The sequence below is a fragment of the Flavobacterium sp. N502540 genome (assembly GCF_025947365.1).
GTDB lineage: Bacteria > Bacteroidota > Bacteroidia > Flavobacteriales > Flavobacteriaceae > Flavobacterium.
Map to the genome: position 1 here is coordinate 230,686 of NZ_CP110012.1, position 57,671 is coordinate 288,356.

Consider the following 57,671-nt stretch of genomic DNA (forward strand, 5'->3'; position numbering starts at 1 on the left):
ATCAAGTGTTTCTGCTTTTGGCAGCTTAAACAACTCAAACTTAATCCCGAAAGCACGAATTCCGTTGTAAACACCAACCATTCCGGCATACCTTCCAAAACCAATTAAACGGCGGTTGTGAGCATCTACTATGGTTTCATGATCGTATAAATCAATATTTTTTTCCAAAATAGCCTGTAACAGTTTTCGGTTATAAGGCTGTTTCTTAATAGTATGCGAAAAGAAGAAGTAAGCCTTATTCGGAATCAAATTCTCAACCGGAACTTCTTTTACTCCAAATAATACATCACAATTAGAAACATCTTCCGCAACTGTGATTCCCATACTCTTATATTGTATATCCGAAAAAATCCTGATATCAGAACTTTCTACCTCAACTACTGCTTCGTGATAAAGCTGCTTGAGTTTTGTAAGTTCATTAGGAGCAAAAACAACTCTGCGGTCCGGCGGGGTTTTTCTTTCTTTTATGATTCCAAATTTCATTTAAACGGGTTTAAAATAATTATTAATATAACTTTTTACATCTTATTTGTTTCAAATATAACAAATTTAGTTAAAATTTTGTTGAAAAAATACAATTTAGAATGTTTAAAAACCGTTAAAAGCTGACAAACAACCAAATAAATAAACAAAATCTTAATTTTTTGTTAAATCATGCTTTTGAAGCATCTCAAAACAGCCAAACATAAATATTGAATTCTATATATTTGTTTTTAAAGAATGATGAAAATGAGCCTCCTTAAAAAAACAAATATACCACAAATACTTTTCCTGTTATTAGTTTTAAGTTCTTGTGGTAATGATAAAAAAACAACCGCCGATACTACCACTACAACAGAAGATACATTACCGAAAATGAAACCGTTAGGTCCTGAAAAAAGAATTTCGCAGGCCTATATCAATTCAGTTGCAGGAAGAATAAATCACTTTTACAATAAAAACTGGCCCAACAATACGATGAACGGAAGTTTTTTGGTCGCCCGAAACGGTCAGATTATTTTCGAACGCTATAATGGTTTTGCCAATAAAAACGAAGGCACCAAAATAACCGCAGAAACTCCTGTTCAGATTGCTTCTGTGAGTAAGGTTCTGACTGCTACTGCTGTTTTAAAACTGGTTAATGCCGGGAAGATCGATTTAGATCAAAAGGTAAATACGATTCTAAAAACCTTTCCGTACGAAGACTGCACGATCCGAATGCTGCTCGACCATCGTACCGGAATGCGTAATTATGCCTATTTTACAGACAGAGACAAATCTGTTTGGGACAGGCACAATCAGCTTACCAATAAAGATATCCTGGACATTTTAGCCACCAAGAACATTGGTTTGGAATCCAGAACCGGAACACGATTTAGTTATTGCAATACCAACTATGCGATGCTGGCTCTAATTATTGAAAAAATTACGGGCTTAACGTATAAAGAAGCCATGCACCAAATGATTTTCAAACCTTTGGGAATGAAACACACCTACGTTTTTGACGATGATAAAGACAGAAAGAAAATTGTTCCTTCTTATAAAGGTAATGGCGTAGAAATTGGTTTTGATTATTTGGACAATGTTTACGGGGACAAAAATATTTTTTCAACAGTGCGGGACCTTTTAAAATTTGACCGCGCCAGAAATTCACCTGATTTTTTAAAACCCGCCTTACTGAAACAAGTTTATACCGGATACAGTAATGAGCGTAAAGGAACCAAAAATTACGGATTAGGAATCAGAATGATCAATTGGGAAACCGGACAGAATTTTTATTTCCACAATGGCTGGTGGCACGGCAATACTTCTTCTTATATTACTTTAATGAAAGAACATGTGACCATTATCGCCTTGTCGAATAAAATGACCCGAAATACCTATGCGGTTCGCAAACTGGCACCGATTTTTGGCGATTATCCGTTCAACTTCAAGGATGAAGAGTAATACAATAGTCGTAAAGTCAAAAGTCAAAAGTCGAAAGTCCTAAAGTCCTAAAGCTGTTGTCAATATTGACTTTGATCTTTTAAACACCATTAATTGTGAGAAAACAAGAAGTAAGCGTTTGACTTTAAAAACTTTACAACTTTCGACTTTCGACTAATACTGAATAATACAATTTTCTGAAAAATTTATTACAAAACTAACTGCAAATAGTATAAATTTGCAAACTCATTTTTGGGGTCGACTGGTTTTGACAGCAAGTCGAATTGAAAAGTAAGCACGTCGAGCATTGAGACCTTGCTCGTAAATATAAGATCTTACAATTTTACACGGCGAAAATAACTACGCTTTAGCTGCATAATCCGAATTATAGTAAGATTGCGCCACGTTCCTACAAGGTAGGAAAGCTGGATTCTCCTTGAAAGCCTTGGTTTGTGGCGGTCAGTACAGGGGAACCGTAAAAATAAACCTAGATTTCCATGAGCTTCGGGTGGATATCGAAATTAAGAAGATAAGTGTTGAGTGGTTGTTCCTGACCTAGCTTAACATCGAAAATCCAATCAGGAAATAAACGTGTAGAAAGCTCTTTAGTTGCTTGTTTGGACCCGGGTTCGATTCCCGGCGACTCCACAAAAAAATCGCAATAATCTAAACTTAGATCATTGCGATTTTTTGTTTATAAGAACTTTTCGAAGAGCGGGGACATTTGCACAGCTTTTCATGAGAACACTTGAGAGAATGAGGATATCTTATTTCAACAACATCCTTTCGGTAATTGTTTTATTGGAGAGCGCATCAATTCCGGTAACTTCCGCATACTTTACATTGGGTAGCCAAAAAGAACCTCCTTCAATGCGCACAAATATTTTTTCTACCTGTATTTTTTTCTGGTTTACATTTGCAAAAACATGGTATTTTTGATCCGCCTCTATCTTCTTTAAGGTTAAGGCCAACTTTTTATACGACACAAATTTAAACTCAAACTCTTCATTTTCCAGCGTTTTAGTTTCTATTCCGTACGCAAATTTGCGTTGTAAATAATTGAAATCTTTTTTTTCTCCTTTCTCAGCATATCGAATCCAATAGGCCTTTATAGGATTGCTTTTGTTTATTTTTCCATTTTCCTGGTAGTTTATGGCATAAATAGCCGTGTTTATATTGGGATCACGCTGAATATAGAATAGCATATTATCTACATTCTTAGGCGTTGGGAAATTTAATGGCGATGGATTTTTGGATTGTGCCAATAGATTTCCTGAAATTATAGGTACTAAGATCGTTATAACGATCAGTGATTTTGTAAAATCTTTAAAGGATAATTTGTTCATAAAAAAACATTTATATACTAATTTGATTCGACTACGTTCTGTTTTTTGTTTGCTCTAAAAACCCAATATTTGATCAGTGGATAATTAAATCCGTAAGAAACAAAACTATCTGTGATTAATCTTCCAATTCTATAATCGATTTGAAATACTTTCTGAAAAATAAGGGTACCAAATGATTTTAAGGAAATACTGCCTAATACCACCAACGCAAACTTAAAAAGCTGACTGTTGATGCGACTGCTATAACCCGACTGATTTTTAAACACCCAAAATCTATTGATGCTGAAATTGATAACTGCGCCAACGGTTCCGGAGATTAGAATAGAAAAGGCAAAATGCAATTGAAATACTTCTGTCAATAAAATCATCAGGCCATAATCGGTAATGCCCCCTAAAAATGCCGCGACTTGTGCTTGCAGAAAAGTAAAAATAGATTTTTTACTGAACATATCAGTCCTGATTTTTATCTCTTAAATCACCCAGTTTTAAAAGCCTTACACTATCTATCGTATTAATTACGAACAATATAATAGTAATTAAGCCTGCCAAATAGGTGATTGATCCATGAAATAAAACTTCTATAATTAAAATTAAAGCAATAATAAATCGAAGCTCGGTTGGACCAACAAAACCGGAATCGATACTGTATTCATTTGTAATTTTGTAACGTAACTGAATGATGATGATAGACCAACCGTACAAGGCGACAAAAGCAAAGGCTACTATTTGTGTACCATTTTTAGCATAAATGTAGTAGCCAAAACCTATAAATACAATACCAATCCAATCGGCAATGATATCGAGTGCAAAACCGTACCAACGGCGTGGAATATTTCTATAATAAGCCAATCTTCCATCTAAAGAATCGCCTAACCAATTTATAATCAATCCCAAAATAGCCAAAAGCAAATACCAATCGGTTAGGTAAGCCCCTAAAACAAAAGCTAAAAAAATCAATCCTGAACCAAGTGTACCAATTAAAGTAAGTACGTTTGGCGAAATGAATTCAGGTACCTTTGGAAGTAAAAATACAATCGTTAACTGTTCTGTTTTTTTTAAAATATTAGTTCGCTTACGGTCTGAAAATGCTCTTTGTACAATTGCAGTGTACTCTTCAAGTTGTGTTTCTTTTCCCATTAATAACGCAATATTTGTAAGCCTGAGAGTATCGCTAATTCCAGTTTAACCATTTTTACTTTTACTTTTCTTGGCGTATTTTTAAAAAAATCGGCAGTTCTTTTTAGCTTACCTGATCTAACCAGATAACTAAATGCGATGACAAACAGCATATTACTTAACAATTCCAGCAAAACGTTGATAAAAAACCGTTGGGCTATTCTCGTTTTTAGGAGCGTATTTTCCTGCTATTATTGGAACATAAATAACTCTCCTTCTACTCTCTTCGCCACGGATAGTTGATTCTGCCACTCTGTGCCACAAGCGGCCATCGTGAATGGTTAAATCTCCTGCTTCGGGATTGATGGAAACTTCCTCTGAATCGGCGTTATGATCTAAAAAGTATTTTTTACGAAAAAGCATTTGATAAATACTTTGCTTATGAGTACCCGGAATAATTTTAAGACCTCCATTTTCGGGTTTCAAAGTGCTTAAGTGAATGCCCACATTTAACATCGGGTTTAATTTTGCACCATAAAAAATATCTCTCAAACCATCTGTGTGCCAGCCCATTTTAGTAAACTTACTTTCCGGCCCATTGATATAATGATTGAAAACCATTCCGTCTTTTTCTTCAGTGCCTAATCTTGCGTCATCGCCTGCTAATTGCAATAAACTATTAAATCTTGGATCCAATAAAAGACCGCTTAAGGTTTGGTGATGCTGATTGATAAAAGCAAAACGCTGCACAATAGGAGAACCATCTAAATCTTTTCCGTATTTAATTGGAACACCATTTACCTTTTTAAGGTCATTGTCAATCCATTTTTGCTGTACTTGTTTTGAGGCATCGATAATTGATGAAACCGTTTCCGGATTTATAAATTTTTTGAAATGAATAAAGCCATATTCGTTAAAAAAGTCAATTTGCTCAGCAGTTAATTGTTCTGTAAGGGTAAAGGTTTTATAAGAAGGTACCATGATAAATATATTTAATAAATGAAATAATAGTGTTTGTAATTTTATCTAAAAGATTAGCGACAGCAACAACAGCGACACATTCGCATGTTGTTTACTTGCATTCGTTCTTTCGGAAAACTAAACATATTTCTTTTACTAGACATACTCTATAGAATTAATAGATATTAAAACGAAGGTAATAATAATTTATCTTTTGCAAAGCATATTTTCTTACTTTTTTTTGAAAAAAAATTAAACTTTATAAATTCCGGCGGCCATTTTTTCGATAAATCCCTTTGGCAGCAAGCGGTTGGCGTAAACCGAAATGATATTTGTAAAACCCGGAATAACTTCTGATTTTTTGCTGAACATGGCTTTTACGGCCATTTTTGCAACTTCACTAGGCTGCATATTGAACTTTTCTGCCATTTTGTTAAAAGGATTTAGACCAGCTCTTGCTGCAAAACCGGTATCAACCGGGCCCGGACTGAAACAAGTTACTGAAATTGAAGTTTTGGCAAGTTCGAAACGCAAGGCACGGGTAAACGATAAAACAAAAGCCTTTGTAGCAGAATAAACCGCCAGCGTAGGTACAGCCTGGTAGGCAGCGGTACTCGATATATTTAAAATGTAGGCTTGTCTTTCCTGTGAAAGTATGGGCACTAATAAATGCGAAAGTTCTACAATCACATTCATGTTAAGCTGCATCATGCCAAGCTGATCGGTCAGCGAAGACTCACTAAAATCGCCCCACACGCCATAACCGGCATTGTTAACTAAAATGCCAACCGGATAATTATTCATTTTTACCCAATTGGTAACTGCTAGCGATGCACCAGCTATTGAAAGATCAATTGCCAAAATTGGAGCGTTGATGCCGTATGCAACCTGAAGATCATCAGAAAGTGCTTTTAATTCGTCTTCTCCTCTTGCCACTAGCAATAGCGGATAACCTTGTTTAGCCAATTCATAAACAATCGATTTTCCAATGCCTTTGCTGGCACCGGTTACTAAGGCATACGGTTTACTATTTTCGCTCATTTTATTCATTTAATTCTCAAATATAAAAATTAATTATTCCCAACGGATTAATTCTTACCTATTAACTCATAAGATAAAGAATATAATCCCCGCTTTCTCAACAACTATTCTTTTGATATTCTGCCAACTTTTAAGGAACCATTTGCATTTTAAAAATAGGTATAGGTTATTCAATTGTAACTCCAACGGCTCCACAAAAAAAAGGAAGATATTGAATACCTTCCTTTTTTATATGTCATTTTTTTCAATACCCTAAAGATGTTTTCTAACATAATTGATAATTTCCTTAATTATCTCCTCTACTGCATTGGCTTCAGGGCTAAATTTACTTCCGTCAAAATATCGGGCATCAGTACCATTTCCGGTTGGAGAGCAATGATGTACGTCAATAGAGTTTCTCCAAAATTCAGCATGATTTTTCCACTCTTCCTTATTGACCAAAGCGGGTTCTGTAAACCAAAGATTCCATGACAAGGTATTTCCGGGCTGAAGCATATTTCCTGAACCAATATTAAAAGCTTTCATGATTAAATGATTAAAATCATCAACTACTTTATCTTTTGTCAGCTTAATATCTCCAATTTCAACAGCAAGATAAGCAGTAGCAAATGCTTTACCCTCATGTAATGCAAACGGAGGATTTTCAAATTCAGGATTTAATCCGTGTATTACTTCAAAGATGGGCTGATCAGGATCATTCTGCTTGTGTGTAGTAACTCTTATGGCATTATCTTTATTCAATGGAAATTTTGGAAAACTATATTCCAATAGCGGCCAAATCTCTTTTATCTTATCGCCTTGTTGTTCATTGGGTGTCAGCCAAATTTTACCTTCAACAGTCATGTCTATGGCGATCTCTTTTGTTACTTCGTTCACCCAGCCTCTTTGTCCGGTAACCGTAACCTCAACATTGATACAAATTTCATCTTTAAGCCAGACTCCCTGCTGAGGGCAGATAACAGAATATACCCGACCTTCATCAGTATAACCGGCTCTGGAAATATAAGGCGCAAATTGTTGGTAACATCTTCTCTTGTTAGGACTGTCTTTTTGGGTTTCCCAACTAAACTCAGGCCACCTTACACCAAGTTGACGTTGTAAAAAACTAATATTATCCATATTACTCAACATCGGTAATGAGGAAAGATCCCGCGTTGGATACAACATAGGGGAACCTGCCGGCGGAAATCCGCCAACCCATCCTATTGGAATGGGTGAATTTTCATTGTTTTGCATGATTTGTCGATTATTAGGGTTTAAGTAATAAATCTAGTACAAAATATAATCTTACAGCTACGTAGAATTACCCGTTTTATTTTTAATGTACTATTTAAATTATCCAAAAAAGTCAGCATGGATACAAGGTATTTAATCCTCCCATCCATCATAAAAAGTCTAAGCAGTTACTAAAAACAAAGTGAGGCTGCTCCAATTACGGAACAGCCTCGAATATTTTGCAAAGGACGCCTCTAATTCAACTTCTAATATAGATAATTCAGAGCTGTAACGTCGTTAGCATTGAAAGCTCCTGTTTCATTTGAGCTGAAACATGCTCTCATGTATGAAGTTGAATCGTATCCTGTAGGAGTTCCCGGAATATGAATTGCTCCAACACCAGCAGCTCCTTCGTTTGAATTTTGTCCACAGCTTTGACGGCTAAAATAGTCTGTATGACGTAAACCAATACAGTGACCAATTTCGTGCGCTGCTACGTGTGCGTTTACATTCACAGAATAAGTATCTAATCCAGAATACAATGTAACTGAGTTAAAAGGATTTCCTCCAGTAGGGAATCCGGCTACTCCACCGGCACCTCCGGATTGTCTTCTTACTACTATGTTTGCACCTGTAGTACTTGAACCGAAAGTTAGTGTAAAGTTAATAGTCAATCCTAAACTATTATATCTGTTCACTGCTGCACGTAATCCGGCTTGCATGTTAGCAGAAAGAGCTGTTGTACCTGTTCCGGTTAATCCAACAATTTTAATAGTTTTTGGAGCAGCTACTAAATTAGTAGTGCGGTATTGCTCCGTTGTGATACCTCCGTGAAGATCCATTTTTTTCAATTGCTCTTCAGTGATGATGATGTCACCTTCCACCAGGTAAGCATCTTCAGTGGTACCGTCTAATTTGGTATTTTTAATTACCTGAACATCATTATTGTTCAATGCAAGTGAGCTAATTTTATCTAACACATCTTGTGATACTGTTAGAGCTTCTTTGTTTGGTTGAGTTACCTCATCCTCTTTATTACAAGACAATAGCGATAGCGCTATACACGACAAAAGTAAGGTTGTTTTAATTGTTTTCATTTAAAAGTGTTTTGGTTAGTTAAATAAGTTGATATTTTTAGGGTCTTTACAAAATATTACTACTTTATTGTCAAAACTACATAGATTTAGTATTAAAATACTTATAAAAACAATAATTTAACAAATTAAATGTATTTTGTTAAATTATTTCCTAATTTTTTATGCGATAATCGCATAAAATTCACTATGAACCCAATAAAAACAAGCAATCGATTACAAATCAACATCTTACCCCAAAACAAAACCTACAAAATTATTAATTTTAGATTTCGTATACTTCGCGGGTGAAAACGAATCTGATAAACTTATGACGGCTTTGAAATACAACTGAAAGCTCTTAAAAGTGGACTTAACCTTCCAAAATCAGGAATTTCGAACGAAAGAAAAACGAATAAAATTTTTACAAATATTTTGATAACTTTGATTTTTTAGCGACGATATTCAATTCAATTAGAAGGATTTAAAAAAGGTTTTTATCTTAAACAAAAAAACAATACACCGCTAAAAAAGCCTGCTTTCGTTAAAATATTGACCAAAATGATTACAATTGCCCTAACACCTACAGTAAATGAAGATAAAAATTACGTTTTTCCTTTTTATAGTAACGACAATCTGTCTGTCGCAAAACGCAAAAAAATGGGAACAATACTTAAAGAAAGAAAGTGATGAAACATTTGAAAAATACTCTCTTACCGCTATAGAAAATGCACATCGCAATCAGTATACTATTGTAAAAAAATTAGACGCTACCTATTGTATTGTTGAAAATAAAAGTTCAAAATACAATCGATCGTTGAAAGAGATACTTCCCGTTAATAATCTGTGGAAATTGCCATCCCATTTTTCAAATCATCAAGAACACCAAAAATACATCATAGCCACTAATGCTATTGAATCCTTGCTTGCTGATTTGAAGCTGGCGAACATTTCTGTTATTAAAATACTTGATGATCATCTTGTAATCCTGGAAAGTGATTCCAAAACGATTCTTGACAAGATTATTTCCTTGAGCAGCGTCACTGCAGTTTCACAAGAGGCGCTGCAACCTGAAAGCGAATCAAAAATAACGGATCAAAATTTCACTATTAATGCCGTAAATAAAGCAATTACTAATTTCCCTCTTCTTACAGGCGAAAATCAAATTGCCTCTATCAAGGATGATCTTTTTGATCTAAAAGATGTTGATCTCTTCCATAAACATATTCCTTCGTCAACACAATCTTCTACCGTATCCAGCCATGCAACTGCTATGGCCACTATAGTTTCCGGATTGGGAAATAGTTCTGTTTTAGGAAAAGGGATCGCCCTAAAAGCGAAGCTGCAATCGTCTGACTTTTTGAATCTCTATCCTGATGAAATAGCAACTTTACAAGGTGCCACCACTCAAAATCATTCTTATGGTACCGTGATTGAGAATTTTTATGGGTCACTCGCAAATGCTTACGACAATCAATTGGCATTAAATCCCAATTTGACTCATTGTTTTTCCTCCGGTAATAAAGGACTGGAAGGCTATAAATCTATTACTGGTAATTTCAAACAATCTAAAAATAGTATTGCCTTTGGTTGTGTAGATCAGAATGAGGTCATCCTGTCTTTTTCGTCGAAGGGTCCTACTTATGATGGCAGAATAAAACCGGAATTAGTCGCTTACAGCTCACAAGGGACATCCAATTCTACTGCATTGGCCACAGGGATTATCACTCTTATGAAGCAACAATATAAAACGACAACCAATACTGCTTTGTCTAATGCCTTAACGAAAGCCATTCTAATTAATAGTGCAAAAGATTTGGGTAACCCCGGTCCTGATTTCACCTATGGTTATGGCAACATCAATGCTGATAAATGTCTGAAAACGATTAGTGAAAACAGATTTATAACCGATAAATTGGCTTCCGGTCAAACGAACTCACATACTATTACAGTTCCTTCTAATGCGAAAAACTTAAAAATAACATTAGTATGGAACGACTTACCCGCAGCGATCAATAGTAATATAAGTCTGGTAAACGATTTAGATCTCGAAGTTATTTCAGCCGATCCTACTACTTTTTTACCCTGGGTTCTAAATCCTGAAATTCCGCAACAACCTGCCACTAAAGGAAAAGACAAACTGAATACCATCGAACAGGTATCGATTGACAATCCTACATCCGGCACCTATACTATTGTTGTTAATGGCGTATACGTCTCAAATGCTTCTCAGGATTACAGTATCGCCTATGAATATGAGCTGGAAAATCGTTTTGAATGGAATTACCCTGTAACTAATGATAATTTCCCTTATGATGGTAAAATAATTTCTCCTTTCAAATGGAGCTCTTCCTTCTCTGGTTCTTCCGGTCAATTATCAATCAGTTACAATAATGGACAAACCTGGGAAATTATAGCAAATAGCATCAATTTAGATAGTGAGCAGTTTAATTATACTCCTGCAGAGAAAAAATTCTCGAAAGCAAAACTGAAAATGACCATTGGCAATACGGATTATGTTTCGGATCCCTTTACGGTTTCTTATGATTTAAACATTAGAACCAGTTTAGTATGCGATGGCACAACAGAAATTAATTGGGACAAACCTGCGGATGTTGCTTCCTTTAAAATTTACCAACTGACAAATGACCGTTTAGAGTTTAAAGAACAAATAACGAACAACAATTATGCCTATACTGACGCGAAAATTTATACGGTTACTCCTGTGATAAATGATAGCGAAGGAATAAAAAGTGAGTCGACCTTACAGTATGATCAAAACTCAAATTGCTACTTCGAATTGGCTTCAGCAGAAGTTTTCGAAGAAGATCAAATAAAGATCAGTGCCAGTGTTTTTAGCTTGTACAACATCAAAAGAATAGATTTAGTGAAGATTAATAATTCAGTCGAAAGTGTGATTACTACTCTAAACGACATCCAATCAAAAACATTTTCTTTTCTGGATAAAACGCCAATAAAAGGCAGTAATAAATATAAAATCAATATACTATTAGGGAGCAATACTACCGTAAGTTCCCAAATTATTGATGCTAACTATTTAGGTGATGATTTGTTTTTGATTTACCCAACATTATTAAGTAAAAATGAAGAATTAAATATTGAAGCCAAAAAAGAGGAAGCTGCTACTTTTTATCTCTACAATGTTAGCGGACAAAATATTATTACTTCTTCATTTCTTTCTAAAATCAATAGTATCAATTTAAAAAATACACCTTCGGGAATTTATCTCTATAAAATAGTAACAAGTTCCGGTGGGATACAAACCGGAAAAATTGCCGTTTTTTAAACTGCTTCCTTATAATCTATGATGCTTTTTTACATTTGATATTTAAACCCGACAGGTTTTAAATGTTTCTATGTCTAAGATTTTTTTTCACACGCAGATCTTGCAGATTGCTTCGCCTGTTCGCTATCGCTCGAGTCTGCAGATTTTCGAATCTTTTTAATCCGCTAATCTGTGGCTATTACTTTTCAAAACACCAAACTGGTAATAATTATCATTTGAAGCTATTTCCTTTCTGCTTCACTATTAAAATAAAAAAGCCCTTCGAAATGGAGATTTTCCCATCGAAAGGCTTTTCGTCTATACAAAAAACTAATTTAACTACAATTCAGTAATTTCGAGAACAACGCTGGTTTCGGCCTTAGACGAAGAAACCCGTAAACCAACATTCATTAAATAATCTCCCGTAAAAGATTCTCCGGATTCTTCGACTGATTTCTTTGCTTCGGGCATTAGGTTTATTTCTTCCACTTTATAGGTTTTATTTGGATCTAAACCTTGAAAACGAACCGGATTATATTGGGGATCATAAAGCGGATGAAGCGTGTAGGAGAACAAAACCGCTTTGCTTTTTGACTCGTTCACATACATTAATACGGCACGGCTTTCCTCATAAGGAGAAATCATTCGGTACAGGTCGCCATGCCAAATTACCGGACTCAATCGTTTGTAATTGGCTACGGCTTCCTGGCAATATTTCAATTCTTTTTCTTTCAGTTCTTTTACATTAATATCAAAACCTAATTTACCCATCATCGCTACATCAGTTTTGAATTTGATGGATTGATTTCCCCAAGAGGTCACATGGTTACAAATTGAGAAGGCGGGAAAAAACTGCGAATATCCCCATTGTATGAATACTCTGTTGAAAGGATCGGTATTGTCGCTTGCCCAAAACTCTGTAAAATATTGAAGTAATCCGTAATCGGTTCTGCCTCCTCCTCCGGCACAAAGCATCATGGGTAAATTTGGATATTTCGTTTTAATACGGTCCAAAACTTTATACAAACCTCTGGTGTATTCAATGAACAAATGTGATTGCTGATTTTTCAGATAGGCAGAATAAGCATTAGTCATCATTCTGTTGCAATCCCATTTAAAGAAAGCTACCCCTTGTTTTGTCTGCATAATATCGTCTACTGTTTTGAATACGAAATCCTGCACCTGCGGATTACATAAATCTAAAACCAATTGGGTACGGTAATAACTTTCCGGTCGATTGGGCAATTTCAATACCCAATCCAGATGTTTCTCATACAATTCACTTTTCGGATTCACCATTTCGGGTTCGATCCAAATTCCGAACTTTATTCCTGTTTTTTCAGCCTCCTGCATCAGGAAACCAATACCATTTGGCAGCTTTGTTTTAGTAGCCTGCCAATCTCCAAGTCCTGATTTATCGCCGCTTCTTGGATATTTATTTCCAAACCAGCCATCATCCAGCAAGAACATGTCAACGCCCAACGTTTTGGAATCAGCAAACATATCGGTCAATTTTTTTTCATCAAAATTGAAGAAGGTTGTTTCCCAATTGTTCAATAAGGTCAGACGGGATTTTTCTCCATCTTTCACTCCGTACTTTTTGGCCCATGAATGCAGGTTTCTACTCGCCTGCCCCTTCCCTTTATTCGAAAAAGTATAAATAAAAGAAGGTGTTGTAAATACTTTTCCGGGCTGAAGATTATACTCAGAAGCAAACGGATTGATTCCGGAACTGATTCGAAGCGAATTTTTATTATCCAATTCAAAAGCAAACTTAAAATTTCCGGACCAGGCAATCGTTCCTGCTACAAGCTCACCCGAATTCTCATTGGCTTTAGCATTTAAAGACAGAAAGAAAACCGGTGTTTGATACATATCGGTACGAACCCCTAATTTCGAGTCAATTACCTTCGTACCACTCGTTAATTCACTTTCCTGCATGCGAGCTTCTTTAGCCCAGTCTCCGTGAAATTGAGTCAGCCAATAATGATCGGCATCAAAATGCAGCATTGATGACGCATAATTGTATAACATAACCGGTTTCTTTTCATGGTGTACAATTTCAGTCCATTGTTCTATTGTATTCTCGTTATAAAAAGCCTTATAATGCAGTGTAACTTCTACCGGATATACAGGATCTTTAAGTTTGATAATAGTTTCAGTCGTATTAACATCTAGTTTTTGTGTACTATGGCTTACATACTTTAATTCCAGAGAGGGATTACCGTCATTATGAGTCATTCGAATTGCGGGTTCAAACAAATTCTCTGTTCCAAAAGTCGGGTAAGCCTGATGCCTTAAATTGACCAGCGGATTTCCGTCGTTAACGACAAATGTTTTTGTACTCTCTTTCGAAACCACATTGTATCCTGAATTATCTCTTAGTTTTGTCCCTAAATAAGATTGATAAAGCAAACCGTTCTTTCCTACCTTTAAAATCAAAGCCGTATTTTGAGTTTCGATCTGAATTTGTTCTTCCTGCGCATTAACTTTGCAAAACAGAAATGTAAGGACTAGTAGAAATAGTATTTTTTTCATAAAAAGGGTTCGATAATAGTAAGTGGTTGTTTCTTATGGTTGGTTTGTGGTATTCTTTATTTTATTCCTTTAATCTAAAATGAGTTTCAAAAGTATAACAATCAAGCATCCGTACACACCGGTACCTACCAGTTTGTTCTGACTTATTATAAAAAGCATTTTTCTTAAACAACATCCATCTTCAATTCTGATAGTATATTACCCTCTTTTCATCCTTTAAAAGATCATTACTACTAATAAAGTAAAAAATCTAATGAAATATCATTTTATATTCTTCGGAGCAAAACCTATATTTCTTCTATCTCGAAAAGCGGATTTTTCAAACCCGGAAAAGAACCTCACAACAACAGTATTTTTAATCTTTTAACTTTACTATTTCCGGTCCTTTTTGTACTGTAGGCAACCTCAACTTTTTCCTCACTGTTGAACAATCCGATTGGTTTTTATTTTCGCAAAACGTAAAAAATCCTTCATCGTAAACCAATCTTAACTTTCTACTACCTAATCCTATATTACCCACTTTACTTTTCCTGTTTATCGGTGCTTTCTAAGTATCCTCAAAAAAACCGGTAGGAACTGCTCCCTTAAAGAAAAGAACATTTATACTTTTGGACTAAACAATAGCTATAAAACTATACTCCTAAATAATGAAAATTACCGTCAGTAGAAAAAAGATGACATCGAAAATTCACGAACAGTTGTTAATTCAGGACAAAAAGCAACTACGTCTTTAAAACAAAACCAATAAAAAATTTATCTAAAAACAACACAAACAAATACTACTAATACGATAAATAACAAGCTGCTGGCGGTAATTATTCAATATCTATAAAAAACAATTCTAATGAAGAGATTCTTTGAGAAAAAACAAAAACACATTCTATTCGTCCTTGTCGCTTTTTGCTCCATAATAGGTAAAACATTTTCGCAGGAAGACCGTCGCTGGCAAATCAATCCGGACGGAACTATTTCCTGGCAGATCAGTAACAACATTCCGCATGACGATCATATTGAAATGAGTGGTAAAAAAATCTCCTGTGTTCTAAGGTATGGCGTTGCGGCGGATGGTTCGTTCCATGCTACCCGCAGTTTGGTCTGGCCCATGCTCAGAACCATCCCTAATAATACTCATGCCAGTTTAACACGAAGGTTTGTACAGGACGGATTTAATTTGGTCACCGTAAACTACAAACCGATTGTGGCAGAAAAGGTGACTTCACTAACTCTGGACGGAACATTGCATGTTAAGAGTAAAGTCGGTAATACACTGGAATTGACCCGACAATTTTTCCCGTCGACAACTTTAGCCGGTTATTGTGAAATTTATACCCTTAAAAACATATCCGAAAAAACCTGTGTTGTAGAAATTCCAAAATCGAATACCGTTTATACCACAGATTCGGCAAAAGGAACGGAAGGCAGTTATGCTTTGCATGTTGACCTCGCTAATTCCGGGAGTTTTAATCTTAAGACCAATGAAGTCGTTCGTTTTTCTGTTTTCTACTCGGGTGTCAAAACAAACGAGCAGGTTCCTGTTGTAAATGCCGAAGAAGAAAAAGAAAAACGTACCCAATTCATTAATCAAATATGGAGTAAACTGATCTTAGAAACGCCGGATCCCGTTTTAAATACTGAATTTGCCTTTGCTAAAATCAGAGCTTCCGAAAGTATTTTTGAAACCAAAGGCGGTCCTATGCATGGTCCGGGAGGAGAATCTTACTATGCTGCTATCTGGGCCAATGATCAGGCTGAATATATAGGTCCGTTTTTTCCTTTTTTAGGATATGAATATGGTAATCGGGCCTCCTTAAATGCTTATTTGCAATTTGCAAAATTTATGAACAAAGAATACCAACCTATTCCGAGTTCGATTGTAGCCGAAGGAACTGATATTTGGGCCGGGGCCGGTGATCGTGGCGATGGTGCTATGATTGCTTATGGAGCTTCGCGTTATGCGCTTTCGAGAGGAAATGCAGATGAAGCCAAACAATTATGGCCCTTGATCGAATGGTGCCTGGAATATTGCCATAGAAAATTAAATTCTGATGGTATTGTAACATCCGATTCTGATGAACTTGAAGGCCGTCTTCCTGCCGGAAAGGCCAATTTAAACACCTCTTCTTTATATTATGATGCTTTGAATTCTGCTGTTTATTTGGGTAAAGCTTTAGGAAAAAACGAAGCACAGCTTAAAACCTATAAAGCAGAAGCTGAAAAATTAAAGGCAGCTATTGAGAAGTATTTCGGGACTAAAGTCGAAGGTTTTGAAACCTACAAATACTACAAAGAAAATGATATTCTAAGAGCCTGGATCTGTACCCCGCTCGCGATGGGTATTTACGACCGAAAAGAAGGAACTATAAACGCCTTATTCTCGCCAAGGTTATGGACAAAAGATGGTCTTGCCAGTATTGCGGGTGACAAAATTTTCTGGGATCGTTCGACTTTGTATGCTCTAAGAGGCGTTCTCGCCGCTGGTGAAACAGACAAAGCACTGGATTTTCTGCATTACTATTCCAACCGTCGTTTGTTAGGGGATCATGTTCCCTACCCTGTAGAAGCCTATCCCGAAGGTGATCAGCGTCATCTTTCAGCAGAAAGCGGATTGTATTGCCGAATTTTCACCGAAGGATTGTTTGGTATCCGACCTACAGCTCTGAACTCGTTTCACTTCACTCCACGTCTTCCTAAATCCTGGCCCATGATGAAATTGCGCCACATCAATGCATTTGAACATGATTTTGATATTACAGTGGAAAGAGTCGATAAAAAACTAAAAATAACAATCTCTGAAGGCAAAAAAACAATCGTTAAGAAAGTTATCAAAGACGGAAGTACAGTCAATATCAATCTTCAATAAAGCAAGCTCCAAATTACAAACGACTTCTTATTTCACAAAAACTTTGATGTACCGATCAGATTTCAACTGCTGGTTTTTAGTTCTACTTAATGTTTTGTTATTAAACGTCAGGTATTCATTCTCTCTGAATTGCAAAACATTAATTAGAATTGGTGTATCAAAGTATATGAACGTCAAAAGAGAAAACCCTACCATCTTGTGTTTTTTCTAAAATATTTACAAAAAAATTAACAAGCGAACCCGGCAAATAAAAATATCTTTGCCTTCAACTATGACAAAAAAGTTTTACATACTGCTATTCGTTACGATTGGTTTCCTGATGGGACCAACGTTTACGTATGCGCATGGAACAAAAAAAGAAATGTCATGTTGCAAAAAAGAATCCGCTGCAAAAGATTGTTGCAGCAAAAAAGATTCGAAAGACAAAAAACATGGCTGTGATAAGAGCTGCATGGGGAATTCCTGTACGCCAACCAGTAGCTGTGCTTTTTCGCCAATGGCAATCTTTCAGGTAGAAAACCATTCTCTTTTTGGTTTTTCTGAAAAAAAACAAACTTACTTTTATTCCGAAATCTTTATTTCTTCAGATTTCCGTTCGATCTGGCTTCCACCTAAAATAAGCTAGATTTCTTTTGTGACAGCCAAAGGTCTGTCTTATCCAAAAGTCTTTTTTAAGGCTTAAATTCAAAACTATTTTTTAATCTTAATCTATTGCCAGAGATAGCTGTATTTGCTATAGTTTCTGCTATGCTTTAGGATTAATTCATCCAAAAAAAATTACATACAATGAACTCAATAACAAAATTATTGATGGCAATGTCTCTATTACTATCAGTTACTTTCGCCAGCGCTCAAATTAAAAATAAAACCACTGAAAAAGTAAAAGTAAACGGTAACTGCAGCATGTGCAAAAAAGTGATCGAAACTGCCGCAAACGTTAATAAAGAAGCCAAAGTAATCTGGAACGAAGACACCAAAATCGCTACTATTACTTACGATGCTCAAAAAACGAATCTTGATTCCATTCTAAAACGCATAGCTGATGCAGGATACGATAATGAAAAATTTACGGCTCCAAATGCGGTTTATGACGAACTACATGGATGTTGTCAATACGACAGAGAACCAGGCGATAAAAAACAAAGTACTTCATCGTCACATCATTAAAAACCATTTTGTTCGTAACCTTTTTATTTAAAATCAATTGCGAGCAAACATAAAAAAAGAAATCATGTTCAAAATAAAAAATATAATCACACTATTCACCCTTTTAGCTGTCGTTTCTATAACGAATGCACAAATAAAAGTAGGAGACAGTTTTCCGGATGTTCAACTGCAAAACAATAAGAATACTGCAACCAAACTAAATTCTTTCAAAGGAAAAACGGTTTTAGTAGACTTCTGGGCATCCTGGTGTGCTCCTTGTCGACTGGCCAACAAAAAGCTGGTTAAAATGTACGACCAATACAAAGATCAGAATTTTGAAATCGTTGGAATATCAATCGATAACGACAAAACAAAATGGTTGAAAGCCATTGAAAAAGACAAAATGAAACACCAGCAATTAATTGATCCAAAAGGTTTTGAAGCCAAAACAGCTCTGACTTTCGGAGTTGAAGCGCTGCCTTCTGCTTTTCTTTTTGATGCGTCAGGAAAACTAGTTGCCATCAATCCAACAGAAGCTCAAATAATTGCTCAAATTAAAAAAAACAAAAAATAAGATGAAAACTCTAAATATAAAATTCATAGCTCTTACACTTATCCTATTATTAACTGGTGTAAACTCGTACTCTCAAATTACAAAAGCCGAAATAATCGCAACGGGATTAACTTGTTCGATGTGTTCGAATGCCATAAACAAACAGTTAAAAGCTTTTACAGAAGTAGACAGTATCAGTACAGATTTAAATACCAATACGTTTACAGTCTATTTTAAAAAAGACAATTCATTGGAGCCTAAAGTCCTGAAAAAAGCAGTTGAAAAAGCCGGTTTTTTTGTTGGGTCACTAGTTTTAACAGCAAAGTTTCATGTAGATAAAATTGAGGACAATACCACTCTGAAAATCGATGATGCCACCTATACTTTTATCGATATTAAAAAGCCTGTAGCACATGCCGAAGGGAAGTACAGGGTTTTAGACAAAGGTTTTGTAACGCAGAAAGAGTATAAAAAACTACTTAAATCGTATTCAAAATATCCTGATTACGCGACTGAAAATGAGAATGATTACTATTTAAAAGCCCTTTAAAAATGAGATATTTATCCCTAATCTTCTTATTTCTGGTTTCTTATCAAATTGAAGCACAAGAATTATTTGTAGTAACCGAACCTGCCAGTAATGCTCCGGCGGGTTCTATTGGAGTTCGTGTTGGACAATCCTTAATGGAAAAGAAACTCGAAAGCGGTTCCATGTACAATTTAACCCCGGAAGTTACCTGGGGCATCAATAAAAACCTGATGGTTCGTACCTCAGCTTTTTTAAGCAATCAGGACAATGGACTGGGCCTTAAAGGTGGTGGATTTTATGCCAAATACCGATTCTTTTCGGCAGATGATTTACAAAGTCATTTCAGGATGGCTGCCTTTGGACGATACAGCTATAATAACTCTTACTTTAATCAGGAAGCGATAGATCTGGCAAATGGAAATTCAGGTTACGAAGCCGGTTTGGTTGCCACACAGTTGCTTCATAAAGTAGCTATAAGTTCTTCTGTAAGTTATGTGCGCGCTCTTAACAATGCCGATTACAGCTTTCCGGATATGCTGGGTAAAAATGCCATCAATTATACCTTCTCTGTGGGTAAATTAATGCATCCTAAAAAATATACCAGTTACAAACAGACGAACATTAATGCAATGTTGGAGTTTACCGGACAAACTATTACCGAAAATGGCAGATCGTACCTGGATGTAGTTCCTTCGATTCAGTTTATCATCAACAGTCAGGCGAGAATTGACCTGGCTTACAAAAAAGAGTTGTACAGTTCTATGCAGCGTATGGCAACCGATGGTGTTTTTCTGAAACTGGAATATACTTTTTTCAATGTAACGAAGTAAATAAATCCCATTACAACTGGAACAAATCGTTCTGATTAAACCTATAAAATGAAGAAAATAATTTATTTATTATTCCTGTTCTTTGCTTTTGCCAAAGTCCAGGCGCAGATTATAAATCCTGTGAAATGGGAAGCTTCGATCGAGAAAAAATCCGATTCGGAATATCAGCTTTCTTTTAAAGGAGCTATTGAAAAAGACTGGCATGTATATTCGCAATTCACTCCCGAAGATGGTCCGCTTCCGGCTGAATTCCTTTTTCATGATTCCAAAAGCAATTATGAACTTATTGGAAAAGCAACCGAAAGCGAAACCCACCGAAAGTTTAATGAAATCTTTGGGGTAGATGAAATTTTCTTTTCGGACAAAGCTGTGTTTACCCAATTAATCAAACAGACCAATCCGGAAAAAGAAGTCATACAGGTAGAGCTTTCTTATCAGGTTTGCAAAGAGAATTGTATTAGCGAAACCAAGTACTTTGAATTCAATCTCAAAACGCTTGAAGCAAAAGAAATTCAGGCTGCCGATATTACAAACGAGAAAACGGAAAAAACAACAATAAATCCCGCTATAGAAAAACAACCGGAATCTGAAAAAACAGATTCCAGTTTGTACATGATTTTCATTATTGCGTTCTTATCCGGTTTTGCCGCACTGCTTACCCCTTGTGTGTTTCCGATGATTCCCATGACGGTAAGTTTCTTTACCAAACAAAGTAAAACGAAAGCTAAAGGAATTAAAAATGCTATTATTTATGGCATTTCAATTATCCTGATTTATGTATTTCTAGGCTCTGTAATTACGCTCATTTTTGGTGCAGATGCCTTAAACGCACTATCTACCAATGTCTGGTTTAATATTATCTTTTTTATCTTACTGATTGTGTTCGCGGCCTCTTTCCTGGGTGCATTCGAAATCATGTTACCCAATTCATGGGCGAATAAAGTAGATCAGCAGGCAGATAAAGGTGGTATTATTGGAATCGTTTTTATGGCATTGGCTCTGGCAATTGTTTCTTTTTCCTGCACGGGACCCATTATAGGAACTCTACTGGTTGAAGCAGCTTCTAAAGGCGGAATTGCACCGATTGTGGGAATGTTAGGTTTCTCATCGGCTTTGGCATTGCCTTTTATGCTTTTTGCCATGTTCCCGGGCTGGTTAAATACACTGCCAAAATCCGGTGGCTGGCTCAATACCGTAAAAGTGTTTCTGGGCTTTCTGGAATTGGCTTTGGCCTTTAAATTTTTATCCAATGCCGATTTAGTGCTACAATTACACTGGTTTGAAAGAGAAATCTTCCTGGCCATTTGGATCGCTATATTTGGTACGCTGGCTTTCTATCTATTTGGAAAAATAACCTTGCCACATGATTCTCCAACGTCATCTATTTCGGTAGGCCGTTTAGGAGTTGGATTAATCGTACTGACATTTACCATTTATCTGATTCCCGGCTTATGGGGTGCTCCCTTGAAATTAATTAGTGGTTTCCCTCCTCCAATGACTTATAGCGAATCTCCTTATGGTGTGGGTGGGGCTGGAAAAAATACCTCATCAGCTGAAAAATCATTACCAGACGGGGCACACAAAGGCCCTCATGACATCATGGCTTTCAAGGATTATGAAAAAGGGCTAGCCTACGCCAAAAGTGTAAACAAACCTATCCTTTTAGATTTTACCGGATTTGCCTGTGTGAATTGCCGAAAAATGGAAGATTATGTATGGTCTGACCCTCGTATTTTGTCCATCTTAAATAATGAAGTCGTTTTAATTTCTTTATATGTTGACGACAAAAGAGAATTGCCTCTTGAAGAACAATATGTATCTAAAGAAACCGGCAAAAAAATTACAACCATAGGGAATAAATGGAGTGATTTTCAAATTACCCGTTACAAAGCAAATGCGCAGCCGTACTATATTTTATTAGATACGAATGAGGAAAAGCTGAGCAAACCTGCAGGATATACTCCTGACATTACTGAATATGAGCAATGGCTGAAATCCGGTATTGCTAAGTTAAAAAAATAAAAGTACCATTTTTTTACATCTGTGCATTTTTTAAACGTTGTGCACAATCGTGGTCTGGTTAAGGCCACAACAAAGGGAGATATTCAGGTATCTCCTTTTTTTATTATTACAGATCATCAAACTCTGAAACAGAAATTTTATTACAATTCCCCTCGCGAAGCTATAGTGCACGAACACATTTTAAAATCATAATTATTAAGTTTTTATGCTTCAATATTAATATTATTTTCGATAATTTAGCTTTGATGCAGATTCATAAATTAACAGTTTTGATAAACTCTAAGGATTCCTGTTACTTCCTTTTATCTCTGTCAAAAGAACAAATTTTTAACTTCTAAAAAATAAATATGGAACAAAGACATATCAGAAATAGACTTTATATTAGCCCGGAAGAACAGGAATTAATAAAAAAAACTCCGATATTATTAGGCGGAGCAGGTATCGGTAGTGCTATTGCTGAATGTTTATTGCGATTAGGTTTTGAAACCTTAACCATCATCGATGGTGATGTTGTCGAATTGTCCAATTTAAACCGACAAAATTATACCGAACACAATATTGCACAACCCAAAGTAGAGGCACTTAAAGAACGCTTACTGGCTATCAACAGTCAGGCAAAAATCACGATTCACAATTGTTTTTTAACACCTGAGAATGTTGGCAATTACATAACAGACCATAAAATTGCGATCAACGCTCTGGATTTTACTTCCGAAGTTCCTCTTTTGTTCGATTCGATTTGTCAGCAAAAAAACATTCCGGTTTTACATCCCTACAACCTCGGATGGGGCGCATTGGTCTTAGTCATTTCCGATGATGAAGGTTTAGAGGTTTTAAAAAAGCCAGATGAAAAATTTAGCGAAGTGAATGTTGTCGACTATGTTTTAGAGTATATGCGCTATTGGGAAAATCCGCAAAAATGGCTCGAAGAAATTCTGGACAAATACAAAAAGGAAAACAAAAATCTGTCTCCTCCCCAACTCCCTATTGCATCCTGGTTGGTAGCTGGAATGTGCACCCACATTGCATTTGATATTGCCACCAACTCCCCCGTAAAAACATTCCCGGAGTTTTATCTGACGAGTATTAAATAGGGAATTTAAACGAACTTCATTTTTATTATAAAATTAAAAAAAGCTGCATTCAATTATTTGAAGCAGCTTTTTTGTTTGAATAAACAGAGTTAAGTGTTCTCTTCAAAATTTCACATCGATATATCAATTTCTTTTAACCCGGTTTCTATCTTTATGAATCTTTTCTTAAAGAAACTTCCTAGTCCGGAATCGAAGCAAACATTGCAATTTCTTTTAAATCTATGTAGTACTCTCCTGAAAAAGGGGATAATTCATTTCCTAGTACATTGATTTTTACAAAGTACTTTTCTTTCTCATCTTTCTTAATAATTTTAAACTCTCTCAAATAATTAAACACTATTGCAAAATCATTATAGTCAACAGGTTCTAAATTATCAACATTATATAATTTTATATTAGTTATTTTTTCCAAATACAAATCACCTTGTTCAATATAAATCTCTTCCTTTTTATAATCAAAATTAGGTAAAGTTTTTACAAAACGATCCATACTAACTTTTGCATACAAAAGGTCAGTGTTAAACAAATACATTGCATAAGTAAATTCCGCACTAATACCGGAATTCTCTTGTAATTTAACCAGGCCATCAGTAATTGCATACGATGATTTCTTATTATAACATTCCAAAAAAGATGTGTTCATTACTTTGTAAAGATTCCCAATAAAAAAACCATTCTTATCAATTGTAAAATAGGAATATAAGTCTGGCGTTTCTGAGTTATAATCTTCTCTCGAAATCTCAACATCATGCTTTATATAAGTTTCATAACTTGGTTGATAAGACGTTATCTCTTTTATAAGCCTAATTTTCCCATCCTTTGTATAATAATGAACGGTATCATATTTTGTTGGAAAATTAATAGTCTTTGTTCTGTCTAAACCAAACAGGCAATAACAGTCGTTTGTAAAATAACTCTGACTCTCTTCTGTTTTAGAAAGTAACTCAATATCGCGAAGAGATACATACAGCTCTTGATTTTTGTATAGAATCTTTGATCTATTTTTAACCTTATCAAAAGACACAATTTTAACTTTTGACGCATAATCCAAGTGGTACTTTTTATTAGAAGACAAATCTGCAGTAGAAAACAAATCGACCCCTTCAAAATTTGTAACGACTCCATCTGAAGTAATAATCTCTGTAGATGATTTTTCTTTCTTACAGGAAGATATAACAATCAATATTATAAATAGAAGCAATCCTTTTTTTCTCATAAATACGTTTATTTCTTAATTTTGTACAACAATATTACCATTACTCGCTCTGATTTTTCTTACTTGAACCTGATATTTATATTATTTCCTAAATGGTACTGTCTCTTTTTTCATGGAAGTATAACAAATCAAAACTGCCGATTAGGGCAGCTTTATAAAATCTTAAAACATATTTTATTTCTTATCCAGTTTTATCCATTCGTGAAAGGTTCCTTCACCTCCAACTCCTTTGATGAAATATTTATTATCCTCTTTTTTTATTAAATAAGTAGGATCTAATTTTATACATCGATTATCATTTCCATTGTAATATAATTCCAAAACATTATTTTCTACTCTTCCCTTATAATCCCCTTCGCCAATTGACTGCCCATAAAAGGAATCTAACTTTAGCGAAATTTTATCCTCGCTTATCATAAAATTGTATGTTGAATGCCCCATACCTTCGGTTGTTAATTCCTCCTCAACAGTTGCCGAAAAATTACCCTGATAATTTTCATCAATTGCTTTAAGGTTTTTTAATTTGTAGGACAACAACAATTCCGTATATAAATCAATTCCCTCTTTGGTTATTTTATTTGTTAAAAGCTTTTTTAGAAAAACCCATTTATTATTTTCATGAATATAAAAATAAGTACAGGCATTCTCTTTTAAATCAAAATCTCCTGATCCGTCATTGTAGTATTTTGAGACCGCCTCTTTAGGTAAGAAACTCGCAACAATGTAATACTCATTTAATTTCTGTTTTAAAATTTGACTTACTTTATCATTTATCTCTTTTGAAGTTTCAGAGCTTCTATCGATATTTTTAAATTCCGAAAAAAAACCTTTCTTATTATAAACAGACCAATAGTCCTGAATCAAACTTGATTTCCCAATGTAATTCACATCAAAAAAACCCACATCTTCAAGATCAAAAAGATAAACAGGAAACGTTGGACTATGATCCTGAAGATAATACCCATTTACCTTGTATTTTGCTTCTAAAAAATTGACAGGCGGTATCGTGTAATCAACATATACCTCTTTTGAAACTTCTTTTTTATCTGTTTCTTTATTCGCTTTTTCAACAGCCTCTCTTGTTACTTCCTGCTTGCAGCTACTTAACAACAGCAAGACTAATACTTTTATGATCTTTTTCAAATTATATTAAGTTATCAATAATACTTACTTTCATTAAATCATTTTTTTAATTTATTTCATCACTAATAAAGCCATATTTTAATGGTTTAGTAGAAATACTTTCTTTTAAATTAAAAATAGGACTATTAACATAATACTTGTCCTTCAGTTTTACAATCTTTACCTCGGGAATATGCTTGTTTTTTATATATTCTCTATCTTCGAGAAGATTTTCTTTGTGATATAAAAACAAGGTATCACCTTTTTGAACAGGTACCAGTAAATCTTTAAAATCACGCTCTACAAAATAACAGGAGTCCTTAGATACTTTAATATAGTAGGTGTAATTATAATTTGCTTCATAAGAGTCCAGCAATAAAATATAATCCCTGTACCATGAATCCTCGATTTTTGATTTGGCAATAGAATTAAAAAAAGTTTTTTGTAAATCTTTGGTCTTTTTTTCAATAAAATTAATTCTCCAATGCATCTCTTCATTATCCTTATTATCTGAATCTACTTCAAAAGAATCCATTTTTTCCCATGAATTATTTTTATAGTGATACAAATCTGTCTTATGTTTTTCTTTTACCGAAATTGGACAATCAGCATGTGGTGTTGGGATTAGATATTTGCTATCGATGAAAAAAACATAAATATCAAATACTTTTTTATACTCTTCAATGCTTAATTTGTTAACATAAGTCTCAAACTTCTCAGAATCATCTTCATTAAAATATTTTGAATACTTTTCAAAAAAAAGGAAATCTTTAGGTATTAAAAAAGTTACTAAATTCCCCAGATCATTACCATTTTCAGGAGCATATAAAACTCCATAATCATAAGATGTTGTAAAAAAACTACCATATTTAGAAGTATCATACACATATTCATATTTACTCATTTTTAACACCTTATCAAAATTTAGATTATTCTTTTCCTTTTGATAATTTCTTTGTTTTTTGCTTTCTACCTTTTCATCTTTGCATCCAATAATAGAAAGCACAAAAAAAAAGAGTAAGCAGTACTCTTTTAATATCTTCATATTTTTTCAGTTTTCAGGCTAAAGTAGCACATTCTTTTAAAGAAAAAAACTACCAATTACGGTAGTTTTTCTGTTTATTTAAATCAAAAGAAAGAATTATGGCAAGGATAAATATTCTTTGTATTCAATTTTATTATCATCATTTTTGTAGAAAATATAACGATTTTCACCTCCCTGAAAACCCATTTCTATTTTTAATGTATCCTGTAAAATCCACTTATATTGAACCTCAGCATCTTCAGAGCGTGTTTTAAAATTACTTTGCGGTAGTTTTTTTAGCAAATCCTTTTTTAAATAATCAGGTGACTCATTATAAAATATCTCATAAGCCCTATTAAATGCGCTTTCATTACAAACACAAGTTTTATTTAAAGGATCCTCATATCTGGAAATTCCATTGTCGTTTTCCTTGCATTTAAAAAGGACTTCTTTGGCATTCTTACTTTTAACAAACTGCATATAATCGCCCGAATACCAAACCAGCAGATTATCTCCAAACACATATATTTTATGAAATGGAGGTGAACACTTAGTAATCATAACTCCTCTAAATGTATTGAGCTTAACTTTGAAGAGATCATAGATTTTTTTCTCTAGGCTTTTCATTTCCTCTGCTAACGAATGATTGTAGAAATGCCCTTCTATATGATATTCTAAATTGTGTATACTATCAATCTCAAAGTAAGTATTACTAGTTCCATCACCCAAAATGAATTCACGATCTAACAATTCAAAATTATTAATTTCAAGAGTCTCAGAATTTGTATTGGATGATTTTTTCAATTCCCATTTTCCCTGAATATCTGATAAAGCAAAGACATCAACGTTATTTTCTTTTTTTAGAAGATATTTTGAATTAGCGGTTTTAACTTTTTTTAAAGCTGTATTTTGCTTCTCCTGTGTTTGCTGTCTACAACTTATTAATACCACTCCGAACAACAAAACCAACAATTTGGTACAATTTCTCATATTCTTTAATTAAATTTTGTTTCTGCATATAACTCTCGATCTATGCAATTTTTACCCCCGAAAGGTGCTTCTTATCCAACAAAGAGAATTTATGAGTATAACTTCTGTTTTTATCTTATAAGAAGCCAATTTTATTTTAATGATTCTATAATTTTCAAATTTTGCCTCTCACTTACCTTGTTAACAGTATTAATAATTTTTTCCAACGAAAAATATCCCTCTTTAATTTTCTTATCATATTTAATTTCAGGCTGAGTAGTTTTACCATTAAAGAAAATAACCGGTAAAAATTTCTGATTTTCAGGAACTAAAACATCTCCATCTCTTTCAATACTATTAGTAACAGAAGAAAGTAATTTATGATCATAAACAACTATTTCTGAAATATCCCATGGGTATCCAAAAAAATAATTAGTCGGTCTATCCTTGTCAATTAAAATTGGAGTAAAATATAAAAGAGGCTCTAATTTTTTATTTTTAATATCATAAAATACATAGTCAATACCATCTTCTTCTCCTGAACATCTAAACAATTCCAATATATCATCCTTGTCCAGATTAATGAAAAATTTATAATTAATACTACCATAAAACTCGTTAACTAAGAATAATTTATAATTGGAAGTAATCCAATATTCTATATTTATATCTCTTTTTGAATCATATACTGTACAAATGAAATCTTTCTTTGAGTCATTATCAAAATCAATAGTTTCTGTAACAACATTTTCATATACATCAGGAATTAGACCTCTTAATTCTTTACTTATTACAACTTCCTGTGGTTTAATTAATTTAAGTTCATTTTTGACTTTTCCCTTTTCTTTATCTTTACAAGAAAACATAAATAAAGAAAGAAATAAGCATATCATTATTTTCATTTTTTTATCTTTTTTCTCAAAAATAGTAATTTAAAATTCTTCTCCTCAATCAGTCCAACAAAGTATTAGGGGGTTACGAAGTCGCTTCGGGTGGAATATCTGGAGCTTCGATAGATCTTAGGTTAGTTTTTGCCGCAGCGCTCAAAGCAAATGCTTCTGCTCTTATCATGATACACAATCATCCTTCGGGCCAAACACTGCCTTCTCCTGCTGACAAATTGATTACCCAAAAAGCCAAACATGCTGGCGCTTTTTTAGGTATTAATGTAATTGATCATTTGATTATTACCTCAGAAAGTTATTATTCGTTTGCTGATAAGGGGAATTTATAGGTGTGTGCGCTTTAGTTTTGGATATAAAGACAAAAGCTACCGAAAAAGAATAATCATTATTTTATTCTTTTAAATATCTTATCCTCCAAATTAAAATCTGATTTAAGTATTAACTCATTAGAATTTTTTATTTCAAAAATAAGTTCTCTATCAATACTCAATTCTCTTATTTTCCAATTTTTATTTCCTTTTCGCAAAGCTTCTTTAGTAGATTCAATTGGTGGTTGAACAGGGTTTTCTAAAACATCTGAAGAATCAAAAGTAACATTTACTTTTAATGAGTTATCTTTAAATGGCTCAACTTGAACATTTACAACAAAAAAACCAGGAGCATAACCTTCCGTAACCTCCTCAAATAAATCTGTATTACCATAAAGTAATCCTCCTAAGGTCATACTAACATTCTCTCCTTTTTCATTCTTCTCTTCCCATGAAGCTCCTTCAAAATCTGGGATGCTCTTAGTTTCAACTTTTTTCAATATTAAAAAAAGGCTTTCATTTGGGCTCACACTGTCCTTATATTCATATTTACCCTCAAAATCATACAATGCATCATTTTTTACAGTTGCAATTTTATCTTTATTAACTGAAATCTTTACTTCTTTGGTTTGTTTAATTTCCTGGATTTCTTTTTTTAGAGATTCCTCTTTGCATCCAAACAGAATAAAGAATGTGCAAATAACTGCCACTCTACAAATAATACCATTCATAATAATTTAATTTTATCATCTATAAATTGTTTTGACATCCCAAGGTTTGATTTGTCTTTCTATATAGAATTTATGATTGAAACTGCTTTTTTTCAGTTTGAGGAAAAAACAAAAGCTATCGTTTTAGAATAGCTTTTGTTTTTTAATCATCCATTTTTTCTCACCACCTACTTATTTTATGAGTAAGTTTTTATACGTTGGTTTCTCAACTAAATCTTTATTCAAAATATAGCCTTTCCGAAAATTTACCCTATCATAAACATCAAGCCACGAATTATTGCCTGTTGATTCATTTTTTACGGTATCGTTAATAATAATCCAGTCATTGTATTTTAAATTTTCGACGACTTCTGACGATAAATCTGGTGATGTATACATTGCAACCTTGTTTTTTGAAGAAACAAAACGAATTGGATTGTAGTGTTTCCAATGTTTGTATTTCTCTTTTAGTTTAAAATAATAGGGCATTTTATAACAAACAGTATCTAAATTCTCGTCATTACCATCTTCACTCCATCCCCCTTTAGTCAATACTGTAATGGAGTCAATATTTTTTTTATTTACAAATAAATATTTCTGGCGCAAATCTAAATTTGCAAGGTAATCTCTCTTAGATTCTTCTTCTTTCCATGAAGGTAGAAATTCGAACTTCCAAACATCATCCTTTTTATTAATAAGCCAAAAATTAATTCTCGCATCTTTACCTTCAAATTCATCAAAAACAGCTATCTCATAGTTTGATCTACTCTTTACTCTATAATCTCTAATTTTATACAACTGATTCCTAAAAGAGTTAAACTCATTGTCATAAAAAATATTATCTATCGTTGCCTCGCTTATCAAACGTTTAACATTGAAATTAAGTGTTATATTCTGATAGTCTCCTGTTTTACCCAAAAAGTAACAATATTTATTCTCATGAAGTACAAGATGAAAAACCTGACTTTCAAGTTCTTTGATCTTTTTATTTCCTAAAACTTGATCTTTAGTATTTTCTTCTTTTTTAACACCTATGTTATCAACATCTTTTTGTTTCCTAACACAGGAAACGACAACTAAAGAAAATAAAACAATAAACAAATAACGCATTTATAATATAATTAAGTTTGAAGTAAATATAGGACATTCTAAAATATAGTACATTAATTTAATTGAATATGAAAGTGATCCGGGTTATCTGAAAAAACAATAATTATTTTATCCTTTTAAATGTTTTATCATCCGAATTTAAATCCGGTTTGAATATTAATTCATTAGTTTTTTTTATTTCAAAAATAAGTTCTCTATCAATATTCAATTCGCTTATTTTCCAATTTTTATTTCCTTTTCGCAAAGCTTCTTTAGTAGATTCAATTGGTGGTTGAACAGGGTTTTCTAAAACATCTGAAGAATCAAAAGTGACATTTACTTTTAATGAGTTATCTTTAAATGGCTCAACCTGAACATTTACAACAAAAAAACTGGTCCATAGTCTTCTCTCGCTTCCTCAAAAAAAACTGTATTCCCATAAAGCAATCCTGCAAGAGTCAAACTAACATTTTAGACTTTTTCATTCTTCTCTTCCCATGAAGATCCTTCAAAATCGGGAATACTTTTAGTTTCAACTTTTTTCAATATTAAAAAAAGATTTTCATTTGAAGAATCACTATTCTTATATTCGTATTCTCCTTCAAAATCATACAATGCATCATTTTTAAGTGCTGCAATTTTATTTTTGTTTACCGAAATCTTTATTTCTTTGGTTTGTTTGATTTCATTGGTTTCTTTTTTCTGATCTTGACATGCATAGAAAGTGAGTGAAAGAAGGCAAATAATTACGTTCGTTTTTTTCATCTTTTTTTCTCAAAAATAATAATTTAAAATTCTACTCTTTAGTCAGTCTAATAAAGCACTAGGAGTTTACGAAGCCACCTCCCGTGGAATATCTGGATTCAATAGATCTTAAATTAGTATTTGCCGCAGCGCTAAAAGCAAATGCTTCTGCTCTTATCATGATACACAATCATCCTTCGGGCCAAACACTGCCTTCTCCTGCTGACAAATTGATTACTCCAAAACCAAACATGTCGGTAACTCTTTTAAACCATTAACACACTCAATCGCTTGATTATCAATCTATAAAGTTATTATTCCTTTGCAGATAAAGGGATTTATAGGTAACACTGGTTTTCAATTTATGTAAAAAAATAAAAGCTACCGGTTGGGGTAGCTTGTATCTTAATTAATTTTCTGTTTAATTTCACTAATGCTCATAAACTTGCAACTTCCTATTTTTTCTTCTATAATATCTAAATCACTTTTATCACTACTAAAGTAGATGATAGGAAGATTCTTTTGATTTATGCTCATCTTTTTCTCTTCATAATCCGGAATATTGTTATCAATCGTTGTTAGAAGTTTTTTATCTTTCAGAATGATATCATCTATATCTCCAGAAAATCCCCAATACTTGTTATTTTCTTTAAATATGAGTGGATCAAAATTAAAAATAACATTAGAATTGAAACTATTCTTATCAACATCATAAAATGCACAATCAATATACCCTTCTTCTGTTATAATTTTCAACATTTCTAATTCTGGATCTTCGTCAATATTTACAAACCACTTTTTATTAGATTCAGAATAAAATTTATTTATCTGTTTAATTTCTTCATTACTCGAAAACCAATACTCGCTATATTCTCCTTTTTTTTCATCTAAGGCTAAACAGATAAAAATAGTCAAATCATTATTCAAGTTTACTTTTTCAGTCTTTACAATTTTTAAGTTTTTAGGAATTTTATTCTTGAGACTTTCCGAGGCTTCAATTTTTTCAGGTTCTACTAAGCTTTTTTCTTTTGAGCATGAAACCCACATAAAAGAAACTAAAATTAAACAAAAGCTACTCTTTATTATATTCATCATATTTGTTTTTCTTTTTTGGGATCTAAAACTACAAATAATTCTTTAGTAGATTCAATTGGTGGTTGAACAGGGGTTTCTAAAAGGTCTGAAGAATCAAAATGCACATTCACTTTTAATGAATTATTTTCAAATGGCTCAACCTGAACATTTACAACAAAAAAACTGGCCCATAGTCTTCTCTCGCTTCCTCAAAAAAAAACTGTATTCCCATAAAGCAATCCTGCAAGAGTCAAACTAACATTTTAGACTTTTTCATTCTTCTCTTCCCATGAAGATCCTTCAAAATCGGGAATACTTTTAGTTTCAACTTTTTTCAATATTAAAAAAAGGCTTTCATTTGAAGAATCACTATTCTTATATTCGTATTCTCCTTCAAAATCATACAATGCATCATTTTTAAGTGCTGCAATTTTATTTTTGTTTACCGAAATCTTTATTTCTTTGACTTGTTTGATTTCATTGATTTCTTTTTTTTGATCTTGGCAAGCAAAGAGAAGGAGGGAGAGAAGATAAATAACTACTTTATTATTTTTCATGCACTCTTATTCATTAATTCCTTTGATTAAAACTCTTTGTTTTAATTTATCTTCTATTGCCCATCTCAATGATCTTTCACAGCATCATCATTAATCTGCATAGTAATAGATACTTCTTTTAATGTTCTTTTCCTCTTTTTCTAATATTATTTCTGTTACTCCGCCATCAAAATTCATTACGACCTCTATTTTTCCAGATTTTACTTTAAATTTAACATCAATTAACCCATTTTTGTTGATGTTCATTATACTGTCAACCATTGGTATTCTTTTTGGCAAAGCAGATGATTTTTCAACTAGTTTACTTGAAATAATTTCCTCATAAACTTTAGCCAAACTTGTATTTTTTATCGTACAGACTTTACCACTTCCCATTTCTACCGTCACATCTTCACACTCAGCTGCAGATTTTTTATCTTTACTACTTTTTACAAATGCGATTACACACCCATCACTTTCAACAAACATGTAATTATCGACAAAGAAAGCATCCTGAAAATATTTGTCTAATTCAGAATTCTTGTCATACACTTTCTTATTCCGAATACATTCAATTTTATTTGGCAAGATGATCTTGAAATCATCTTTCAAAATCTTCTGATATGCTCGAAGTAAATATTTATGTTCAAAAAAAGATTCCGATAAAACTTTACTTCTGTACACTTCATCAGAATATTTATTTGAAATAAATACAGAATCCCCAGAAATATCAATGATTAAAGACTTAAACTTTTCAACATCGCAAACATACTCGTCTTTTAATAATGGTACAGCTTTATAAAAAATCCAATTATTTCTATTTTTTACTTTAGCTGAAATATCAGTAATCTCCGTTTTCTTTTCTTTATTTATTACATGATTTTGGTGTTCCTCTTTTTTACATGAAAAAAGAGATAATAAAACTAAAAAAACTGTAACTCTAAAATAAAAAAACTTAGTGATTTGAATCATATACATTATATTTAAACATTTTAATTTCGGCCTTTCTCCTAACAACTAATCCTTCTAGTCCTCCATTTGTTACATCACCCATTTCGTCAGCTCCCCCCTCATAGTCTTTTAAATTAATTTTTTTCTTTATCTTCGTTACTCCGTCATTAAGACCTCCTACATTTAAAAAATTCTGACCTGTATTATATAAGAGACTAACTAATGCATCGAATTCATTTTGATACAAATATACATGAATATCTCTTTTTACAGCGTTCTCGAACTGTATTACCCTTTGCTCGAATAATTCTGTTGCTCTTTTTATATCAATACCGTCCTTGAACTCCTGAGGTTCAGAGCCATTACACGGAAATTTATGAACTAAATGACCATATCCAATTGAACAATTGCGTTCTTTTGCATCATCATTATAAAGATGTGGACTAAACTGTTCCCAGTCTTTTATGAATTTTTTTCCTTTTTCACTTAACCTCATTTTTTGTATATCCATTCTATTGCCTTGCGGTCCTTTCTTTTGCTTACCATTAAATGCATTTTTATATCCTTCCATTAAGATATCAACCGAATCAATTAAATCCTTTCTACGTTTGAAAGGAGATCCATTTAATGTATTTGTAAGTGGGCTATCTAAGTTTTCCCCATTTTCCGTCGAAAAAATTTCAAAATGCAACATATAAATATCTTGTCCAGTGATTACTGTAACTCCTACGAGCTTTCCTGTTTGCCCAATAGTATCTCCCTGTTTAACAATATCATTTTTCTTTACTTTTATACTTTTAGGATTTAATTCACCATACCTTGCGATAAACTTTCTGCCATCTTTTAATTTGTGTAAAACTGTGACCTGATTTGTTTGCGAATAAAAATAAGCCGTTTCTAAAACTTTCCCATCAGCAATAGCAATCACTTCTGCATTTTTCTCAGTGTACAAATCTCTCCCTCCATGTTTTCTTGCTCCATAATCTCTATAAGAATCAAAGGTTGCTTGATTATGTCCATCAGCCGCAGTCCAATTATAGTTTTTACCCCATTTTGAGCCAGTATTATTTGTAGGCTTTTCTAATAATGGAAAAATAATTTCTTTCTTTTTCATACTCTCACCCACAACCATATTCAATCCTTTATAACCTAAATGCAAAGTAGAATGTCCCTCGATACCAACATAGTAGCTCAATTTTTCGCCGACTTTTGTTCCTTTAAGACGGGTTATTTTAAAAGTCGCAGATGCATTGCCTTCTGAATCTATTTTTACTTTACTTCTAAAATTTGGTTTTTCCCTGGCTTTATGAGATGTTAGTACAATCTCTTTACCGATCATGTTTTGCGTTTTTGCGACAATGGTTACATATTCACCGCTATAACTAAGAGGAATTTCATCCTGTGCCGTTACTCTTTTTCCATCATATTGAAAATAAGCATCTTTTATTTTTGCACCCGTTGCAATCTTTAAAACCGCAGTGGTGTTAACATCGGTATTTCTCTTAAATGCGTATAGTTTATCATTTTGTATTCCCATTAACTTGAAACTAATTTTGGCTGTTTTACCCTCCTGAACCCCAAAACGTTTCTGAAAAATATCATCAAAAGTTATAATCTTATTTATTTCACCACTTTCATTCGTTGTCGTTTCATTATAATAAGAAGCCTCTTTACTGCCGTTTAAGTAAAAACTAATTCTTACTTTCTGATTTTCATAGCCCGGAATCTTCGCTTTTACATGGTTTACTTCTCCCGAAAAACCGGAAGTTTCTTTTTTGTCACCATTACTATAAGCCCAATACGCCTCAGTTACTTGCGGACGCTGTACTTCCATTTTGAAAGTAGCTTTAGCATCGACACCTTTTGCTGCGTCCATAAAGGCTTCTACTGTGTAGTGCCCTTCTTTATCGGGTACAGATATCCCAAAAGATTCCCATTTATGAAGGTGCTTTCTTTTTGGAGCGCCTTTTTCAGTATACCAGATATCTCCTGCCGTCAAATACGGATTATTTTTAGAATCATAAACGATCCATTTTACATCCTGTTTTTCTTTATCTGTAGGAGGTATTTTAAAAGTTTTTGCTTCTAAAGTAAAAGTCTTGTTTGAACCACCCAATAAAAAGACATTTTTGTTTGATTCTCCTTTAATAGGACCAATACTGGTCACTTCATTTTTAATTGCTGAAACTTCAAACTCCTGCGTCAATGCATATTGATCCTTACTGATTATTTTAATCTTATAAGTTCCCAAATCAGGCATCAATACACTAATGTTTCCTGTTGAATCCAGTTCTTTTTCGTCTGAAATTGTGGTTCCTTTATTATTAATTTTGGTCTCTATTTGATAGTAAAGTTTTAATGGATTTAGTGATTTTACTTTCGGGTATTTTAAAGCTGTTTTAAATATAAACTCTTTCGCTGAAGGTCTTACCGATCTTCCTTTAACTGTGGAAGGAGGTAAAATTACAAGCTCCTGAGCCACTATTTTTACTTCTACAAAAGCGAATGACTTTTTACTTTTTTTATTGTTGGCTCCGTACTCATCTCCATAGGCTTCAATTTTATAAGTGCCTGCTGTATCAAAATTATAACTAAAGGATATCCCTTCATCTTCAAAAATAGTTTCTTCGTCTTTTTTGCCTTTTCTCCCCTTGTAAACAATCCAGTTAATACCTTCGTTTTTATATCCATTTTGAACGATCAGGGTTTCGTCAAGGAAAAACTCCAAACTTTCTCCTACGATAAAGGAAGAAGCAGTTGTATTTTTTATTTTGACCGCTCCTCTTTTTACTGCATTTCCCTGAACATCTTCATAACTTATTTCTTTTAAGAATGCATAGACAGCTTCTCTTCCAATCTTACCATAAAGTCTATCTGCACTTAAATTAGGATAAATTTTGGTTTTAGTGGTTATACTAATTGTACCAGGTAAGTCATCCAGTCCCTCTACTTGTCTTAGCAATAAAAACAGTTCATTATATTGTTCGAAAAGATTAGCAACATTGGTGGTGTCTTTCTGTAATTCTTGTTGAATTATTTTCCAGCGTTTTTTACTTCCTTCGGAAATTTCCCCAAACAATATATTGGCATCAATTGCTTTAATCATTTTTTCGCGAACGATTTCCCAATTAAAATTTGGGGTCGCTGTTACTAAATTTGACCGTTTTAGAGCGGTGTACATTTCTGTAAATAATTCATGATTTGGTTTACCGTCAAAATCCTGAACAGACACTCCTTTATTTTCATCAAAAGCCTTAGAAATTTTAGTCCAATATTCTACTGCTGTTCTATCATTTGCAGCATTAGCCTGCTCTATTTTTTTTCTGATTGCTTCTTTAACAGCTTCCAGAGTGGGTTCACCATTTGTTTGTAGTTTTTCCGGTATCGTCAGCATTTGCTGCGCCTCAACACCAGAATAAATCTGACTTGTTAAACCTTTACTTAAATTTAAAGTATCATCTTCAACTCCGAATATCGGAGAAGTAGTGTTAGCTGATAGGACAGCACTCATCATTGTGCTGTTGATAGTATCAGCAACGTCTTCTCCGATTGAAGTATTAACATTTGTTGTTCCAAAAGGAATAGTTCCAGCCCCTCCTTTTACATTATCAAAAGTATGTCTCGCTTCTCCGAAAACCGAAGGAGTATTGTTTACCGATAATGCTGTGTTATTTGCTGTTTTAGCAATTGTATCGTTCACGCCTCCTTCGGCTGAGAAATTAGAGTTGTTGACAAAAGGATTTTGGCTCTTCTGCTCCTGCCATAATTGTTCTATATCCTTTTGCTGACTCATTTCTTTTGAAATTTTTGCCAGCTCTTTTATCATGACATCGGTTAAATGTTCAGCACTATTTATATCAGCACTATTTTGTATTAAAATATCGAAATTGTGAATTACGTTTTTACTCATCGGTAGCTATTTTTCAGAGTGTAAAAGTAGTCTCCTAGTTTATCATTTTAAAACTTCAGGACGTTTGTATTCAGTAGTTTCAGTAAGTTTCCATTCTACTGAAACTACTGAATAGAGAAGGTTATTTTTTCTTCTTTTAGAATCCTTCTGTTTTACTTTTACACCCTCAAAAAAAATGAAACAATCCTATTTTCTATAGGTATTTGAAATTTTAAAATTTACTACTCACTCCTATTTAACATCATTAAAAACATGGAAAAAAGACCTAAAATACCGGATAAGAAAAACTTGAAAAACTTCTTAAATCAGTCTTACTTACATCATTAAAAAAGAAAACAAACATGGCTATACAAGCGTTAAATACGATTAAAAACTGGTTCAAAACCGGATTAAAACCAACACAAACACAATTCTGGGATACCTGGGATTCCTTCCGACACAAATACGAAAAAGTTCCTGTAAAAGATGTCGAAGGGATTGACGAATTGCTTTCTGCTAAGGCAGATAAAAGCGTTTTAAATGATCATTTAGCAGATAAAAATGCACATGCCCCACAAGGATTAAAATCAGTGCTGGATACCAATCCTATTGCTGCCTATCCTACTGATTCTCATGGCTACAGTAATGCAACTATAATGGGAAACTACGGCAACTATAAGTATAATAATATAACGGTAGGAAGTGAATTTGACAGCACCTCCTTATTTCAGTTAACAAACCAAATATCACTTGGCTGCAGAGTTTTAGGAACCGGAGAAGAAGGTAACATATCCATTTTCAGAGGTGATATTTCATTAAACAAATATAAAAATGGAAAAAGTACCATAATAAAAATAGCAGACCCGGTATCCAGTAATGTATTTGAATTTCCTGCAAAATTAGAACGATTTAATAATAATACTTATACAATCGCCACCACAGATGATTTTAAAACTATTAATGGAGAATCTATCGTTGGTGAAGGAAATATTTCCATAAATGGAGGAATCGAAGAAGCTCCTATCAACGGAAATCAATATGGCAGGCAAAATGGTGAATGGAAGCAAATTACGGAGGCGTCGACTCCCAATTTACAAGACGTTCTGGCGCAAGGCAAAGTTGCAATACTTAATGGCATTGCTATGCAAATTGAGGATATGGATACAAATAACCTAACTACAATTTCCGGATCCACAATTACTATGACTGATCCATCAAATAACAATAACTTCACGTTATATAATGCAAACGGTTTTCAAACAGTAGGTAAAGCTACTAATAGTAATTTTTCATCTGCAAAAAACGGATTCTTTTATTTCAATGGTGCCTCTGTACACAATAGGCTTGTTTTTGCTGAACCAGGTGAATCAAATTCTACAATTATACTTCCTGCCAAATCAGGAACTATAGCCACTACAGATGAAATAGGATCTCCAGTTTCGGCTACACAAATTGGAATAGTTGATAACATAGCGCTACAAGAACTTGGTGGAGTTGATAAAACAATAAGCGGTGTTCGCATTGGTAAAGGTATTGGGGCCGGAGCAGAGAATATTGTACTTGGTAGTGCTCTTACCGGCAGTTCATTTACGACAGGTGATTACAACACTGCTATTGGATACGATTCGATGATAGCTAATACAACAGGAGAAAACAATTCAGCACTTGGAGAATGGGCCCTACGCAGTAATACAACGGGAAACAGTAATACAGCGATTGGAGTAAATGCACTGAATGCAAATACATCGGGAAATAATAACACAGCCATTGGTCTAAATGCATTAAATGCAAATGCAACTGCTGATTTCAATACCGCACTGGGAGTAAGTGCTTTATCAAAAAATATTGATGGTCATCAGAATGTGGCTATTGGTGCCAGTTCACTGCGTAATAATGTATCAGGAAACAATAACGTAGCCATTGGCACAAGTGCTATGTTTAATACCGTTGGAAATTTAAATTCTAATGTATATGGCGCCTTATGTGTTGCAGTTGGTGCTGGTGCAATGTATTCGAATACGACGGGGAATGCTGTGGCTCTGGGAGCAAACACTTTATTTAATCAAACAACCGGAACGTACAATATTGGAATAGGTGATCAGGCCGGAAGTGGTATAACGACCGGAAGTGGTAATACCATAATTGCTGGTACAGGATTTATATTGCGCGGTGGCGGTATCACAACAGGTTCAAATAATATGATTCTTGCACCAAACAGTGGTAATACTACCGGTATAACGACAGGAAATGGCAATGTGGTTTTAGGAAAAGTAACAGGTCTTTTAGCTAACGCCTCAAATACAATCACTATATCTGATGGAGTTGGAAACATTGCTTTAACCAAAGACACTACTGGTGAGATTAAAGCACCAAATTTGACTAAGACCTTAATAGTTTCAGGAGGTGCAAAAAGTTTGATTAATAAAGAATATTTAGAGCTTACAACATCTGTTGAAAATGCAACTACAGCTGCTTTAACGGCTACAAATCTAAACACAACTTATCCAAATGCGATGGCTGGTTTTCGAGTTGTATGTACTGCTATTTCTGGTGGAGGGTTGATTTATGAAAAAACAGCGACCAGATGGATTCAATACTCAGTTACAACAGTTGCACCTTAAAAATAATATTATAAAATTCTATGAATAAATCAAAAATCGCAGTAATTGCAAGCCTATTAATCGTTTTAACAAGTTTCATTGATACTAAATTTGACCTTTTACAAGATGCCGGATTGACAGAAATAGTTATTAATAGAATCAAACTGATTGGGTTAGTTTTATCAGCTTCATTGCCAAGTATTTCAAACTTGTTTTCAAATAAAAAATAAAAAAATATAGTCCCCTCAAAACAACGTTTTCTGCTGAAACTCCCGAAAAAAGAAGGTATATTTCCTTCTTTCCATCCATCTAAATTATTCTCTGATTCCGGTATATTCAATACAATGAGAGATTACTTTTCTACACATCTGCAATCTAATTTCATTATCAATTCAAACCAACATGGCAACAAATATCAATACCATTCTAAGCTGGTTCAAAACCGGCAAAAAACCAACTCAAAAACAATTTTCGGATTCCTGGCTAAGCTTTTGGCATAAGGATGAAGAGATTCCACAAAATAATATAACCAATCTGGTTAATGTATTAAACACTAAAGTTGAGAAAGATCAGTTTGAAGATCATAAAACTAGTAAAACAGCTCATGAAACTTTATTTGCGTCAAAAGAAAATATTACTAATAAAAGTCTGGCACTTTCCTCATTATCAACCAATAATGATTATCCGTCTTCAAAAGCAGTTTATGACTTTGTAAATAATCTTATAAAAAGTGAAAATAATGTAAATACCGAAAAAATATTAAATCTGGTAGAATCCAATTCGTTGATTCCGGGCAATTATTATTTGATCAATGATTTTCAAACCATTTACACCATTAACGGATCGGACTCTTCTCCAACGCTATTTAAAAGACAAATAAGTTCTTTTCCCGCAAAGTATGCTGCTCTAAATGTAGGCTATGATTTAAATTTAATTGTGGGTAAAAACGTTGTCATAACAAAACTTCCCAATGACTACACTGGGCCATTACTTGTTGGTTCAACAACAACCGTAAGTCTTGTCGCCTCTCAGGGGTTTTATTTCCGTTTCGCCAATGGAATGCAATCCATCATAGGATTAGAATTTGAATATTCAATGCCCAGATATTCCAATGGAATTGCTGATAATTTAGTTGTAAATGATGCTAACGGAAAACCCGTAATACGTCCGGGAGGGGTATTAAATACCGAAGTACACAATGGTACCTCATACATGAATATGTCGGCAGAAGAAAATCTTAATGTTCCTTTAGAATCCATTATTTTAAAGGCGAAATCGACAAAAGAATTTGAATTAGAAGGAAAATCCGTAACCTATCCTGACGATAGTATTGAATATAAATTGCCTGTCGCGGGAAGTGTCGCTACTAAAGGAACGATCTTAAGGAGATACAATAGGGCTCTTGACATTGACTTAAAAATCGACTGGAGAGTACAGCGCTACCGCAGATGGAAAATTTCAGCTGATTCTATTTTAAAAACACTTAACCAGGATCAACCGGTAACTTCTCTAACAGGATTTGACGGTGTTTACCAATTTACAGCTACTAAATCAACGACAGCAACACCAGAAAGATTTTATGTAGCTCATGATTTAGATCATAAATCTTTAACAATCGATGCTGATACAAAGATTGTTGACTTTACAATGGAGGTCAGTTCTTATATGCATGCTAAAGATTTTACAATTTTTAAACTGGATCAAAATCATCAGCCAGTTAATGTCAAAACGATGAAAGTTTCCGGGCTATTTGAGAATACAGTAATTCAGAATAATTTAGGCGAACTTAATTTAGATACAAATATAGATGCTGAAACATTATCAAACACAACATTTGTATGCTCGACATTACTTACAGGAGCTTCTAGTCAAATTTATAATAGTTTATTCTTAGATACCTTCCATAGTAGTAAGACATCATTTGTAATTAATAATATAAAATCATTGTCGAATTTTGTAATTGAAGGATCGGCTTCTTCTCAAATCAGCAATTCTGTGATCGGTGTTAATCTTAACAATTACAGTAGTGGGAGTAAACCTTCTGTTAGATGGATTAGAATAGAGAATATACAAAGTTCATCCTTAAACAAGGTACTTCTGGGCGGAGCATTACCATTTTATAATTTTAATAACTCTACAATCGAAAATAGTACTTTGTATTTCTATAATAACTTACGTAATGAAACTTCACCTATATATACCAATTATAGTAAATTAATATTCAACAACTGTTTACTATTTTCAATGTCCATTTTCAACAGATCTAAACTAGGCAATACTATATTTAACGGAATCACAAGCAGTGTCAATTATATTCCCGCCTCTGCATCCAGAAGAGATGTTTATATCAATTCAGTAGATTTAGATGAAATGAAAATTCAGATGAATAAATTTAATCATAAATTATTCTATGAAGAGCGAGATGCATCGGATGTTTTAACCATTAAAACTTATGCCGCACCTTTATTGTAGGAAAAGGGGAAAACATTCTTAAATATATTCTTCATTGTTAAACTCAAATTTTATTTAACCAATAAGTTAAAGCCTAAAAGAGATCTCTTTACTCTTTTAGGCTTATCTCTTTTCTTTCCACTCCACTCTCAAAAGAAACATAAAAACAACTATACACCAAGGTTTTAGCCATAAATTCTTTCTACTGAAACTACTGAAAACAGCAACTATATTTTTCTTTTTTCAGCTCCTTATCTCTTATTTTTACATCTGCTAATAAACTCTATTAGCATTCTCAAGATCAATATAAAAACACCGCTTACTTATGGGAATATCCTAAAAGTAACTACCTCATCTATTGAGAATATCTTAAACCGTATTACCAACCTTTAAACATCAAATCAATCATGAATTCTACATCCAGAGATTTAGGAGAAATACCCTCGACACCCGATCTGAGTAATTTTAAAAATCCTTTGAAACAACAGTCCGAAGGCAGTATTATTATTGGAAATTTTAACATTACTCCTTTAAATCAGTCACAAACCACTGAAAGTCTTACGGAAATCCTGAAAAGAGAAAGTACAGACAGTTCTATTTAAAACATCGAAATTCTTAAAATCAAAAAAATGTTAGACGAAACAGCAATCGAAAAACTAAAAGAAAAATATGGTAACGTATTAAAACTTACCTCTGATGATCAATCTATAACAGCATATTGCAAAAAACCATCTCTCACAACATTTCTGAATTATCAAAAACGATACAATGATGATCCGCATGATGCAATTTTGTTTCTGTTCAAAGAATGTGCACTTGAAAAAGAAAATTATGATGACGAATTCATGCTTTCTGCAGGAAATTCCATCATCTCAATGATTCGCTCTGATAGTGAATTTAACATCAATGCAACACCTCAAAAAGACGAGTTCAAGAAATCGGCAGCACTTATACGTCAGGCTTTTCAGGTAGATCCTTATCAATTACCGATGGATGAATTTTATAAGCTAATTGAAGAAGCGCTCTGGTTGCAGAAACACAACGAAACAAGACTCGAAAACACCTTTATTACGGCTTTCGCTAAAACATTCTCCAACTAAAAAATAAAAAATAATGAAATTCAATTTTAATGTAAACGAAATCTTAGACTCAAAAGATACTGAATATACGGGTATTAACTATAACGAATCGGAATCGAAAGATTTTATTATCGATAAAACCGGAGGCGAATTTAACCTTAGAGTCTTTGCTCCCTTAATTTTTGAACCTCTGGTAAAGAATGATCTCAATCTGCCTGGTTTACGTATAGATGCTGTAACCGTTAATTTAAATCGCTCAAAAGTTATTAGAAAAGAAGGAATAGAGGGCAGAGATTCCACCATTAAAGAACATATTACAAATGGTGATTTTAGTATTTCGATTGAAGGACTAATTGCCAACGAAAGTGGAGATGAATACCCGAAAGAAAAACTCTTTCTGTTGAAACAATTTCTAAATGCTCCCTATGCCCTGAGAGTAACTCATGCCATTCTGAACCGATTTGGTATTTACGAACTGGTTATAGACTCCTACTCTATTCCTTCTATTTCCGGAACAAAAAACATTCAAAAATTCACGGCCAGCGCCACATCAGACGAAACTGTAGAACTAATAATCAGAGACAATGCTTAAACTAAATGCTAAAATTAAAGTTTATGAAACGGTGAGGCTTATCCCCAGTCCTAAATTTTATGAATTTACCTATGTCAAAAACGTAGAAATCAATAGCTCCTACAAATCGTTAACCGATACCGCCACGATTGTTATGCCTCAAAAAGTATATACCGATACCAAAGGCTTTGATCAGAACTTATTTGCAAATGCAAGCGGTGAACAAAAAACAATTCATGATTTTTTTAAAGTTGAAAATTTCATAGAAATATTTTTAGGATACGACGGAGATTACAAACCGGCTTTTAGGGGTTATATCACAGGAGTACAATCCGATACCAATGCTACTATAACCTGTGAAGACTTAATGTACGCCTTCAAAAAAATAAAAGCAGTAGATAATACCGATGCTCAGGACAAAAATGATACTTTGAATGTTGTAGCCACTAATCCAACCACCAATGTCGAGAACTTTAATCCAAAAACATTTCTTGAAAAAAGAATCAAACCGTTAAATCTTCCATTGAAGATAGATGCTCTTGACGAAAATTTAGGGAATCTAATGATTAACAGGGGGCAAACCCTGGCTCAAGTTTTCGAAATGCTAAAGGATAAGGGAATCTACACCTATTTTAAAATGGAAGAAGCCCGACCTGTACTTACAATCACCAATAACCCGCAAAAACATACAACCGGAGAATTAAGCAGTTTTATCGATCGCAATTTTATCCAAAGTCCTTTGGCCGGGGCAATTGTAAAAAAACTAATCAATCAGGGACTTGAACTTTTGAGTACGCAACTAAATAAAACGATTCAAGCCGCTTCCGGGAACTTTTTAGGGAAAGCACGTTTCAGATTTCGTTACAACATTATTGAAGATAAGTTAGTCGTAGTTAATGAATCGACAAAAAATACCCGTACACGAGTAGAAAAATACTTTAAAAATTCAAACACCCCAATTTACATTGAACTGGGTGACCCAAATGGGCAATTAGTGAAAACCCACGTATTACACAGTGATAGTGATGATTTACCAAACGATCCTACAGCTTTTGAAAAAACAACCACAAAAGTGGCTTCAGAACTGTATCAATACGCCGCATTACGAGCAATGGAATCTAAACCCAGCGGATTTGAAGGTTCCTTTCTCACTTTTGGAGAGCCTTTTGTGCGACCAACCGATAAGGTAATTCTGGAAAATGCTAAAGACAAAGAAAAAAATGGAACCTTTCAGGTCGAAAAGGTCGTGCGAAGTTATAGCGAAAATGGTTACAGGCAAAGGATTTACATAGGTCGAAGAGTAGAAGTTTAATAAAAATATATCATGGGAAATATAACCGATTTAATAAAAGATGTCTCTAGTAAAAATCAAATGATTGAAACCTTTGCTGCAAAAGTCATCGAAATAAATAATGAAATAGAATCATTTCACAATCCTGAAGACGCTTATACGGTAAACATTATGCGTGCCGATGGCGCCATCCTTAAAAACGTACGATTGAAAGCTTCAATCCTCGATGTAGAACAAGGAATTATTACCATTCCTAAAAAAGACAGTTGGGTTTTGGCGACCATTATTGACGGAGTAGAAACAAGAGCGTTTGTTTCGCAGTTTTCTGAAGTTGACAGGCTAATGGGAAGAATACAAGCCACAAATGACCCAAAGTTATTTTTTGATTATAGTGCTGATGGCAATAAACTGCATATTCGTTATATAAAAACGGATACTGCAACAGAAACTAATGAAACGAAAATTCTTGATGTTGCTAAAATAGAGTTTGACAAAGACAAAAACTTTAAGATTAGCTATTTTGATGAAAAAGAAAACCCATTAGCCATTACACATTTTTCACCTGATAGTCTTAGAACGACTTTTAATTCGGTTAAAAATAACATTGTAACAGAAGGCTCGGTCTTAACAATGACAAAAAGTGCTACCAATCTAAAAATAAATGATGATAACGGAAAAAAACGAACTAGTCTATTAATAGCACCAAGTACTATCTCAGCCCGATTATATAATGATGATGAAAAGGAAAAGCTGTCATTTGAAATGAGCGGTAATGAAAGAGCAGAAATAAAAGTTACAGACTCAAACGACACAATACTTTTAGAAAAAAACAGAATCCAATTAAAGAAAGATGCTAATAATTTAATTGAACTTTTAGGTCAAAATGGTGTAAATATATTGACTTCCGGCAACATTAATTTAAAGGGAGATAATGTAAACATAGATGCCAACTCTAATATCAATATTAAAGCAAATAAGGCTATAAAAGTAGAAGCAGTAGGAGATACCACCATAAAAGGAGCAAACGTATTAATAAATTAATTATGGCAAAATATATATGTAACGGTGCCCAATGCATTTGTACCATGGGCACCAAAGAAGGTACGCTAGGGGTTAAATCTCAAACCAAAATTTTTATCCAGGATAAATTAATGGCTACTGAAAATGACAAAACATTTTCATCAAATTTCCTCAATTGTACTAGATCATCTCCATTCCCTCCATGTGTTCCAGATGTTAAAGCACCTTGGAGCGACACAAAAAACAATGTACTTCAGACTGAACATAAAGGACTCTTAGAAAATTCTAAGTGTAAATGTAGTCATGGCGGAGAAATTTCTATTTTAGATTCTAAACAAGCACAAACAAAAAATGTTATATTTGGAGATTACTCCTCAGAGCCAAAAGAGATTTCAAAGGTTTATGCCAAAGTCAGAACTTTAAAAGATTATGATGGAGAGTTTGGCTTTGATTGGGTAGATGTCAATCCTGAAACAATGGAAATTCAAAAAATACAAGGTGTGCCCTTTGAAAAAGTAGAATACTTTTATAAAAAAGGAAACACAGCTCAGGATTTAGGAAACATCATACCTATTGGCGAAGATAAACCTGGCGCAATAAAAGCGATTCAGAAAAATTACGGACTTATTAATTTTGACAATCATTTCGAAATGCCTTTTGTTTTACTAAAACCAGGCGAGCCCGTCACATTGAGTTTGGAAGTCTTTTTTGAAGGGGAAAGTCAGGATGATTATATCTCTATTACAGGCGATGAATATTATAGTTTTAAAATTGACGGAGAAGAAGAAAGAAAGGATGAAAACGACAAAACAACAAAGAAAAAAATAGTAGCTAATGAACAGCTACAACTTACAATAAAATGTTCGAAAGAATCGTTAGACAAAAAATACTTTTTTTTACATACTGGTGCAAAAGGCCCACGCGAAATAGGTGGTCTAAACATGATGAAAAATAAAGTACTGAAACTTAAATTTAGGGTTATTGCACTGGTATCAAATGAAGGAAATCCAAATGAGAAAGCGAAAGCCTTGTTTAAAAAGTTTAAAAATGCAGGTATCAAAGAGTATCTAAACAATAACTCTCTTAACCAAGCAGGTTATGCAGTGGAGCTTGAAAATTTTGAGGCTATGGATGCCAGTAAGGTCGATGATTATTTTTATGCTTTTGATAAGGAAGATTGGACTAGAAAAAAGTATTTTGCGAGTATTATTAAACAAAAACCAGATGTTGATCCTGTTACCGGAAATTGTAGGATAGAAAGTTGGGACCCTATAAAAAAAGAGTGCAATAAAAAACCAGTTATAACTGAGGTAATAGTAGATGATCAAAAAGATTTGGGACTTCCTGACAAAGCAAACGAAATGGATGAAATAACAATATCTGAATACAAAAACAAATTGAGAAATAAAGGAAAATCATTCAATGAGGGTGGGATTATTATTTTATCTGATTTCGAATCTTCAGATGAAAAGACAGGAGCATATAGCCGTACAAGTCCTCTTAATCATTATGCTTTAATCGTATATTCTACCAATACAAATAACAAAGATACTTATTCTCATGAAATTGGTCATATGTTAGGCTTACCCCATTTATTTTATGATTCAAAGGAAAAAGAAGAATATAAAGTTGCTAGAGAAAATATTTTAGGAAATGGATTGCCAGTCAATAATCCTGATGGAACAAAAAATGAAAAGTTTATTCCTCCTATAGAAACGAAGATTCTAAAATTGCAAAGTGAAACAAATAAGATTTATAGCCTAACAACTATTATTGGAAAAAAAAGCACTCTGATTGAAAAAATAACGAAAACTAATATTTATTTTCAATATAAAACAAGTTATTACACAAGATTGAAGACTAATGTTGAAAGAGAATATAAAGGACAACCCGGATCAACTATAGTAGCAGGAACTGGCAAAAATACACAAACAAAAGACCAATATTTATCTGTATGCAAAAATGAAATTGACAAAAACACGTCTTATTTACAAGAAAACACAAGCACTTTACAAATATTAAATTCTATTCATACAGATAAAATACAATTACATAAATATAAAATTAACTTAAAAGCTTCTGATTACTCATTAGTTCTAATTGAAACGAAAAAATATTATTACTCTGTTATTGATCAAATTCATTCAAACTATTTATTGTTTAAACAGGGGAGTACTAAAAATATCATGGATTATCATAATTCCAGATTAGTTTATTTTCATAATCAAATAAAAATCATGCGTGATGACATCGAAAACTATTAAATTATTTGGGTTATTCTTGACTATGTACACATTCTTCATAGGGTGCAAATCTTACCAAAAAAAAATGTTAGATCCCATAAAGGGGACTGCGAAGGCATTAATGTATCTACACTCTAAATATGATTCAGATTTTCCTCCTAAACTAAAAATAGAGAATAACGGATTGGGAATTTCTCCAACAGAAGAATGGTTCAAGGAAGGCGGTGTCAGCTTTGGCAAAACTGGGATTGATGATTCTAAAGAAGGTAAATGGCTAAGTGGTGATGCTGATTTTGATGAAAATGGAAATGTATATGCCAAAGGAGGAATATGGAAAGAGGAATATTTTAAAAATGGCTTGCGAGACAGTATTTATAGACGTTTTGATAGTAATGGAAAAATTATTTATGAGACTACATTTAAAAAAGGAACAGGTCTCTGGAAAGAATTCCATAATAATGGGCAATTATACTTTGAAATGTACACTAGAGATGGGTATTTTACAGATACGCTAAGACTACATGATGATAAAGGAAAAATTATAGGAAAAAGACTTTATGTAAAAGATTCGTTGGTTTATGATGAAGGATTGCCTTGCTTTCCTTATCGCTCTGATAGTGTTCCTAGTGACTAGAATTTAAAGCTACAATCGCGAAACTGCAAAAACCTCATTTACTATTGTGACAAGTAAAAGAACTATTAAATTAATTACAAAAAATTAAAAACCAAAACTAATGATTAGAAAAGTACAACTCAAAGTGATTCTAATTTTCATGTTACATATTAGTTTTATGTCGTTTTCACAGACAATTCCTTTGTACAAGCTTGTTATGAATAGTGATATAATTATCAGTGATAGTGAATTTAATTATGTTACAGAACCTGTTAATGAGTATTATAGTCAAAATCTAATAGAATTTAAAAAGACAATCGAGGTTTAAAAAAACAAGAATAATGATAAATTGACAGATCTTAAATCTATAGATTTAAGATCTGATGAAGATTATTACCCAAACTTAAATGGAGAAAGTTGTATGGGCAGCGGTTTTTCATTATTAGACGGAGAAAAATATTTTAACATTTACTTTATAAAAAAAACAAACAAAAAGTATTACATCATTGGCAAACTATGGAATGATGTAACCAAAGTAGATTTTCTGTCGCTAACTGAAAATATAAAAAAACTAAACTTACAAATTGAGGAAGAAAAAATAAAAAATCAAATCAGTGAAATAAATAAATCTCCTAAACCATTAAAATATCAAAATAAAAACACCATAGAATTTAAAGAAAGAGAAGATGTAAAAAAGAGTACTTTGATAGAAGCAATTAATCATTCAAACTTATACTATTCTCTAATGATTAAAAAATATAATGATTTTATAAATGACAAAACTAATTATAATTACTACAATTGGGGTAGTGAAAAATTAAACAAACAACAATTTATCAGAAAATGTACTACAGAAAAGGAAAAAAATGAAACTTATAAGAATTTAAATAATGCCGCTAAACTAAATTTAGAAAAATATTTCAAATAATAATTTCATTGAATTTAGCCATGAATTTGATTTAATAGCTGAAGATTCTTTAAAAATTTACATTGATTATTTAAATAAATTAAATAAAGAATGGGAACAAATGATATCAAATTATTTGTACTTCAAAAAAGGTAGCACGAAAAACATTATGGATTATATTGATCAAAGAAAGACATATTTACATAACCAAATAATTACCATGCGTAATGACTATGAAAACAATTAAAAAAACAATATTTGTTATTCCCGTAATACTATTAAGTTGCATTGGAATAAAAACAGTTTCACTAGAGCCAAATCCATGTTCAACTTTGATGTTTTCGGATGAACCAGAATATGTTTTCTATAATTGGTATAAAACAGATTTAAATGTGTGCAAAGTTAACAAGTTTAAAATAAACAACTTACAAGGATACAGAAAAGGTAGTTTTGTTAATGGCAGGCAATCTGGCAAATGGATTACTGAAAGATATTACTATTATGATTCTTTGAGCGACATTAAAACAAAATATTATTTAGGGAGAGAAGAATATTTCAAGGATGGTTTAAGAGATAGCATTTATAAAATCTACAACAAAGATGGAAAAGTAATTTATTCGACTTATTTCAAAGATGGAAATGGTATTGAAAAAGATTTCCATGAAAATGGTACATTATATTATGAAATAGAAACTAAAAGAGGCTATTTTACAGATACACTACGTTTGTATAATAAAGAAGGTAAAAATTTTGAGAAACGTTTGTACCAAAAAGATGTTTTGGTTTACTATATAGGAAATGACTGGTGTTTAAGATACAGATACAAACCTAATGACAGTTCATACTTAGAAGTAGATTCATACGAATTAAAAAATTTGAAACAAGGAGCTTTCAGAAATACTTTTAGTTATAAAACTAAAGAAGAATTTGAGAATGATCACTTTGCAAAAAATACCTTAAAAAGGTAAAACTAAGCTTTACAAAGTCAGGTACGTTAAATTAATAATGGACAAAATACCACTTTATGAAAAAAGTATTATTTCTATTTTTATTCTTATTAGCTGTTTCGTGCAGCAAAGATAAAAAAATACAACCTCTTGCCTCTATAGAGAAAATTGAGTATATTGACTTAGATTACGGAAAACAGCCCGGTGTAATTATAAATATTAAAGTCAATGACTCAATTATAGCTAAAAAGCTTAAAAATAAAGAACTAAGAGAGTTTGTAATATATTCAATTAAAAAGGAAGATAGAAATTATTTTTTTTATGAAGTATGGAAAACCCCAATTAGAAAAGAGAATACCTTTTCTTTCCTTATTAGAACAAGTTATTTTTCTCCAAATATTTTAGATAAAGAAAAAAGGATTTGGAACAAGGATAATATTACAAAAGCATTAAGTGGCGATATAGGTTTAATTTTTAATAAAGATAGCATTCGTGTTAAACCTGGTAAAGATCGAAAAATAACAATACAACTGATTAAAGATTGAATCTACAAATTTTATAAAAATGCTAAAAACTATTTTGTATCTGAGTTTGTTCACTGCAATTATCGTAAATGGTCAACCTAAGGTATCAAAAACATCCGGAACTGAAAAGAACAGGTCCCAAAATAAAACTTCTGCAAACTTTAATCTTTCAAAACGAATAAATTCTTATCCTTTTAATAAAACTTCGCAAATAAAAATCATATCATACAATTTAAATTCTGATGGTATGACAAGAATCTCTAAAGTAACTTATAATAAAGAAACCGGAAGAACTGTAACAACTCTGGATTACAATATTGGCATTGAGCTGCCAATAAATAATTTAGATTCACTTTCTCTGAAAAATGTAACTCAAATTAAAACCTTAAATCTTTCGCAAGTAGAAAAATTATCGGACATATTGTATAACACTTGTTCGAGATTAAATACTAATTGTTCACAGATTATTAGAGGTTGTTATTTGCCCAGAAATGCTATCTTATTTTTTGATGAGACTGGGAAAGTATTTGAATGTTTAGAGCTAAGCTTTGAATGTAAAACAAAAGAAACATTCGGAAAAATAGAAAACTTAGATCTGAGCGATTATATGTACAATGATTTAGAAAAATATTTTAATGAAATGGGCATCAGGACAAAGTATGAAATTCTTACTTCACCTTCTAAATGATTTAAAGCAGATTGAAGAATCATACAAACTATGGCAACAAAAACGATCCTCTCACTTCTACTAACTATTTCATTTATGACCGTTAGTAATGCTCAAAAAAACAAACTCTCACAGCTTAGAAACAGTTATTGTAATAATAATTGCGAATTCTATCATGAAAATTTAAACTTTCGTAACGCTTTATTAAATCTACCGCCAGCTCCTCCAGAACCAAAAACAAAAGAAGACTCACTTGTTTCTTTTTTCAAAATTCCGGTAAAAGAAAGAACGATGTTATTTCCCTTTTCAAAATATGATTCTGTATACGTCATTACGCCAAAATATCATGCTGATAAAGAACCTCGGAATTATATCAAAACAAAATTTCATGATTCAAAAATAGTGGTTACCCAAGAACAACTAAATAAAATTTCAGATATTTTGTTTAACCACTTTCTAATAAAATATGATAATATAACGATTCGTCCATACAAAATCACAGGCTGCAACAACATAGAAGATACTTATCCAAAAATTATTTTATTATTTGTAAAAAACGGGAAAAAGAAAGATTACATCGCATTTCCCAGCCAAATATTTCGAAGAACAAGTTTTACAAATAAGGAATTAGAAGGTTTAGATCTCTGTGCTGAAAAAGAAAAAATGATTATGGAAATGTTTGGTGTAAACCTAGAAGAATCAAGTGACGGGCAAATATTAGAAGACGAACCAGGCATATTAAACGATGCGTATAAAGAAAACTAATTTTTCTTTTTTTATAAGACCGGAAGTATCAAAAGATACTAAACTAAAAATATATTGTAAATAAAAGGGGCTGTCCAACTTTTCGGACAGCCCCTTCCTATTTTTATCTAATTGAGTTTCTTTTTCAAAGTCTCTTCCATTTCATAGAATTTGCTTTCGAGATCATGAATTTTTTCATAGATATTAACAGGATCCGGCATTTGCTTAGACGCATACATGCTGGCGTACCAAACTTCCAGTATATCTTCGGCATAAATAGAATACATCGGGTAATTTCCGTCTCTGTTATCCGATTTAAGGATTAATTTTCCACTTTCCCTAATCCGGTTCAAAACCCTTTTTACCACTACCCCATCATTCTTACTGATTATCACATAAATTCTTCCGTCTAAAATGTCATCAAAATTATCGACATATTTTCCAAAGAGATAATCCCCGTCATGTATCGTTGTCGACATCGAATTTCCTTTAATTTCAAAACATCTGTAGGTTCCATTTTTTAACATTGGCATACTAAACGAAGGGAGCGTTTCCATGTACTCCGGATCCGAATAACCGTCCAGGTAACCCGCACGTGCTTTAACACCAACAAAATTGATATTTTCCTCTCCATCTTCATTTACCGTTATAATTTTAGGCAAATTTAAGCCAACCGCATCATTGGTTTTCTGAACAAAAATTTCATCGCTTGCTCCAAAAAAATACTCCGGATTTACATTGCAATGGGTAATAATACTTTGGAGTAAATCAAAACCAGGTTTTGTTCTTTTTCTTTCTCCATCAGCTTGCAATCTTCCAATCGTGATACTATCGATTGTAGTACTGGTTACTCCTATTAACTTTGCGAATGAGTTATTGTTTAACTTCAATTCGTCTATAATACGTTTTATTTTAGCATGTATTTCCATGTTGTACTTCTATTTATTCATTATATGTAATATGTTTTAACACCAATACACATTCCACTATATGTTGCAAAACTAAATAATATAAAATGAATAATCGCACTTTTTAAACATTTTTTCATATAACTCCCAAATACAAAGACATTTGAGAGTTGTTTCCTATCGTATTGCTCGAATATAAAGCAAAAACAAGCAAATCATATTACTGAAACTATTGCATTTTAAACTGTAATATGTTGTATTTATTAAAACATATGTTGTATATTTGTCAAAAAATAATCCATCATATGATTTTAAAAGATTTTTACAACGAGAAAAAAAACGCAATTCAATCAGAGTTTACTTCTGATGCGCCAACAGTACAACTTTATAGTGATGCTATTTTTAAAACATCTATCGAAACACCGATCGTAATGTTTAAATACGACAACATCAACTGGGAAACATCCTCTGAAAAAAACTATAAGGCCGATGTATCTTTTTGCCTGTATATTGTATTACCGGTAGACACTATTTCATCAACAAGTTATGCAAATGCATTTAATCTTGCACAGCGTATAGACAAAGCGGTATTGTCTAAAAACAACAGTAATACTTCTATTGATACCAATTCAACATTCAAAATAAGGGAAAAACAATGTACAAACGAACATACCTATTGGAATAAAAATGACTATTTCATTTGGGAGATCACTTACAAAACCACATTGATCGAAAATACTTTAAAAAAGAAATACATCCTCTTCAATAACGGATTGAGCAACGAAGCTCTGGAAGACTTAGGATACAATTTAACCTCTGATATCATTTCTATAAATCCAAACCAAGTTAAAGGCACTATAGATTTAGATACCACTCCCTAAAATCTAGTCGGCAATTTAAGACAGTCAATCCCAATCAGATCATTAAGCAGCACCTTACCAAAAACAAAACTAATCCTTACCATTAAAACTCCACAAATGAAAAGAAGCAGAACACTATTAGACAAAAGAAGAGAATATGTTATTAATTATCTAAATAGAAATCAGGCTAAACAAATGAAAGTTGTGGTTTCGGAACTTTCGGATACTTTGTTCCTAACAGAACGCACTATTTACACCATTATCAATGAAGGACTGTCTTTGGAAGCCAGCGCTTAATAGACTGAAACTACTGGCTTTGATCATTCAAAAAATTGGAAAAACACACTTTGAGCCTTAAATTTGTACTCGCCGGCAGACCACAAATTCACTCATAATCTAAGGCAACAAACCTACTTGTATTGACTTCCAAAAAAGCATCTTTTCTACTTTTTGGGTCTTAGATTACGAATACTATTTTAAAAACAACAATTAACTAAAACGAGAAGTTTAACAACTTGTCACAGGCCTCTTTTTGCTCTTTTTTAAGCAAAAAACAAATTTTAAACATTTAAACATTTTATATTATGAGTACATTAAACGATGTAGTGATTGAAAAACTATCAGGAGGATTAGGAAGAAGAAATCCAGAACAAGACATGGTTTCGGGATTACTTTTTGACGGAGTGGCTACTGAAAAATTAGCATTAGATCAAGTAAAACGTCTGGCCTCCTTAGAAGATGCCGAAGCATTAGGAATTACAGCTAATTACGATGTAAACGGACAATCGGCATACTACCAGATTCAGCAGTTTTTCAGAATCAATCCGTCAGGGGATCTTTACATAATGGCAACAACGGCTGATTCCTATGGATTTCTTGTCGAAAAAGCAATGGCAATGCAAGAGCAAGCAAACGGAATTATTCGTCAAATGGCCATAATTTTTAGCGGTGATACAAGCTTTAGAATCACAACAAGCACGGTAAGAATAGCACAAAAACAAGCAGAACTTGGATACAAAGATTATATGCCTTTTGAAATTATTCTGGAGGGAAAAGGCTTTGATGCTGATAACGCAACTGATGCAACTGATTTAACAGAATTAGACTCTGAAAATGTATCAGTCGTTGTGGCAATGGATCCTGAAAAAGCGTTTGAACAAAAGCTGCTTCAAAAAAACACTATGAAAGCCTATACTTTAGGATTTCGTGAAAAAATAGTTAAAGCCGCCCAAGGTGAGGGTATTTTCAACGTACTTGACAATTTACAAGAACTAAAAAAAGAAAATGGAGCGGTACTTGAATTCATCTACAAAGATTCATACAAAAATACTGCTGCAGTGGGATTGACATTGGGTGCTATCTCAAGAGCAAAAGTATCTGAAAACATCGCCTGGATCGAAAAATTCAATCTTACCGGTGAAGGTTTTGCAAAAGCAGGTTTCGTAGGCGGAAAAGCAATCAAATCACTTGCAGATTTAAGGACTTTAAACGAAAAGAGATACATCTTCACCAAAACACACACAGGTTTAGCCGGAATTTATTTCAACGACAGCCACACTTGCACAACAGGTACATCTGACTATGCTTATATCGAAAACAACCGTACGATCAATAAAGCAACCCGTTTGTTACGTGCAGCTTTACTACCAAAATTAGCTTCACCGGTTTTAGTGGATATCGATGGTAAATTACCACAATCGGTTTCAAAAAGCTTCGAAGGATTATGCAGAAGTGCCTTAGAAGGAATGGTAGCCAATCAGGAAGTATCTGCTTTTGATGTGTATGTAGACCCAAAACAAAACATTTTGGCTACTTCAGAATTAAAAGTAAAAGCCGAAATTACTCCAATTGGAACTGCCCGTAAAATCAAAGTTGATTTAGGATTCAAAAATCCTTTCGGAATCGATAAAGCATAATTTAAGCTTTTCTTATCTCTCAAAAACAATAAAATCTCATCAGGATATTGTCGTCTTTCAATCGTATTAAATAGTGATTGAATCTGATGATAGGCTTGGAGCGTTATCAGAATTATAAAATAAAAAAATCAAGAAACATATGAATAAATTACCCTTAATTAACGGACAACAACACAGCTGGTCATCAATTGAAGTAAGTATCGCAGGTAACATTGTTACCGGTATTACCGCTGTCAACTATAGTGATTCAGTATCAAAAGAAAACCACTACGGAGCCGG

The 57,671-nt window shown here is 33.2% G+C and carries 53 protein-coding genes and 1 other RNA gene (2 of these 54 only partly in view); 32 read left to right on the top strand and 22 right to left on the bottom strand.

From position 1 onward, the window contains the following. Positions 1–483, bottom strand: partial view of an NAD(P)-dependent oxidoreductase gene (locus tag OLM58_RS01025; RefSeq protein ID WP_264530839.1) — the beginning only. 720 nt of this gene lie to the left of the window's left edge; only the first 483 of its 1,203 coding nucleotides appear in the window; the start codon lies at positions 481–483; its stop codon lies beyond the left edge, outside the window. 240 nt (positions 484–723) lie between these two features. Between OLM58_RS01025 and OLM58_RS01030 the strand changes: the two genes are divergently transcribed. Together OLM58_RS01030 and ssrA are read left to right on the top strand one after the other, a co-directional pair. Further along, on the top strand, positions 724–1,926 hold the full coding sequence (locus OLM58_RS01030) for a serine hydrolase domain-containing protein (RefSeq protein WP_017496138.1): 1,203 nt from the start codon (positions 724–726) through the stop codon (positions 1,924–1,926). Between the two features lie 233 nt (positions 1,927–2,159). After that, positions 2,160–2,556, top strand: a transfer-messenger RNA (tmRNA) gene (ssrA, locus tag OLM58_RS01035). 116 nt (positions 2,557–2,672) lie between these two features. On the opposite strand, the gene OLM58_RS01040 is transcribed toward ssrA, so the two are convergent. The 7 genes from OLM58_RS01040 to OLM58_RS01070 all read right to left on the bottom strand — a co-directional run bounded on the left by OLM58_RS01040 (position 2,673) and on the right by OLM58_RS01070 (position 8,680). After that, positions 2,673–3,251 (bottom strand): DUF4833 domain-containing protein, encoded by a 579-nt coding sequence (locus tag OLM58_RS01040; RefSeq protein ID WP_264530840.1) that lies wholly within the window; start codon positions 3,249–3,251, stop codon positions 2,673–2,675. A gap of 17 nt (positions 3,252–3,268) precedes the next feature. Continuing rightward, positions 3,269–3,700 carry a GtrA family protein gene (locus OLM58_RS01045; RefSeq protein ID WP_264530841.1) on the bottom strand — a complete coding sequence of 144 codons (432 nt, stop codon included), beginning with the start codon at positions 3,698–3,700 and terminating at the stop codon, positions 3,269–3,271. Position 3,701: 1 nt separating this feature from the next. Continuing rightward, positions 3,702–4,388, bottom strand: a complete 687-nt coding sequence (locus OLM58_RS01050; RefSeq protein WP_264530842.1) for a CDP-alcohol phosphatidyltransferase family protein — start codon at positions 4,386–4,388, stop codon at positions 3,702–3,704. Between the two features lie 153 nt (positions 4,389–4,541). After that, positions 4,542–5,348, bottom strand: a complete 807-nt coding sequence (locus OLM58_RS01055) for a phytanoyl-CoA dioxygenase family protein (protein ID WP_264530843.1) — start codon at positions 5,346–5,348, stop codon at positions 4,542–4,544. Between the two features lie 231 nt (positions 5,349–5,579). Continuing rightward, entirely contained in the window at positions 5,580–6,368 is a 789-nt protein-coding gene (locus OLM58_RS01060; protein WP_264530844.1) for an SDR family NAD(P)-dependent oxidoreductase, read from the bottom strand. Between the two features lie 252 nt (positions 6,369–6,620). Continuing rightward, positions 6,621–7,604 carry a hypothetical protein gene (locus OLM58_RS01065; protein WP_264530845.1) on the bottom strand — a complete coding sequence of 328 codons (984 nt, stop codon included), beginning with the start codon at positions 7,602–7,604 and terminating at the stop codon, positions 6,621–6,623. 245 nt (positions 7,605–7,849) lie between these two features. Then, positions 7,850–8,680, bottom strand: a complete 831-nt coding sequence (locus OLM58_RS01070) for a zinc-dependent metalloprotease (protein WP_264530846.1) — start codon at positions 8,678–8,680, stop codon at positions 7,850–7,852. Positions 8,681–9,248: 568 nt separating this feature from the next. Here OLM58_RS01070 and OLM58_RS01075 point away from each other — a divergent pair. Continuing rightward, positions 9,249–11,963, top strand: coding sequence for a S8 family serine peptidase (locus OLM58_RS01075; RefSeq protein WP_264530847.1), 2,715 nt, complete (start codon positions 9,249–9,251; stop codon positions 11,961–11,963). Between the two features lie 318 nt (positions 11,964–12,281). On the opposite strand, the gene OLM58_RS01080 is transcribed toward OLM58_RS01075, so the two are convergent. Further along, positions 12,282–14,480: an alpha-galactosidase gene (locus tag OLM58_RS01080; protein WP_264530848.1), complete on the bottom strand. Its 2,199-nt coding sequence runs from the start codon at positions 14,478–14,480 to the stop codon at positions 12,282–12,284. Between the two features lie 844 nt (positions 14,481–15,324). On the opposite strand from OLM58_RS01080, the gene OLM58_RS01085 reads away from it, so the two are divergent. From OLM58_RS01085 to OLM58_RS01120, 8 genes are all read left to right on the top strand, one after another. Further along, entirely contained in the window at positions 15,325–17,340 is a 2,016-nt protein-coding gene (locus OLM58_RS01085) for a hypothetical protein (protein ID WP_264530849.1), read from the top strand. A gap of 271 nt (positions 17,341–17,611) precedes the next feature. Next, positions 17,612–17,965 (top strand): hypothetical protein, encoded by a 354-nt coding sequence (locus OLM58_RS01090; protein WP_202703609.1) that lies wholly within the window; start codon positions 17,612–17,614, stop codon positions 17,963–17,965. A gap of 161 nt (positions 17,966–18,126) precedes the next feature. Continuing rightward, a complete protein-coding gene (locus OLM58_RS01095; RefSeq protein ID WP_264530850.1) occupies positions 18,127–18,507 on the top strand; it encodes a heavy-metal-associated domain-containing protein in 381 nt (126 codons plus the stop codon). A gap of 64 nt (positions 18,508–18,571) precedes the next feature. Continuing rightward, complete coding sequence (locus tag OLM58_RS01100; RefSeq protein WP_264530851.1) at positions 18,572–19,060, top strand: TlpA family protein disulfide reductase; 489 nt, start codon at positions 18,572–18,574, stop codon at positions 19,058–19,060. Position 19,061: 1 nt separating this feature from the next. Further along, positions 19,062–19,589 (top strand): heavy-metal-associated domain-containing protein, encoded by a 528-nt coding sequence (locus OLM58_RS01105; RefSeq protein WP_123923531.1) that lies wholly within the window; start codon positions 19,062–19,064, stop codon positions 19,587–19,589. Positions 19,590–19,591: 2 nt separating this feature from the next. Continuing rightward, on the top strand, positions 19,592–20,398 hold the full coding sequence (locus tag OLM58_RS01110) for a hypothetical protein (RefSeq protein WP_202703606.1): 807 nt from the start codon (positions 19,592–19,594) through the stop codon (positions 20,396–20,398). 48 nt (positions 20,399–20,446) lie between these two features. Next, on the top strand, positions 20,447–22,420 hold the full coding sequence (locus OLM58_RS01115; protein ID WP_264530852.1) for a protein-disulfide reductase DsbD family protein: 1,974 nt from the start codon (positions 20,447–20,449) through the stop codon (positions 22,418–22,420). Positions 22,421–22,767: 347 nt separating this feature from the next. Next, positions 22,768–23,514 (top strand): HesA/MoeB/ThiF family protein, encoded by a 747-nt coding sequence (locus tag OLM58_RS01120; RefSeq protein WP_264530853.1) that lies wholly within the window; start codon positions 22,768–22,770, stop codon positions 23,512–23,514. A 178-nt stretch (positions 23,515–23,692) separates the two neighbouring features. Here OLM58_RS01120 and OLM58_RS01125 read toward each other — a convergent pair whose 3' ends face one another. From OLM58_RS01125 to OLM58_RS01145, 5 genes are all read right to left on the bottom strand, one after another. Then, positions 23,693–24,730 (bottom strand): hypothetical protein, encoded by a 1,038-nt coding sequence (locus tag OLM58_RS01125; RefSeq protein ID WP_264530854.1) that lies wholly within the window; start codon positions 24,728–24,730, stop codon positions 23,693–23,695. A 174-nt stretch (positions 24,731–24,904) separates the two neighbouring features. Beyond that, positions 24,905–25,873 carry a hypothetical protein gene (locus OLM58_RS01130; RefSeq protein ID WP_264530855.1) on the bottom strand — a complete coding sequence of 323 codons (969 nt, stop codon included), beginning with the start codon at positions 25,871–25,873 and terminating at the stop codon, positions 24,905–24,907. 46 nt (positions 25,874–25,919) lie between these two features. After that, positions 25,920–26,897 (bottom strand): hypothetical protein, encoded by a 978-nt coding sequence (locus tag OLM58_RS01135; protein WP_264530856.1) that lies wholly within the window; start codon positions 26,895–26,897, stop codon positions 25,920–25,922. A 96-nt stretch (positions 26,898–26,993) separates the two neighbouring features. Continuing rightward, the gene (locus OLM58_RS01140) at positions 26,994–27,836 is read right to left on the bottom strand and encodes a hypothetical protein (protein ID WP_264530857.1); all 843 of its coding nucleotides are present in this window, start codon (positions 27,834–27,836) and stop codon (positions 26,994–26,996) included. 161 nt (positions 27,837–27,997) lie between these two features. Continuing rightward, positions 27,998–28,747 carry a hypothetical protein gene (locus OLM58_RS01145; RefSeq protein WP_264530858.1) on the bottom strand — a complete coding sequence of 250 codons (750 nt, stop codon included), beginning with the start codon at positions 28,745–28,747 and terminating at the stop codon, positions 27,998–28,000. 35 nt (positions 28,748–28,782) lie between these two features. On the opposite strand from OLM58_RS01145, the gene OLM58_RS01150 reads away from it, so the two are divergent. Next, positions 28,783–29,079 (top strand): JAB domain-containing protein, encoded by a 297-nt coding sequence (locus tag OLM58_RS01150; RefSeq protein ID WP_319802367.1) that lies wholly within the window; start codon positions 28,783–28,785, stop codon positions 29,077–29,079. Positions 29,080–29,135: 56 nt separating this feature from the next. Here OLM58_RS01150 and OLM58_RS01155 read toward each other — a convergent pair whose 3' ends face one another. From OLM58_RS01155 to OLM58_RS01165, 3 genes are all read right to left on the bottom strand, one after another. Then, positions 29,136–29,789 (bottom strand): hypothetical protein, encoded by a 654-nt coding sequence (locus OLM58_RS01155; protein WP_264530859.1) that lies wholly within the window; start codon positions 29,787–29,789, stop codon positions 29,136–29,138. Positions 29,790–29,960: 171 nt separating this feature from the next. Continuing rightward, positions 29,961–30,878, bottom strand: a complete 918-nt coding sequence (locus OLM58_RS01160; protein WP_264530860.1) for a hypothetical protein — start codon at positions 30,876–30,878, stop codon at positions 29,961–29,963. A gap of 450 nt (positions 30,879–31,328) precedes the next feature. Further along, complete coding sequence (locus tag OLM58_RS01165) at positions 31,329–31,622, bottom strand: hypothetical protein (RefSeq protein WP_264530861.1); 294 nt, start codon at positions 31,620–31,622, stop codon at positions 31,329–31,331. 83 nt (positions 31,623–31,705) lie between these two features. On the opposite strand from OLM58_RS01165, the gene OLM58_RS01170 reads away from it, so the two are divergent. Next, positions 31,706–31,879: a JAB domain-containing protein gene (locus OLM58_RS01170; RefSeq protein ID WP_264530862.1), complete on the top strand. Its 174-nt coding sequence runs from the start codon at positions 31,706–31,708 to the stop codon at positions 31,877–31,879. Between the two features lie 127 nt (positions 31,880–32,006). On the opposite strand, the gene OLM58_RS01175 is transcribed toward OLM58_RS01170, so the two are convergent. From OLM58_RS01175 to OLM58_RS01190, 4 genes are all read right to left on the bottom strand, one after another. Beyond that, on the bottom strand, positions 32,007–32,696 hold the full coding sequence (locus OLM58_RS01175; protein ID WP_264530863.1) for a hypothetical protein: 690 nt from the start codon (positions 32,694–32,696) through the stop codon (positions 32,007–32,009). 242 nt (positions 32,697–32,938) lie between these two features. Next, complete coding sequence (locus OLM58_RS01180) at positions 32,939–33,232, bottom strand: hypothetical protein (RefSeq protein ID WP_264530864.1); 294 nt, start codon at positions 33,230–33,232, stop codon at positions 32,939–32,941. 90 nt (positions 33,233–33,322) lie between these two features. Beyond that, positions 33,323–34,183, bottom strand: a complete 861-nt coding sequence (locus tag OLM58_RS01185; RefSeq protein ID WP_264530865.1) for a hypothetical protein — start codon at positions 34,181–34,183, stop codon at positions 33,323–33,325. Further along, positions 34,167–38,072, bottom strand: a complete 3,906-nt coding sequence (locus OLM58_RS01190) for a glycoside hydrolase family protein (protein WP_264530866.1) — start codon at positions 38,070–38,072, stop codon at positions 34,167–34,169. The genes OLM58_RS01185 and OLM58_RS01190 overlap by 17 nt, the downstream gene beginning before the upstream one ends. A 341-nt stretch (positions 38,073–38,413) precedes the next feature. Between OLM58_RS01190 and OLM58_RS01195 the strand changes: the two genes are divergently transcribed. The 15 genes from OLM58_RS01195 to OLM58_RS01265 all read left to right on the top strand — a co-directional run bounded on the left by OLM58_RS01195 (position 38,414) and on the right by OLM58_RS01265 (position 53,729). Beyond that, positions 38,414–40,672, top strand: a complete 2,259-nt coding sequence (locus OLM58_RS01195) for a hypothetical protein (RefSeq protein ID WP_264530867.1) — start codon at positions 38,414–38,416, stop codon at positions 40,670–40,672. 20 nt (positions 40,673–40,692) lie between these two features. Beyond that, complete coding sequence (locus OLM58_RS01200; protein ID WP_264530868.1) at positions 40,693–40,881, top strand: hypothetical protein; 189 nt, start codon at positions 40,693–40,695, stop codon at positions 40,879–40,881. A 172-nt stretch (positions 40,882–41,053) separates the two neighbouring features. After that, positions 41,054–43,123, top strand: coding sequence for a hypothetical protein (locus OLM58_RS01205; RefSeq protein ID WP_264530869.1), 2,070 nt, complete (start codon positions 41,054–41,056; stop codon positions 43,121–43,123). A 386-nt stretch (positions 43,124–43,509) separates the two neighbouring features. Next, a complete protein-coding gene (locus tag OLM58_RS01210) occupies positions 43,510–43,704 on the top strand; it encodes a hypothetical protein (protein WP_264530870.1) in 195 nt (64 codons plus the stop codon). A gap of 27 nt (positions 43,705–43,731) precedes the next feature. Continuing rightward, entirely contained in the window at positions 43,732–44,202 is a 471-nt protein-coding gene (locus OLM58_RS01215) for a hypothetical protein (RefSeq protein ID WP_264530871.1), read from the top strand. Positions 44,203–44,215: 13 nt separating this feature from the next. Beyond that, positions 44,216–44,773: a DUF6046 domain-containing protein gene (locus OLM58_RS01220; protein WP_264530872.1), complete on the top strand. Its 558-nt coding sequence runs from the start codon at positions 44,216–44,218 to the stop codon at positions 44,771–44,773. After that, positions 44,766–46,064 (top strand): hypothetical protein, encoded by a 1,299-nt coding sequence (locus OLM58_RS01225; protein WP_264530873.1) that lies wholly within the window; start codon positions 44,766–44,768, stop codon positions 46,062–46,064. Before OLM58_RS01220 ends, OLM58_RS01225 begins: the two co-directional genes overlap by 8 nt. Before the next feature lie 12 nt (positions 46,065–46,076). Beyond that, complete coding sequence (locus OLM58_RS01230; RefSeq protein WP_264530874.1) at positions 46,077–47,084, top strand: hypothetical protein; 1,008 nt, start codon at positions 46,077–46,079, stop codon at positions 47,082–47,084. 2 nt (positions 47,085–47,086) lie between these two features. Then, positions 47,087–49,327, top strand: a complete 2,241-nt coding sequence (locus tag OLM58_RS01235) for a PAAR-like protein (RefSeq protein ID WP_264530875.1) — start codon at positions 47,087–47,089, stop codon at positions 49,325–49,327. 64 nt (positions 49,328–49,391) lie between these two features. Further along, positions 49,392–49,940: a toxin-antitoxin system YwqK family antitoxin gene (locus tag OLM58_RS01240; RefSeq protein ID WP_264530876.1), complete on the top strand. Its 549-nt coding sequence runs from the start codon at positions 49,392–49,394 to the stop codon at positions 49,938–49,940. Between the two features lie 328 nt (positions 49,941–50,268). After that, positions 50,269–50,847 (top strand): hypothetical protein, encoded by a 579-nt coding sequence (locus tag OLM58_RS01245; RefSeq protein WP_264530877.1) that lies wholly within the window; start codon positions 50,269–50,271, stop codon positions 50,845–50,847. A gap of 212 nt (positions 50,848–51,059) precedes the next feature. Beyond that, positions 51,060–51,794, top strand: coding sequence for a hypothetical protein (locus tag OLM58_RS01250; RefSeq protein WP_264530878.1), 735 nt, complete (start codon positions 51,060–51,062; stop codon positions 51,792–51,794). A gap of 56 nt (positions 51,795–51,850) precedes the next feature. Next, positions 51,851–52,318, top strand: a complete 468-nt coding sequence (locus tag OLM58_RS01255) for a hypothetical protein (RefSeq protein ID WP_264530879.1) — start codon at positions 51,851–51,853, stop codon at positions 52,316–52,318. A gap of 19 nt (positions 52,319–52,337) precedes the next feature. Further along, complete coding sequence (locus OLM58_RS01260; RefSeq protein WP_264530880.1) at positions 52,338–52,985, top strand: hypothetical protein; 648 nt, start codon at positions 52,338–52,340, stop codon at positions 52,983–52,985. Positions 52,986–53,015: 30 nt separating this feature from the next. Then, the gene (locus OLM58_RS01265; protein WP_264530881.1) at positions 53,016–53,729 is read left to right on the top strand and encodes a hypothetical protein; all 714 of its coding nucleotides are present in this window, start codon (positions 53,016–53,018) and stop codon (positions 53,727–53,729) included. A 107-nt stretch (positions 53,730–53,836) separates the two neighbouring features. Here the strand turns inward: OLM58_RS01265 and OLM58_RS01270 are convergent, their stop codons facing one another. Then, on the bottom strand, positions 53,837–54,637 hold the full coding sequence (locus OLM58_RS01270; RefSeq protein ID WP_264530882.1) for an XRE family transcriptional regulator: 801 nt from the start codon (positions 54,635–54,637) through the stop codon (positions 53,837–53,839). Between the two features lie 284 nt (positions 54,638–54,921). Between OLM58_RS01270 and OLM58_RS01275 the strand changes: the two genes are divergently transcribed. The 4 genes from OLM58_RS01275 to OLM58_RS01290 all read left to right on the top strand — a co-directional run. Then, positions 54,922–55,497 (top strand): hypothetical protein, encoded by a 576-nt coding sequence (locus tag OLM58_RS01275; RefSeq protein ID WP_264530883.1) that lies wholly within the window; start codon positions 54,922–54,924, stop codon positions 55,495–55,497. 96 nt (positions 55,498–55,593) lie between these two features. After that, the gene (locus tag OLM58_RS01280; RefSeq protein WP_017498028.1) at positions 55,594–55,773 is read left to right on the top strand and encodes a hypothetical protein; all 180 of its coding nucleotides are present in this window, start codon (positions 55,594–55,596) and stop codon (positions 55,771–55,773) included. A gap of 287 nt (positions 55,774–56,060) precedes the next feature. Then, a complete protein-coding gene (locus tag OLM58_RS01285; protein ID WP_264530884.1) occupies positions 56,061–57,392 on the top strand; it encodes a DUF2586 domain-containing protein in 1,332 nt (443 codons plus the stop codon). A 139-nt stretch (positions 57,393–57,531) separates the two neighbouring features. Then, on the top strand, positions 57,532–57,671 hold the start of the coding sequence (locus OLM58_RS01290; RefSeq protein WP_248729710.1) for a hypothetical protein. 286 nt of this gene lie beyond the right edge of the window; only the first 140 of its 426 coding nucleotides appear in the window; it begins with the start codon at positions 57,532–57,534; its stop codon lies beyond the right edge, outside the window.

Excerpts from the sequence above, each read along its gene's own strand:
- OLM58_RS01030 (WP_017496138.1), top strand. The coding sequence starts at position 724 with ATGAAAATGAGCCTCCTTAAAAAAACAAATATACCACAAATACTTTTC.
- OLM58_RS01040 (WP_264530840.1), bottom strand. The coding sequence starts at position 3,251 with ATGAACAAATTATCCTTTAAAGATTTTACAAAATCACTGATCGTTATA.
- OLM58_RS01045 (WP_264530841.1), bottom strand. The coding sequence starts at position 3,700 with ATGTTCAGTAAAAAATCTATTTTTACTTTTCTGCAAGCACAAGTCGCG.
- OLM58_RS01050 (WP_264530842.1), bottom strand. The coding sequence starts at position 4,388 with ATGGGAAAAGAAACACAACTTGAAGAGTACACTGCAATTGTACAAAGA.
- OLM58_RS01055 (WP_264530843.1), bottom strand. The coding sequence starts at position 5,348 with ATGGTACCTTCTTATAAAACCTTTACCCTTACAGAACAATTAACTGCT.
- OLM58_RS01060 (WP_264530844.1), bottom strand. The coding sequence starts at position 6,368 with ATGAGCGAAAATAGTAAACCGTATGCCTTAGTAACCGGTGCCAGCAAA.
- OLM58_RS01065 (WP_264530845.1), bottom strand. The coding sequence starts at position 7,604 with ATGCAAAACAATGAAAATTCACCCATTCCAATAGGATGGGTTGGCGGA.
- OLM58_RS01070 (WP_264530846.1), bottom strand. The coding sequence starts at position 8,680 with ATGAAAACAATTAAAACAACCTTACTTTTGTCGTGTATAGCGCTATCG.
- OLM58_RS01075 (WP_264530847.1), top strand. The coding sequence starts at position 9,249 with ATGAAGATAAAAATTACGTTTTTCCTTTTTATAGTAACGACAATCTGT.
- OLM58_RS01080 (WP_264530848.1), bottom strand. The coding sequence starts at position 14,480 with ATGAAAAAAATACTATTTCTACTAGTCCTTACATTTCTGTTTTGCAAA.
- OLM58_RS01085 (WP_264530849.1), top strand. The coding sequence starts at position 15,325 with ATGAAGAGATTCTTTGAGAAAAAACAAAAACACATTCTATTCGTCCTT.
- OLM58_RS01090 (WP_202703609.1), top strand. The coding sequence starts at position 17,612 with ATGACAAAAAAGTTTTACATACTGCTATTCGTTACGATTGGTTTCCTG.
- OLM58_RS01095 (WP_264530850.1), top strand. The coding sequence starts at position 18,127 with ATGAACTCAATAACAAAATTATTGATGGCAATGTCTCTATTACTATCA.
- OLM58_RS01100 (WP_264530851.1), top strand. The coding sequence starts at position 18,572 with ATGTTCAAAATAAAAAATATAATCACACTATTCACCCTTTTAGCTGTC.
- OLM58_RS01105 (WP_123923531.1), top strand. The coding sequence starts at position 19,062 with ATGAAAACTCTAAATATAAAATTCATAGCTCTTACACTTATCCTATTA.
- OLM58_RS01110 (WP_202703606.1), top strand. The coding sequence starts at position 19,592 with ATGAGATATTTATCCCTAATCTTCTTATTTCTGGTTTCTTATCAAATT.
- OLM58_RS01115 (WP_264530852.1), top strand. The coding sequence starts at position 20,447 with ATGAAGAAAATAATTTATTTATTATTCCTGTTCTTTGCTTTTGCCAAA.
- OLM58_RS01120 (WP_264530853.1), top strand. The coding sequence starts at position 22,768 with ATGGAACAAAGACATATCAGAAATAGACTTTATATTAGCCCGGAAGAA.
- OLM58_RS01125 (WP_264530854.1), bottom strand. The coding sequence starts at position 24,730 with ATGAGAAAAAAAGGATTGCTTCTATTTATAATATTGATTGTTATATCT.
- OLM58_RS01135 (WP_264530856.1), bottom strand. The coding sequence starts at position 26,897 with ATGAAGATATTAAAAGAGTACTGCTTACTCTTTTTTTTTGTGCTTTCT.
- OLM58_RS01145 (WP_264530858.1), bottom strand. The coding sequence starts at position 28,747 with ATGAAAATAATGATATGCTTATTTCTTTCTTTATTTATGTTTTCTTGT.
- OLM58_RS01155 (WP_264530859.1), bottom strand. The coding sequence starts at position 29,789 with ATGAATGGTATTATTTGTAGAGTGGCAGTTATTTGCACATTCTTTATT.
- OLM58_RS01160 (WP_264530860.1), bottom strand. The coding sequence starts at position 30,878 with ATGCGTTATTTGTTTATTGTTTTATTTTCTTTAGTTGTCGTTTCCTGT.
- OLM58_RS01165 (WP_264530861.1), bottom strand. The coding sequence starts at position 31,622 with ATGAAAAAAACGAACGTAATTATTTGCCTTCTTTCACTCACTTTCTAT.
- OLM58_RS01175 (WP_264530863.1), bottom strand. The coding sequence starts at position 32,696 with ATGATGAATATAATAAAGAGTAGCTTTTGTTTAATTTTAGTTTCTTTT.
- OLM58_RS01180 (WP_264530864.1), bottom strand. The coding sequence starts at position 33,232 with ATGAAAAATAATAAAGTAGTTATTTATCTTCTCTCCCTCCTTCTCTTT.
- OLM58_RS01185 (WP_264530865.1), bottom strand. The coding sequence starts at position 34,183 with ATGATTCAAATCACTAAGTTTTTTTATTTTAGAGTTACAGTTTTTTTA.
- OLM58_RS01190 (WP_264530866.1), bottom strand. The coding sequence starts at position 38,072 with ATGAGTAAAAACGTAATTCACAATTTCGATATTTTAATACAAAATAGT.
- OLM58_RS01195 (WP_264530867.1), top strand. The coding sequence starts at position 38,414 with ATGGCTATACAAGCGTTAAATACGATTAAAAACTGGTTCAAAACCGGA.
- OLM58_RS01200 (WP_264530868.1), top strand. The coding sequence starts at position 40,693 with ATGAATAAATCAAAAATCGCAGTAATTGCAAGCCTATTAATCGTTTTA.
- OLM58_RS01205 (WP_264530869.1), top strand. The coding sequence starts at position 41,054 with ATGGCAACAAATATCAATACCATTCTAAGCTGGTTCAAAACCGGCAAA.
- OLM58_RS01210 (WP_264530870.1), top strand. The coding sequence starts at position 43,510 with ATGAATTCTACATCCAGAGATTTAGGAGAAATACCCTCGACACCCGAT.
- OLM58_RS01215 (WP_264530871.1), top strand. The coding sequence starts at position 43,732 with ATGTTAGACGAAACAGCAATCGAAAAACTAAAAGAAAAATATGGTAAC.
- OLM58_RS01220 (WP_264530872.1), top strand. The coding sequence starts at position 44,216 with ATGAAATTCAATTTTAATGTAAACGAAATCTTAGACTCAAAAGATACT.
- OLM58_RS01225 (WP_264530873.1), top strand. The coding sequence starts at position 44,766 with ATGCTTAAACTAAATGCTAAAATTAAAGTTTATGAAACGGTGAGGCTT.
- OLM58_RS01230 (WP_264530874.1), top strand. The coding sequence starts at position 46,077 with ATGGGAAATATAACCGATTTAATAAAAGATGTCTCTAGTAAAAATCAA.
- OLM58_RS01235 (WP_264530875.1), top strand. The coding sequence starts at position 47,087 with ATGGCAAAATATATATGTAACGGTGCCCAATGCATTTGTACCATGGGC.
- OLM58_RS01240 (WP_264530876.1), top strand. The coding sequence starts at position 49,392 with ATGTTAGATCCCATAAAGGGGACTGCGAAGGCATTAATGTATCTACAC.
- OLM58_RS01250 (WP_264530878.1), top strand. The coding sequence starts at position 51,060 with ATGAAAACAATTAAAAAAACAATATTTGTTATTCCCGTAATACTATTA.
- OLM58_RS01255 (WP_264530879.1), top strand. The coding sequence starts at position 51,851 with ATGAAAAAAGTATTATTTCTATTTTTATTCTTATTAGCTGTTTCGTGC.
- OLM58_RS01260 (WP_264530880.1), top strand. The coding sequence starts at position 52,338 with ATGCTAAAAACTATTTTGTATCTGAGTTTGTTCACTGCAATTATCGTA.
- OLM58_RS01265 (WP_264530881.1), top strand. The coding sequence starts at position 53,016 with ATGGCAACAAAAACGATCCTCTCACTTCTACTAACTATTTCATTTATG.
- OLM58_RS01270 (WP_264530882.1), bottom strand. The coding sequence starts at position 54,637 with ATGGAAATACATGCTAAAATAAAACGTATTATAGACGAATTGAAGTTA.
- OLM58_RS01275 (WP_264530883.1), top strand. The coding sequence starts at position 54,922 with ATGATTTTAAAAGATTTTTACAACGAGAAAAAAAACGCAATTCAATCA.
- OLM58_RS01280 (WP_017498028.1), top strand. The coding sequence starts at position 55,594 with ATGAAAAGAAGCAGAACACTATTAGACAAAAGAAGAGAATATGTTATT.
- OLM58_RS01285 (WP_264530884.1), top strand. The coding sequence starts at position 56,061 with ATGAGTACATTAAACGATGTAGTGATTGAAAAACTATCAGGAGGATTA.